The organism is Butyrivibrio sp. WCE2006 (assembly GCF_000701985.1).
Lineage (GTDB): Bacteria > Bacillota > Clostridia > Lachnospirales > Lachnospiraceae > Butyrivibrio.
The window spans coordinates 1-57,671 of sequence record NZ_JNKH01000014.1; the positions used below are offsets into that span (position 1 = coordinate 1).

Below are 57,671 nucleotides of genomic sequence, written 5' to 3' on the forward strand. Positions count from 1 at the left end.
CGTTCCAATCGGAAAGACTATCTTTGCCTGATTTCCACAAACGTAAACATAGATGAGGAAGAAATCATCCGTATTTACTCAAAGCGCTGGCAGATTATGCTGATATCGGCATAACACCCCATATGCCGATATTTTAGAAATGCCGATTTTCAGGCATCCTAAAGTATCATAAATTCATGATTTCCAAATATTATCGGCATTTCTTACTATAAAGATGTAACAACATCTCTATAGAAAGGAGGCCGCCATGACAGACTCATATCCATTACTAAAGGATTTAACCGAGCAACTACTAAAGGAGGTGATGCAACACGTTCAAGAAGTATCAGTAGAGCAATATCAGATTGTTTGCAACAGCATCTTAAAGTATGCAACAGGTTCAGGCACATATGTCTATTCACCAGAATTCAATGATAATTATAAGGAATATCTTGAAAAAAGATTCGCTAATGGTGAGGTATGCAAAGAGTATCGACGCTTTCAGCTTAGAGTTTTGCGTATGCTGTCTTCGTTAGCTGAAACGGGTACTGCGGATTTCTCAAGCGCAGTTTATCCAGTTAAGAAGTATCCGGTTTCTTCTGAAATGGCAGATCTTGTTGAAAAGATACTGGGCAGTTATCCTCTCAGTGATGCAACAAAAAGTGATCTGCGTGCTCCAACAAGGCATTTCTTGTGGTATGCATCAGAACAAGGAATGGATCCGGAACACATCGACGATGTGACTGTAATGAAGTTCCTTATTGAGGAAGTCCCTGTCTCTAACAGTGGAAGTACCGGACGTACTCTCAGATGTATAAAGTATTCAACCGAATACCTGAAATTCCATGGTAATCATTGTCTTCATCGGGACTATAGGTTACTAAAACTCAAGAATGATCACAGACGTATAATCCCGGCATATACAGAAGATGAAATCTCTGACATTGCTGATGCCGCTACTAATGAGGACATGTTAAGCAAACGGGATCTTGCAATAATACTCTTGGCTTATTGTACCGGATTACGTGGTTGCGACATAATCAGGATTAGGCTTTCAGATATAGACTGGCAGAATCATAAATTATCTCTTGTTCAATCAAAAAATCACCAGCCCTTGTCTGTGGAGCTTAACGGATCTACGATGAATGCTTTAGCGGATTATATTCTTGATTGGCGACCGGAATGCAATGATCATGAGGTGTTTTTGACGGCAAAAGCTCCTTTTCGAAAGCTTTCCAAAGGCTTTGGGAGTATGATTGACAAGTACTGCGCAAAAGCTGGAGTTGAAAAGATATCGTTTAGAGGATTTCACAGCATACGCAGAGCTTTTGAAACCATCATGGTTTCAAGAGGTGTTCCAATCGAGATAGCATCTCAGATGATGGGGCATAAATCAATTGTAGAAGACAAACCGTATATCACTCATAATAAAAGTCAGATATGTTTTGTTGCATTTGATTTCACTGACGTTCCTATAACGACTGGATTTTACGCCAGGCATAAAAACAGTTCTTCCCACAATACCAAAGGAGGTGCTGGATTATGACGCTTGAGAAAAGACTGAATGATGCATTTGAGGAAATGATGTCATATAGGACCTCTGTTGGATATGCCACTGCAACTTATCGTTCCTCTGTTCCACCATTTATAAACTTCTGCGTTGAGAATTACCCCAACTCAGAATTGATAACACCGGAAATGATTGATAAATGGCTGGCATTTTATCCTTATACTAACAATAGTAAAGCAGCATTTATCGCTCTGCTTAGGGAATACACCAAATATCTGAACTTTCTGGGATACGAGGATTATATCCCGGATGATGATTACACAGTAAAAAGAACCGCCTATAATCCATATCTTTTTACTGATGAGGAACTTTTAGGTCTGTTTAATGCGATAGATTCGATTAAAGGTGCAACATGCGGCAAAAGATATTTGCCTGAGGTAGTACTTCCTGTATATTCCCGCTTGATTTACTGCTGCGGATTACGTCCACAGGAACCACCTGCAATACGCACCGAAGATATAGACCTTAAAACAGGTGATTTATATATCCGCCAGTCAAAACGGCATAAAGACCGTCACATAATCATGTCCAGCGACATGCTGAAACTCTGCAAAAGGTATGATGCATTAGCAGGTAAACGGAAATGGTTCTTTCAAAAGTGGGATGGAACTCAGTATGAAACATCTTGGTACAACAATGTTTGGCGAAGGATAATTAAAACATGTGGTATACAGTGGAAAGGTAATCCTCGCCCATATGATCTTCGGCATGCTTTTGCCTCAAGGAATATCATAAACTGGATCAATAGTGGGAAAAATGTGATGGAACTTCTTACATATCTTTCAGCTTATATGGGGCATTCCGAGCTTACATCTACACTATACTATGTTCATCTGCTTCCTGATAAGCTTCGTAAGGCAAAGGGCATCGATTGGGACATGCTCTCCAAGATATATGGAGAGGGGGTGTCCTGTGATGAGGATTAGCGCCAAGGATCCGCGTCTGGTGTCTCTAATTGGTGATTTTATAAAAGTCTATCTTCCACGGGTAAAGAGCCGTGATGACGATACTATAGCATCATATCGGTATAGCATAAATCTATACATTGCATATCTTGGAGCAAAAAAGAACTTGACGTTACTAACACTACAGACATCTGATTTTAATCAGGTTAACATCGTTGACTTTATGGCATGGCTAAAAACTGAACGGCAAAACGTGGCAACTACAGTTAATCACAGGTTGTCAGATATCCGCGGTTTCTGCCATTACCTGCTAAAGAAAAAGGCCTTAACCCCTGATGAATTTGAGGAAATCCGTGAAATCAACGATTATGATGATGACAGGATTATAGAATTCACATGGCTGACAACAGATGAAGTGGCAAGCATCTTGAATTGTGTTGATATCAATCGTGATGCAACAAGGGATCGCTTCCTTATCTCACTGCTTTATGAAAGCGGCGCAAGGATCAATGAAGTATTGTCACTTAAGCTACATGATATAAAACCTACATCAAATGGGGAGGCAGATGTACATTTCTATGGCAAGGGCAATAAACACAGGATAACACCATTATCAAAAGAAATATGGAGACAATACTGCAGTTATTGTGAGCGGTATCATCCGGAGAAAAATGAACAGGACTATTTGTTCTATTCATTCCGAAATGGGCGAAGAAACAAGATGTCGAGTGATAATGTAAGCAGGATACTGGCAGAGTGTGAAAATAAACTTCGCAAGAAAAGCACTGATCTTATACATCTCCATTCACATCTGTTCAGGAGAACAAGAGCCATGCATCTGTACCAAGCAAAAGTACCACTTCCGACCATTTCAGAATGGCTGGGACACTCAAATGTAGAAACGACTAGATTTTACGCTAAAGTCACAGAAGAAATGAAACGTGAAGCACTGCATAAGCTTAGTGATAGCGATAAGTCAGTTTTCAAAGATGATGTGGTATTTAAATATGCTGACGATGAAGAGGTTCTAAAGCGCCTGTGTGGTTTGAAATAAATGCCGATATTTTTTTTCCATGCCTGACAATTGCCTCAGGCATGGGATTTGAGAAAATGTTTTATCGGCATTTCTAAAATATCGGCATATGGCAGATAGAGGTTTTCTTCAAGATGTGTAAAAGCTATCTCAAGCTGGCAAAAGAATGTAAGTCTCTTTCTTATGATGCTATGACAGCGCATGTTGCAATCGTATTTACTCGATACATGATGCTTGCAGTAGAAAATCGCGAATCAGGAGATCCTCGAACTTTAGGCGAGTTGTTTGCATACTTCATGGATGAGGTGGCCGATGTAACATTCATCTATGCTTTTAACATCATTATGGAGATTTTCTCAAACATGATGATAGAAGAATTTGATCTCGATGAAGAAAAAATATCTTTAATGATAGACAAGTTTGTATCTGCACTTACACCATCCATGCAACGTCATCTTCAGGCAGCATGATTGGTAATTAATTGCCAATTTTTATTGAATTATCAAGGTTCAACCGCAGTTTTGTAACTGCGAAGTTTCAGTTAGTAAAGTTTTATTAAAGTAAAAATGAAAAGAATGTGAGGGTGGATTATGAGAATTTTAGGAAACATTATTTGGATTTTATGCGGAGGACTGCTTAGTGCCCTGGGATGGTGGATTGTAGGAGTTCTCTGGTGCTGCACAGTTGTTGGAATCCCTGTGGGACTTCAGTGCTTTAAGCTATCTTCAGTATCACTTAATCCTTTTGGAAAAGAGATTGTGGATGAAGGCGGAGCGGTATCGTTGCTTCTTAACATACTTTGGATATGCTTTTCGGGAATTGAGCTTGCGATTGGAAACGCAGTTATTGGATGCATTTTCTGTATCACCATTATAGGAATACCTTTTGGAAAGCAGTTCTTTAAGATTGCCAGAGTAGCTCTTTTCCCATTTGGAGCAAAAGTTGTGAGAGTACATTACTAATAACAGAGTGAAGATGCAATTATGTTAGATGAAGGATGCGCTTCCTGGATGAATGAAATGATAAAGTGGTTAGTGGACTTTACATAAAGAATTGAGACAAGGACAGGCAGATATATTGAGGAGATTGATATTATGGCAACTGCACCGGAGATAGCATTATCAACAAGTGAAGAACGCAGGCAATATATTAAGGAACGATTTCCATGCATAGCTGACTGTGATATGTGCGGGTTGTGCAAGGTGTTTCATGGAAAAGATCCGGAAACGGCTTATAAAGAATACATTGATGGGGAGAAGGATTTTTTAGAAGTTTCACAATCATATAGATAGAGAATAAAATTCATGAGAGTGCTTTGAGTGAAAAAGTAATTGCAAGTCAGTAAAAGTAGTTACGACTATAAACCTTATTTTTCGCCTTTTTAGGGTTTTTTAGATGGGGTATAATAAGTAAAAACTGTTGTTTTTGCTTATATCTGAGCACGGCAAACAAATGGCGGCGCAAAAGTTTGTAAAAGTAATCGCGACCCCATTTCTGTAAGAGTATGCTCTATTTGATAAGCATTACATAACATTTGATCATGATGGTAAGATTAAGGACGGCGCGTGGGTAGGAATTACAGGCGAGAATATCGATATCGCGGATGATATCTGACAGGGGTATGAGAGCTCTTTTACCTGGTTCTGTTTGATGTGGACTGTTTGCGATATGCAGAGGGCGTCATGCCTGTGTGCTTTTTAAACTGCCTTATATAATGCTCTGTGGTATCGTACCCAACAGCTTCTGCTATGGTCTGCACCGTCATGGTGGAATTGGCAAGAAGATCCTGCGATCTTTCGATTCGGACAGTTCGCAGGATATCTGTGTAATTCATGCCTGTGAGCTCTTTTATCAGTCTTGATGTATATTCATTGGAATAGTGGAACTTATTTGACAGATCCGACAAGGTAACGTCTTTGTAGTTTTCCTGAATATACTGGATAAGAGCATAGCGCTGGACATCTACTCTGGAGTCGAACAGGGGCATCTGAACAGATTCGGAGTACCGTCTAATTATCATATAGAAGTCGAGGAGTAGGGTGTTTGTTATGGCCTGGTAGTGGTACTCTTCCTTGTTGCGACTCTCTGTTAACATCCATATGAAGGACTCGGAAATGACCGCGTCCTGGCCGGTCCTGAACATTATATAATCGTTCGCCTTTTTGGCATAAATGTTGTTCAGAAAGAAGGATGAGAGGATGTTACGGGTGTTGAGAAAGGAGTAGAACATAGTGTGAAGTGTATCACGGCGCAGCATTATATTTATGGCGATAGTGTCGTCAAATACCGCAAAAGAATGCCTGATTCCCGGTGGGATCACGCAGAAATCTCCTGTTCTCATCTCAATGGTATTGCCCGATATAGTCTGGGTGCATCTGCCATCGTAAATATATGAGATTTCAAAAAAGGTATGGCTATGCTCAATATCCGGGCTGTATCTTTCGTGCTTTTGAACAATAATACTGTCATTGTCAGACAGATCAAAAAAGAAATAATCCTCATAAACATCGGGGATTGTTTCTTTTTTTTCTTTGATCAGAAGGTGCTTACTCAGCACCATTTCCATGTCAAGATTCTTAAGAAATTCTCTAAGCGAATCCGGGTTCTTCCCTGCGAGGTAGTACTCTCTATAAAATGCTTCCACCTCTGTAACATCGTATATATGCTGCTTTAATGCATTAGCGTCCATTTTATCTCCTTATATTGAGGGCTCCTATTAAATCTACTATATCTTCTCGGCAAGTAGATGTCAAAAAATCAAAGATTTATATAAAAATTATTATATTTAAATCATAAAACATCAATAATATTGAGCGATTTTGTGAATTATGTTCAGCGCTTTTTAAACATATAATTGCATCATAAAGAGCGCCTTTACAGAAAGGAATGGGCAGTTATGAATAAACCAGTTCTAGAAATGAAGAATATCAGCAAACGATTCGGAAGCGTCGTGGCTCTTAACGAGGTTGACCTTGAAGTTTATCCCGGCGAGATCAGAGGCCTGATCGGTGAGAACGGATCAGGAAAATCCACTATTTCCTCAATAGCTGCCGGAATGCAGAAAGCAAATGAAGGAGAGATGTTTTTTAAGGGAAACAGATGGGAACCGGCCAGTATGATAGATGCACTGAACAAGGGCATTGGAATGGTTGTCCAGGAAAGCGGAACCATTGGAGGAATATCGGTGGCTGAAAACATGTTCCTTGCCGAACTTGGGAGCTTTAAAAACAAATTTGGCCTTGTGGACAAGAACAAACTGGAAATAAAAGCAGATGAGGCTCTTAAAAGCGTTGGGATAGCAGGCATCAGCGGAAGAGATGCGATGGGAAGGCTGGACTTTCAGGACAGAAAGCTGGTTGAAATAGCCAAAGTTATCATGAAAAACCCGGATATTCTGATCATCGATGAGACATCAACTGCGTTGTCCCACGATGGAAGGCAGATCATGTACAGTCTGCTCAGAAAAATGAGGGATGACGGAAAGTCAGTGATCTTTATATCTCATGATCTGGACGAAATCATGGAAGTCTGTGACACGTTGACGGTACTCAGGGATGGAAACATCATAAGGACTTTTGAAAAAGAGGAATTTGATGCAGATGCCATCCGCAGCAGCATGATAGGAAGAGAGCTTAAAGGTGATTATTACAGGGCGGATACGGAGTGTACATCTCTTGATGAAGTGGTACTCAGCGCTCAAAGCCTGAACTACAAAGATAATTTAAAGGACGTTTCTCTGGAGCTCCACCGCGGAGAGATTGTGGGAGTCGGTGGCCTTGCGAGCAGCGGAATGCATGATCTGGGTGAAGCCCTTTTCGGAGCGCTAAAGCTTGATTCGGGGCATGTTATCTGCGGTAGTGGAAAAGAGATACTCAGCCCTCACAATGCAATAGGGCAAAAGATCGGATATGTGTCGAAAGACAGAGATCAGAAATCGCTTTGTCTCGATGCCAGTATAAAAGACAACATTGCTATCGCCGGAATGAATATCTTTAAAAACAAAATAAACCTTGTTACTTCATCCGGTGAGAAAAAATATGTAAAAAAACAGGTGGATGAACTTAAGATCAAATGTTCAGATATGGATCAGGCAGTAGGTCAGCTTTCGGGTGGCAATAAGCAGAAGGTTGTCTTTGGTAAATGGATAGGCTGCGGAAGCGAGATACTGATCCTGGATTGCCCCACAAGAGGCGTGGATATCGGAGTCAAGCAGGCGATGTATCAGCTCATGGTAAAGCTCAAAAATGAAGGCAAGGCAATACTTATGATAAGTGAGGAGCTGCCGGAGCTGATAGGTATGAGTGACAGAGTACTCATTATGAAGGACGGAGAGATCACAAGAGAGTTTAAGAGAAGCAGTACCCTCAGCGAGGGAGACATTATAAGCTACATGATCTGAGGAAGGTAAAAGAGATGACAGATAAAAGAAAAACCAACATAAAACAAAAAATCATATCCTTACTTCCCATTGCCGCTTTACTGGTTTTGTTTGCAGCATTTCTGGTGGTGGTAAGCATAAATGGTTACAAGCTGGATATGTACCTGAAAATAGTATTTAATGAGGCTCTTGTTCTTGCGGTGGTTGCTACTGGGGCGATCTTCATTTATACCCTTGGCACCTTTGATATAAGCCTTGGAGCATCAACGCTCTTTGCAGCCACTATGGGGGTCATGACCTATAACAAGACTCAGAGCCTTATTTTGATGATCGTCGCGATATTCGCAGTGGGTATCACAGCTTCACTGCTGAATTCGGTTTTAGCTTCGGTTTTTCATATACCTCCCTTCGTGACAACTGTTGCCATGATGTCGGTTCTTTCAGCTCTCTCGGCACAGATCATCACAAGTTATGGAGGAGCTCTTGGCGGAATAAGTATTCCCAGCGAAGTTGTAAAGCCCTTTGACAACATAGGTTTTAAGGCAATGCTTTTAATAGCCTTTTTTGCCATATGCTTCTTTGTATTCCAGTTTACGAAGGCCGGAAGAAGGATGAAATTTGTGGGCGGAAATCCAATTTGTGCAGAGCTTACAGGAATAAAGGCAAGTAAATATACGATCCTGGCCTTTGTGATGGCGGGAATTGGAATCGGCCTCGGAGCATTTTTGACACTTTGCTATACCCCATCGGTTACTACTACAACAGCATCAAGTATAGGAATGAATATCTTTATTGCGATCGTTTTCGGAGGAATGCCAATCTCAGGAGGTGCAAGAAGTAAGATTTACGCGGCATTGATCGGTGGCTTCTCATATATTTTGCTGAATGACATTCTTGAGATAGTCATAGACAGCAGCGCAGCATACGGCATCACACAGGTGATCAGTGCAGTCTTTTTCCTGGCGGTGGTTTATGTAACCAGCATGAATTACAGGACAGCACTGTTACCAAGATAAAGGAGGAAAATATTATGAACAAAAAACTTACAAAAGTGATCGGACTTATCATGGCCGGGGCCATGACGGTGATGGCAGGATGCGGAAATTCGGCACCTGCTGCACAGGGCAGTGCTGATAACGCAGCACAGGCACAGGAAGCTGAAACAACTACTCAGCCTTCCGGCAAAGCCAAGAAAATCGGAGTGCTTGTAGCAGATGTCAGCGGTGAGGAAGCCCTGGGATTTAGAAATTACTATGAGAAGTATATTCAGGAAAACTATGATGTTACCTTTGATTACACTGATGCGCTGGCAAGCGCTGAAGACGAGAAGGCCGCTATTGAAAAATTTGCATCAAAGGGATATGACGCAGTTATCTCTTTATCCAGCAGCGACAGAGCACAGCAGATTGAGACCTGCGAGCAGTATGGCATTTACTATGCAATAGCTTCAGGAGTTCTTGATGACGAGCAGTATGAAAAATACAAAGGTTATGAGCACTTCGTTTGCCAGATCGGACCTTCAAATGCCACTGAATTTGAGGCAGGAAAAGCTATGGGCGAGTATTTTAAAAATCAGGGAGTAAAGAAGGTGGCTCTCTATGGCGCTTTCATTCCAAATCCTATGCACGTTTTCAGAGCAGCCGGTATTCTTACGGGACTTGGTTGTACCTACGGCGGAGCAAATGACATGGGAGCGATCGTGGGACAGATTTTCCAGGATCAGGGAATTGATCTTTCAAAGGTTTCCGGCGATGTTGAACTTGTTGCATACCTCCAGGGATATGGCGATACAACAACAGATGAGCTTGGTGCAGCTATTCAGAAGGCTCCCGAGGCATTCCTTTCAGTTGGAATGGCAACTACATTCTTTGCACAGACACTTTCACAGGAAAATATACCTTTTGCCGATATTGATTCCTTTACTGCCATGAACAGTCAGTCAATGGAGAGTGGAAGTCTTAAATATCTTGCAGGTAAGTATTCATCATCTATCGGACCTGTATTTGCGCTGGTTTCAAATGCGATTGACGGAAATCTTATCAGAAATGATGAGGGAAATGTTGTATCGCTCAATCAGGGCTATCTGGTAGCAACAGACAAGGCAACCTTCGATGAGTATTTTGTCAATGACAACGGTGATTCACCCATCTACAGCAAAGAGACACTTGATAGCATTATCGGAAGTCAGGTCACCTATCAGGATGTAAAGAGCCTTGTAGAGAGTAAGTAATACAGAGTAATAAGGAGATTAGCTATGAGTACCCCGAAGAGAATCGTAAACGCACTGGCGATGCCGGTTGTAACCCTTGTGGTTTTGCAGACTCTTTGCCTGTTAAATGGACAGAGTGTGATTTCAAATATGAAAAGCTTTGACAATTTCATAGTTTATACAGCTATTGTGATGATCACAACCATGGCTCTTTCCATAAATCTGAACAGCGGAAGATTTGATTTCTCCCTGGGATCAATGGCCGGTCTGTCATCTATCATAGGGGCAAAAATAACCTATGGGATTCTCTCCGGGGGAAATGGCTCTGCACCGCTGATGCTTTGTATATCCCTTGTTGCAGGAGTGATACTTGGACTAATATCGGGTCTTACATATTGCACATTAAGACTGCCTCCCATCATAGTCTCACTGGGAGTAACGCTAGTGTATGAGGGAATTATGTACACAATAACCGGTGGCAAATATGTTATGAGTGAAGTTCAAAATCCTTCAATGTCCGCTCTTACAGGAACCTGGGTCTATGCAGCATTGATAATAGCGGCAGCCCTTGCATTTATGATAATTACTTTTGATAAAACGGCCTTTGGATATGACTACAACGCACTTAAGTCGGGACAGAAGGTGGCTGTGGCTACAGGTATCAATGAGGTAAAAAACACTCTGATCTGTTATGGGATCAGTGGAGGCCTGATGGGTATAGTGGGAACACTTAATGCGGCCAGAAATACGACAATAAATGGAGGACAGCTCAATTTTGGCAGTATAGCCATCATGTTTACAGCATTTCTCCCTATGTTTATCGCAGGATATATCGGCAGATTCACAAACGAGAAGATTGGCTTTCTCCTGGCGGCTGTTTGCATGTCACTTTTAAATTCTACTTTTGCTGTATTCTCAAACTCAGTGAATGCAACGATGCAGTCAATTATAAATGCAGTATTGCTGGTTGTTTTCCTTATTTACCTGAACAACAATGATTTGATAAAGAGATTATTGAAAGCATGAAAGACTTAAGATTATTGAAAAAAGCAACGGCTCTTTTCCCAAGGTTAAATGAAAAAGAGATTGCTGTAGCCGAAACAGTAAGTATTACAAGGGACGGCAAGGGAATAAAGAAAAAAAGTCTCCGGGATTTCAGGACTATGTCACTAAAAAAAGGTGATGAGGTCATCCTTGACTTTGGCGGACATCTGGTTGGATATCTTTCTCTTCATTTTAAGAACATAGGAGCTCATGCAGATGCTCCTGTGCTCTTAAGAGTACGCTTTGCCGAAAGAGAAGTAGAGCTGTTTGAGGATGCATCAGAATACAGTGGCTGGGTAAGCGCATCATGGATCCAGGAAGAGCTGGTAAAGGTGGATGTGGTCCCCGGAAGGCTGGACTTTGACAGACGATATTCATTCAGATTTGTAAGGATTGAGGTTATGGATATCAGTTCAAGATTTGACCTTCAGATTTCCGAAGCTTGGGCCAAGTCCGTCACTTCTGCCAGAGATACGGATCTTTTACCCTATGAGGCGGCAGATCCCTTGGACAGAGAGATGGACAAGGTGGCTGTAAAAACTCTCAAAGATTGCATGCAGACAGTGTTTGAGGATGGACCTAAAAGAGACAGAAGGCTGTGGATAGGAGATCTTAGGATACAGGCTCTGGCCAATTATGAAACCTACAGAATGAATGATATGGTCAAATCCTGCCTATACCTGTTCGGTGCGCTTACTCAGGAGAATGGAAGAGTCGGAGCCTGCGTATTTTTGGAGCCTGAGCCTGAAGTAGACGACACCTGTATGTTTGACTATTCTCTGTTTTTTGTGGTCATTCTCAGGGATTATTACAGAAAGACAGGTGACCAGGAGGCGCTGGAGGATCTGTGGCAGGTATGCCGCAGACAGATCAGTCTTGCCAGAGAGGGCCTTGACCAACACTATGTAGTAAAGGACCTTGACGTTCTTGGCTGGTGCTTTGTGGACTGGAATCTGGAGCTGAATAAACAAGCAAGTGCGCAGGGGATATTCCTGTACGCGCTGGAGGCAGCAATTGAGCTTGCCGAGCAGGTCGGAGATGTGCTCTCAGAGGAAGAGTATGCTGATCTTTACAACAAAGTAAAGGATGCAGCCAATACTTTTTTATATGATGAAAAAATGGGCATGTACGTAAGCGGGAAAGACAGACAGATCTCCTTTGCATCTCAGATATGGATGATACTTGGAAATGCCGTTGAAGGTAGTGCTGCACTCAGGCTTTTGGAAAGACTAAATGGCTGCGACGGTGCTGTTAAAATGGTTACTCCTTATATGTATCACAACTATATAGATGCACTTATTAAGCTTGGCAGGAAAGAAGACGCTCACAATCTTATGAGACAGTACTGGGGCGGAATGATCAAAAACGGTGCAGACACCTTTTGGGAGCTGTATAATCCCGAAAATCCGGACGAGTCACCTTACGGAGGAACCATTGTAAACAGTTATTGTCATGCCTGGAGCTGTGGCCCGGCGTATTTTCTCAGGAAATACTTTGCTTAATACTTTGGAGGAAGAGAGTTTGATATGACATTTGATAATTATGAAATCGATTATACCGGGAATCCGTTTTTTCTTGACGAGAGTGCCATAAATTGGGTAAAAGAGACCTTTGAGGACATGAGCCTTGAGGAAAAATGCGGACAGGTTTTTTGTCCTATGGGATTTAGCAGTGAAGATGAAGTTCTTCGCGGAATCGTCAGTGGAATTGGCGTTGGCGGGATGATGTACAGAAGTGGGAGAGCAAAAGAGATTCAGGATACTCACAGAAAAATACAGTCAATGGCCAAAATTCCGCTTTTATTAGCCGCTAATACGGAGAGTGGTGGAGATGGACTGGCGGTAGAGGGGACATCTTTTGGCAAGCCAATGGCAGTTGCAGCAACTGCGGATCCTGAAAACGGCTACAGGATGGGGTATGTTGCATGCAGGGAAGGGGCAGCACTGGGACTAAACTGGTCTTTTGCTCCTATCGTGGATATCAACAGAGACTTTCATAATCCGATAACAAACGTCAGGACCTTTGGCGATGACCCGGAGAAGATAGTTTCCTTCGCTTCACGCTATATGGATGGTGCAGATGAAAATAATGTTGCCGTGTCAATAAAACATTTCCCCGGAGATGGAATAGATGAAAGAGATCAGCATATCCTTACCAGTGTCAATTCTCTGTCTGTAAAAGAGTGGGATGACAGCTTTGGATATATCTATAAAAGTCTTATAGACAAGGGAGCAAAGACTGTAATGGTGGGCCATATTGCCCAGCCGGCTTATGTAAAAGAGATTAACAATAATGCTGACAGAAGAAGCATGTTGATGCCGGCATCTCTTTCTAAGGAACTTCTTGGAGGTCTTCTCAGAAAACGTCTTGGCTTTAATGGCCTTATAACCACAGATGCCACTCCCATGGTAGGATTTACCAGTGCAATGCCCAGAAATATTGCCATACCGACTGCCATAGAAAACGGCTGCGACATGATTTTGTTCAACAAGAGCCTTGAAGAAGATTACGGTTTCATGCTTGAGGGTATTGGCAGTGGTTTGTTGTCCGTAAAAAGACTTGATGAGGCAGTGCTGAGAATCCTTGCAACAAAGGCATCCCTGGGGCTTCATGAGAAACAAAAAAACGGAAGTCTTGTCCCTATGGAAGAAGAGTTATCAGTTGTTGGCTGCAGCAAACACAGAATGTGGGCAAAAGAGGTGGCTGATAAGGCTGTCACTCTTGTGAGGGACGAGAAAGCTCTTTTGCCGTTAAGTCCGAAGAAATACCGGAGGATATACCTAAATGTGATCGACAAGGAAATGGACCCGGAGAGCGCATTTGTAAAGATGTGGAAGGATAAGCTGGAAGCAGAAGGGTTTGAAGTTACGGTAAGGGACAGACGTGTTAAAATTGCCCCGGCTGATTTTATGGATCCGGCATCACTGCCTGATGAGAAGAAGGCTCTTTTACATGAGATGTACAGAAGTGTTGCTGAGATGAAGGAATCCTTTGATCTGTATCTATATGTCTGCAATATGGAAAATGCTTCAAATAACACTACTTTGCGACTCAACTGGAACGTAGTGTTTGGGCTTGGAGATGATGCGCCCTGGCATGCATCAGAAATACCTATGATGATGATATCGACTTCGTATCCATATCATCTGTTTGATGCTCCCATGATCGGGACTTATATTAATTCCTACAGCGCAGGTGTGGATTTTGTCGATGCAACTGTAGAGAAAATAATGGGCAGATCTGAGTTTATGGGAGTAAGTCCCATTGATCCCCTGTGCGGAAAGGATTACATCTGATATGAAATATAAGGCCATAATTTTTGATCTGGACGGAGTTATCTGTTTTACCGATGAATACCATTATCTTGCCTGGAAGGAGCTGGCAGATGAGCTGAATATTCCCTTTGACAGGACTATCAATGAGAGGCTAAGGGGCGTCAGCAGAATGGATTCTCTTGAGATCATACTGGAGAAATATTCAGGACCTGAGTTCTCAAAGGATGAAAAGGAAAAGTTCGCCGGAAAAAAGAACGACATCTACAGAAAGAGTCTTGAAAATATGTCTGAAAAAGACCTCTCGGAGGAGGTCAGAGAGACGTTAAAGGAGCTTAGAAACAGGGGACTTAAGCTTGCCATCGGATCTTCGAGCAAAAATACCAAGTTCATATTAAAACAGATCGGGCTGGAAGGTTTCTTTGACGCCATAAGTGATGGCACCAATATCACAAGATCCAAACCCGATCCGGAAGTGTTCTTAAAAGCTGCCCAGTTCCTTGCAGAAGAGCCGAAGGACTGCCTTGTTATAGAAGATGCTGAAGCCGGAATAGATGCTGCGGTATCGGGCGGCTTTTACAGCGCCGGTATCGGGAGCGCAGAAAGCTATGGAAAGGCCACATATCATTTAGAGAGCTTTAAGGACATTCTAAAGTATGTTTAATGGTAAAGTAATCTGTGAGTGCCCGGATTGTGTCAGAAATGCGGTGCTTTCACTAGGAGAGGTAGTAGAAACTATATAATAATCCATTAAGACTGATATAAGCATCTGATCGGACCTAGTGTGTTGTCTCACTCATAATTGACCAAATTATTTGTAAATGATTTGATTAAAGATGAGCAAGACAACACACTAGTTTTTTTGCCAATAGCACAGAAAACATAAATCAGTTGAAGCTGATGTTGATCTTTGAGAAAAAATCCACACAAAATTCCATAAAAAGTTTTGAAACATTACTAAGATACTGACCTTCGGGATAGGACAGAAATATAGTCCTTTTACACACTGGTGACTTAATGAAAATCGGTGTGATCATAGGCGTGAAAAAGGATTTATGAGTCTGGTAGGGAAGCAGGGCAATTCCCATCTGTGATTGCACAAAACTTTTAAATGTGCCGGGACTGTCACTTTCCAATATGATATCAGGCTTAAATCCCGCCATTTTACACAGGTGGTCCGTAAGTTCGCGAATACTTGGCCCCTTTGAATAGGTTACAAACTGATAGGACTTTGCATCAATGAGATCTATCTCCCTGTAAGCGGGAAGGGAGCAATCATTATTTGCATCTGTTAATTCACTCTTTTTGTAAGCTGAAGGAGAGCAGTCTTTATTGTATTCACTATGGCTTATTTCTGCGCAGATAGACAGAGGATGATTTTTGTTTGCTGCTATTACAATATCCTCTTCAAGTAAGGTAATGTTTGTGAGCCCCTTATAATTACCTGGGGTGGCTGATATAACAAAGTCAAAATCCCCTGCCTGTTGAATATTATGGGTTGCCTGCTGTTTCAGATTGAGAGATATATGTGGGTAAAGCTTATGGAATTCCACCAAAAGCTCAGGCACGATATTTGAACCGGCTAAAATGACGAGCGTAAGATGACCGGAGGGTGAGGTGCAGTTGTCTAAGAGCTCATTTTTTGCATTATCAATGATTCCAAGAGCACTTCTGATGTTCTTGTAATAGAGTTCCCCGTTATGATTCAATCTAAGCTTTCTGCCTTCGCGCTCGAACAGCTTAGTCCCCAACTCTTCCTCAAGGCAGGCAAGTGACCTGCTAAGTGAAGGCTGCGCTACATGCAGAACTTTACTGGCTATAGATATATTTTCTTCCTTTGCAATTTCGCAAAAATATCTCAATTGAAGTAATTCCATAAACACTATTCCTATATAGCAATGATGTTATATGGCACATAACAAATTACATATTAGACGCCACATAAGTCAACGAATATAATCTAAAAAAGAAAACTTTTTAAGTAATTTTACCTAAAAATAGAGATTAAAACAATTGTTGATATTAGCTAAAATAATTGTATTATTTAGCTAAAATGGTGATGTGATCCGCAGCCTGGATATGCAGATAATAAACGCAGGAAAACAGAGAAAATCGACGGAGAACAGAAAATTATATGATGCGCACATATAATGTGAATTCTTCGGGAGCAGGAATTATTATGCAGGTCTGGAGAAGGATAAATTTGGGTATTTCAAGTTTTAGGGAAGCATGGATTATGGAGTTTATTAAAAATCTGAATCCGTGTTGTAAACAGTTTTAGGAGGAGTAGATGAGGTATTTTAAAAAGTTATATTGTTTCATATTATCGCTCTGCCTGCTTTTGACATCAGTTGCGAACATGGATGTCAGGGCAGAAGAGATGCCGCAGGGAGGCGGATTTTCGGGTTTTGTAACTGTAGATGGGACTAAGCTTATGGATGGTGACAGGGAGCTTAGATTTGTTTCCTTGAATTATCCCCAGGCTACAAGCGATACTCCGTGGGAGCATGAAAATGCCATGAAAACCTTCAGGGCAATGGGAGGTAATGTCACAAGAACCTATACTATCCCTGTTTTCAATGGAGAAAATAGTGCAAGAGCTTATGTTACAGGTGTGGATGAAGCAGGTAATCTCACATTTAACGAGGATGCATTAAACAGCCTTGACGATGTGCTGGCTAAGGCTAATCAGTATGGCATAAGGGTGGTTATTCCTTTCGTTGACCATTGGCACTGGATAGGCGGAATAGACGGCTATGTGTGGCTGGCAGGAGAGTCAGACGGAAATGCACCATCTCAGTCGGGGTTTCAGGACTGGGCTTGGAAATTCTACAGCAGCGAGAGGTGCATGGAGCTGTTTAAGCAGATGATCACGCATCTTTTGAACAGAACCAATACAGTAACAGGCGTTCAGTACAAGGATGATCCCGCTATTCTCTGCTGGGAGACCGGAAATGAGATGGGAAACAGAAGTCAGGTGGAAAGAGATGATGAGCTCACAGCCTGGACTAATCAGGTGGTTGAGCATGTAAAAAGTATTGATACGAACCATCTGGTGCTTGATGGAAGAATGTCTATGTCACCCAGATCTCTGGGAGAAGAGAATTTAGCTGATATTCTTGGCGCACATTATTATGAGGGCAATTATGCACAAAGATGCGAAGAGGATACAAGGGCTGCTCACGCTGCAGGAAAACCGTTTATCCTTGGCGAATTCGGTGCAAAGGTTACAGCAGGTCCCTGTATAGATGTATTCCAAAAAGGAGTTGAGAATGACACCAACGGAATAATGATGTGGAGTTTAAGAGCCCACAAGGACGGCTTTGGATACTATTTCCATAATGAGGATGGATATTGGGCATCCTATCACTGGCCGGGCTTTGAGTCAGGTAATTACTACGGTGAGACAGAGATAATCAGATCAATTTATGCATATGCACAGATTGTAAACGGAGAGGCTTCTAATTATGAGGAAGCAGCTGCAATTCCGATACCTGCTCCTGAGACAGATGAAGCACCGCTTCTTTACTCTGAAAATGGAACACCCCACGATAACTCTTTCGCTGGAGGCTCGGTTGGAGACATTAAGTGGAGAGGCGTTGTTGGAGGTGCCTGGTACGAAATCCAGAGAGCAGAAGGAAGCGTTACAGATCAGGATTCCGAGCTCTTTGAGACTATCGCAGGTGCTGATGATTACGTTTACGATTCCGGCAGAAACTGGGAAGATAAGTCTCATGACTGCATAGCCGGATATCACGATATGACTGCAGTTGACGGACAGACCTATTCCTATAGGATTCGTGCCTGCAACGAATCAGGAGTTGGTCCCTGGTCAAACATTGTGGTGGTAGAGAATGTAAAGCATGTTGTTAAGGACGAGCTTGATCTTATAGCAGTTTCAAGTAATGATCAGAATCCCACAGAGATAAGACGCACCTACAGCAGTGATCATTCAGCTAATATCGAGCATTCAGGCAGCACTATAGTCAACAAGAGTGCAGAGGAGGGCTATATCGAGTACTCATCCATAATACCTGTGGAAGAGGTGAAGGTTCAGGCTGTAAGTGAAGCAGCAGAAGGTGCAGAGCCAAAACTTATGGTGTCCTCAGATGGTATTTCTTATGAGGAGATAGGATTAATTCATGAGACAGGAAGTACACTTTATAGCGCATCATCAATAACAGCAAGTAAAGCCTGCTATTATAGCCGAATTTATCTTAAAGGCAACAGCAGCTGCAAACTGGATAGCATTGAGATCACTTATAAAAATGGCGGCGATTCCTATAACGATAACAGCGAATCCGGTAAAGTAAGAACAAACGCTATGATCCAGGATGCGACCTTTGGTGAGAACGCAGAGCCTTACTATGTATCCAAGGATACTGGCCTTGTTGTTGGAGAGGCTGAGGGCATCAGAGGTCTTACAACCGCAGATCCCGGGAAGGGATCTATCGTATATAAAACAGGTGATGACATAAACGCCTTTCGTGTAAGTACAGCGGGCCTTAATGGAAAAAGAGTTATAGTTGAGTACTCCTTTGACGGAGTAACATTTAATCCTGCGAAGGAGCTGACTGTGGCAGCAGGTGAGACTGTAGAAAATATCGTTTATGGTGATTTAAATGTATCTCAGGCGGTTAGAGTGATTAGGGTTACTGTTCCTGAAAACAGCGCAGGCGAAGCCTTTGTAAGACTTGTTGAGATATCAAGCGGCAAAAAGATGATACCACTTGCAGATGCATCACCTGCAAACATTATTGAGGATGGCGAATATTACGTCGGATCTAATGACAGTCTTAATGCTGTTTATAGGATAAATGGCTGTGAAGGAGAAATCACTTTTTCCAAGGATCTTGGAGAAATTGACTACACTGCCTTCGACAGTATTTATTTGTGGGTAAAGCCTGACAACAGCTCAAATGAGCTGAGGGTGAGACTTCTTGATGCTGAGAATCACGTATGGGAAAGCGATGCAGTACTCTTAAGCGGCGGCGCTGAGATGAAAAAGCTTTTCCTTACTAAAGACGGCGATTTTAACTGGTCTGATGTAAGAGAGGCACAGTTTGTAGTAAAGAGCAGCAGCGCTGCAGGAAACGGTGAGGGACATATTTCGCTTGATGCCGGACAGGTATATACGGGCAACTATGGTATTGCACTTGGCTACTCCTTTGGCGAAGAGGAAAAGGTCATTTATATTGACAGTGTGTATGCAAACTCATCCGTAAAGGTTGATGACTTTGAGGGATACAGCGGATCAAATACACTTTTAAATCAGGCTTATTCAAGAAATACCAACGGTGGTAAGTTCAACCTCTCATTAGATTCTGTGAATAAGTACGAAGGAGCTTACGGCCTGAAAATCGATTATGACTACGATGGAAAGGGCTATGCCGGAGCAACTAAGAATATGGATATGCTTAACCTTGGCGGATATGACGGTTTTACCATGTATCTTGACTCTGATGGCTCAGGAAATGAGATTAAGGTGCAGATGGAGACTGACACATCCACCTATGCCTACACAGGATATATGACAGGAAAAGGTCCCATGCTTCTGTACATGCCTTTTGCCAAGATTATTCAACCTGATTGGGCAACGTCAGGAACACCGCAGCCAATAAACAGTTCGCAAAATCTTAAATCGGTTTCAATTTATACTAATCAGACAGGCACCGTTACCTCAGGAACACTCTATGTGGACGATTTAAAGGGCGCTAACTTTGTGGAAGACCTGACTGAGAAAGCAGGAGTTACAATTGATGAGCCTTCTGGATTGGTTACGGAGTTTCCGTATACAATCTCTGGAACTGCTGATTACGTTGAGTATGTAACGGTTTCTGTAGGTGAAAAGAAGTACAACGTACCTGTAAACGGAGAGGGTGTATGGAGCTTTGAACTTACCGCAGATGCAGGAATCGTTAACGGGGATGATATTAAGGTAAAAGCAGGAGTGTATTATCCTGACGGAGAAGCTATAGCAGAAAGTTCAGAATACGCCATCAGACTTGAGGTAGAGGATAATGACGGACCTGAAGAAGAGCACTATGACAACGTAATCTGGAGTTGGGATTTTGCAGAGATGGGCACCGAGGGATGGAGCTTTGAGGGCTTTTCACCATGGACAGAGAATGGAAGATTAGTTGCCTGGTCACAGGATGGTTATGATGCAGTATTCTCATATACGATTACGGATGTACCGAATGGCGTTTATACTCTTTCAAATGATATCAAGGTTAAGAGCAATATGAACAGCGCAGTTATGGCTCTTTCTTCAGGGGAAAGCGAGATTAAATCAACTCCAATTGACACAGCAGATACGGTTGTGGAGGATCATCTTCTTGGAGAGAAACTTACGGTAGATAATAACAGCATAACTGTTAAATATTATGTCAATGCCCCTGTTGATGCTAACGGAGTTACTTTTGCAGTTGGAGATATAAAGCTTTACCTGGTTAAGGCTCTTGAGAATGATGATCCCGAAGATGATGAAGTACATGACGGTGATGAAAAAGATGATTCCGGTGAAGGTACAGGAACTGAGGGTGAGATACCGGATGATTCAGGCGAAGGCACAGGAACTGAGGGCGATACACCGGATGATTTCGGAGGAGATACAGGAGCCGGGGACGAGACACCGGATGATTTCGGAGGAGACACAGGAGCCGGGGACGATACACCGGATGATTTCGGAGGAGACACAGGAGCCGGGGATGAGACACCGGATGATTTCGGCGAAGAAACTGGAGACTGGGATGAGACACCTGATGATTTTGGCGAAGGTACTGTAGCCGGTGATGAGATATCGGGAGATTCCGGTGAAGGAGAAGGTACAGAGAGCGGAGCTGTAAATAATCATGAGACAGTAAGTACCGACAATAATACAGGCCTGGATTTAGGAGAAGCTGCATATGATGGAAGCACAGCAATTAATGAAGTCATAGACAGTAAGCAGAAGAAAACTTCTATATCTGAGCTTACTGCCAAAAAGAAAGCCATCACAGTTTCCTGGAAGAAGCAGTCCAAGGGTATCAAGGGCTATGAAATCCAGTACAGCACCAATAAGAAATTCGAAGAAAATGTAAAGACAGTTAAGATAGGAAAAGCTAAGACTACCAAAAAGACTATAAAAAAGCTTAAATCCGGAAAGAAGTATTACCTTCGTATAAGGACTTATAAAGAAAAGGATGGTGGAATTGTATATTCTAACTGGAGCAAGAAAAAGAGCATTAAAGTCAAGTAAGGCATTTAATAGATAAGCCTGAATTACAGGGAATGTTACCTGTATAAAAAGAACCGGGACTAGTCAGTTCAAATACTGATTATTCCCGGTTTTTGCTACAGGTAGCTGCATCTTGCTGGCATGCAGGCTATAGCGGATCTTTCGTCTATAGTCGTTACGTTGTTCCATTTTTCTTTTTGGGTTCGACAGGCTATTTGTTCATAGTATAATAATCTTATTCTGTACAATTTTTGAACTGATAGGTGAAAGGCCAGGATATTATCTTGATTCGTGAAAAGGGGAAAAACATATGAGTTCGATCAATTACCATTCCGGGGATATAACAAAATTAAAAGTTGATGCAATAGTGAATGCCGCTAACAGTTCATTACTTGGGGGCGGTGGCGTCGACGGAGCAATTCACAGAGCTGCGGGTCCGGGACTTTTAGAAGAGTGCAGGACTTTGAATGGATGCAGAACCGGTGAGGCTAAGATTACGGGAGGATATAATCTTCCTGCAGCACATGTCATTCACACAGTTGGGCCTATATATAGCGGAAAGGCATCTGATGCAGAAGACCTTCATAACTGTTATTGGAACTCGCTGGATGTGGCGAAGGCAAATAATCTTCACAGCATTGCTTTTCCCGGGATTTCAACAGGAGTGTATGGCTATCCCAAGAAAGATGCGGCTAAGATAGCTCTGACTACAGTGAAACAATGGCTTGAAAAGAATTCGGACTATGATATGGCGATAACTATTGTTACCTTCAGTGAAGAGGATTATTTGATATATCAGAAGCTGGCAGCTGATGTAAGTAAGGAGTAAAGATGAATTCAATATTAATAAAAGACACAACACGAGAACAGAGGGAGAAAATAGTAGCTGAGTCTATAGGAAATATCAACGGCTCATGCGACGGATGCATGTCCGGACTTGCTGACATGTATCAGGATTACATTGATGGTAAGAAAGAAATCCGTGAGATAAATATGGAATTCAGGGCTCATTATGAGTCCGGAGTAGATGGACCTGAAAAGGCGGATTGCGGGTATAAGAGATGACAGTGAAGTCGGGAATTGGCCTTAGAAGAGTTTCATATGACAGGAGGAACTGAGACTGCGTTTTGTCAGTACCGGAAGATGAAAAGCTTTGTGATGAGACCGGATATAGAATTTATTATTTCAGTTTCATGAGACCGGCTTTGAGGGAATTCTACATGGAGGATGATATCCGCAATAAAGTAGAAATTATTGATACCTGGAATATGACTATTACCGATGCCGGTGTTCATAGTGGAAGATTTTGTCTAGAGCTTCCCGGCAGACAGTATATAGTAGTAAGGCTTCGTAAGGTATGACTGCATCTTGCGGACAAAAACTGAAGAAGTGTGCAAAGTTGTGCGGGCAGCAATGATCTGAATTTAAAGAGTTATATTATAAGGAATCTACTATAAGAAGTAATTGTAAATGGTTCTAAATTATGATGATAGGGTCAAAAGGTCATTATGCGATTATGTTTGAATAAATCGCATAATGACATCTTGGCCCTTACATCATTTTATTTTAGCAACGTATTTCACAATCCTGGCAGGGCTTATTGGAGAGTGACAATATAAGTTGTAATGGAATAAGCATTAGCCTGCGCTGAAAAGAAGTTATTGGATTTTTTTATGTTATCTTCGTCTGTGACATCACGCCAGTTTTCACCATTCTCCATAGCACCACTTGTTCTTATGGCAGTTATTTCTGAAATATCCTTATCGAAGTTTTCCAGATCAAAACGGCGGAGTTCATCATTGGAGTTACTATTCATGGTAACTATTACAAGTTTATTGTTTTGAGGATCATAAGCAGCAAGAGTGTCTTTTCCAGACTTCACTATGCAGAATCCGGGTCGGATATATCTTGTAAACTGGCCAAAACCATAGTATTTTTTGCCTGTAAGTAATTCTTGTGCGTCATGGTCAGCTATGGCCACTCCCCAAAAAGGTTCACCATTATTGAGGATGTTCTCCGCTTCCTGCCTCGTAAGTGTATCAAATTCATTGGTTGAATCAATATGCATGTCTGCTGCATTCCACATGATCCAGGCGGTAGGATACATTCCGTTCATATCCTGCATTATGGCATCTGCAAATCCAAGTGCAGCTTCCATAGCACCTGATTCTTTACCTAATGAGAATGTACCGTCAACTTCACTCATCCACAGATTTTTTCCGGCATCAAGAGCTGTTTCTTTTAGTTCCTTGCGTTTGTTTCCATGATATGTATGTGTATCCAGTCTGGCTATGGCATCCTTTGCTTCAGGTGAGAGCTTTTTATAGGAACTGATTGTAGCATTTATACTGGTTTCATCTGAACTGCTGATTATTATGTCAATACCTTTGTTCTGTAGTTCACGGTTCAGTTCTGTGATAATTTTTGATTGTGATTCACCAGGGCTAAAGTGGCAGCCTTCCTGTTTTTCACTATAGGCAGACCAATAGTCTGTGGCTGGTTCATTCATGGGAGTTATGCTCTGAAAACTGGTCACTCCGCTTTTTTCCAGGTGTTCAATAACATCTGCCAAATAACATGCAAATGCTGTATAGGAATCATCTCTGAGATTATTTCTTGCAGGTTTTTTATTTCCGGAGCTGCATCCACTTATTGTCATAAAATATGGCGGTGAATTTGAAAAAGCCTCTGCAATAAAAGCATTCCCCGCTTTTTGGGATGCTGCTTTAAGAACATTTATCTGATTTTTATCAGCATCCCAATTGTAATTCCAGGCATATCCACAGGAAAAATCTGCTCTCTCAAAATTTTGCAGGTAATATTCTTCCGGATGTAGTGATAAATCTATTGGTGTAATATCAATTGCGTAGCCGGGAATAATGGAATCAGATCTTTTTATATGTGCTTCATGCAGAAAATCACTGGGGTTATCTACATCTGAAAGCGCAAAATCAGTGACATTATCCCCACCGCCGATATTGTATCTTCCAATGTTTAGTCCTAATCCTTTTTCTGCATCAAAAAACAATTCAGAAGCCGCATGTGTCAGCTTATCGCTGTAGCCAACACGATTGGCCCACCAACACAGGCTTGTTCCCCAACCTTGAAACTCTCCATAACCATCGTTATTAGTATCATTGAAGGTCTGATGATCATTTAGGTCTATCTTTATTATATTTTGGACTTTTTCACCGGAATCGACTTTGTCAGAGCTTTCCTCTATAGAATTATTCCCGGAAAAAGTGCCACATCCAATAAGTTGCAGGCTCAAAGTAGTAAGTGCCAGGGATAAGACACAAACCATTGAGCGATGTATTTTTTTCATGCTAAAACACCCCATATGTTGTTAGTAGAATAAGATATTTTTAGTAATTCTAAAACATTATAGCAGAGGCTATGATTATTCGCTTAAATACTATCAAATTGAGTGTGCAAAAAGACAGGATGATAATGATCTGGATGCAATTCATGTATTACAATAGAAATATTAGAAAATCGAAGCGAACTAGTGGTGAGACTGAAGGGAGAGCCGGTAAATGGCAGGTGTAATAAGGAAATATGAAAATAAAGATCTGGAAGATGCAGTAAAAATGAAGTGGCAGCAATGCCGTATAGTCTGTTATAACCTCCGGCTATCACCAGCCATAGGCAAATGCATATACAGAATTGGCGTTATCAGCGATATAATTGTAACGTAGATAATTGTCTTTTTTAAGAAATATATGCAAGGGGTGAGCAGAAATGGTTAATGAAAAGGTAAAAGAGTTTCTTGTATCAAACAACCTTGGTGACAGACTTACTGAGCATACAGAAACGATTGATACAGTTGAGCATGCTGCACAACAGATAGGCTGTACCGAGCCGGAGATTGCAAAAACATTGTCTTTTGTTGTTAATGAAAAACCTGTAATCGTTGTGATGGCTGGCGATGGTAAGGTTAACAGTTCGAAGTTCAAGTCATTATTTCACACTAAGCCGCACATGATTCCAAGGGATCAGGTGGAGAGTATCACGGGATTTCAGCCGGGTGGAGTATGTCCTTTTGCTGTGGAAAATGATATCCCTATCTGGCTTGATGTTTCCATGAAACGTTTTGAATATGTCCATCCTGCAGGAGGAAATGAGTTTACTTCTGTTAAGGTTACACCTTCTGAGCTCGAAGCGGTTACAGGCGCCGAGGGCTGGTGCGATGTATGTAAGGGATGGGAAGATAATGAATAAAATGGTTTGGAATGTTTGCAGGTATGATGATAGGTGCTATGATTGATAGAAATGGAACTGCAACGAAAAAAGCTTTAAAGAGGAGTACAGACGTTATGGTAAAGCATGTGATATTATGGACATTAAAGGATGAGCTTTCTGCAGAAGAGAAGGCAACTATAAAGCAGGGAATCAAGGAAGGGCTTGAGGGATTGAAGGACAAGGTTCCTGGCATAGTAGATATCAAGGTTAACATCAATGGTCTTTCATCTTCAAATGCAGATCTGATGCTTGATTCCACTTTCGAAACTGAGGATGATCTGAAGGCATATGCTATACATCCGGAGCATGTGGCAGTTGCAGATTCTAATGTAAGACCATACACAAAGCTTAGAAGCTGCCTGGATTATGAGGTTTAATAAAGAGTAGTCTCATATTCATAGATTCCTGTTTTTCCCCAGAAAAACGGGAATCGTATTGGACCAGGTCCTCGCGAAGCGAGGGGCGTGTCCTGCCGAAGGCAGGATTTTTGTGGGCGATTTCCGCTTTTGCCCACAAAAAGTCATAGATTCCTGTTTTTCCTCAGAAAAACGGGAATCGTATTGGACCAGGTCCTCGCGAAGCGAGGGGCGTGTCCTGCCGAAGGCAGGATTTTTGTGGGCGATTTCCGCTTTTGCCCACAAAAAGTCATAATAACTTGAAATGATTCATTCTGTAGCGGATTATGCCTTCGTCCTGCATGCGGGACAATTCCTTTGACATGTTTGTCCGCTCTAGATTCAGGTAATCAGCAAGCTGCTGTCTGTTAAATGGAATATCAAATTCATTTTTGCCGGTCTTAAGTGCTACAGCATTAAGGTAGGAAAGGAGTCTTGCGCGGCAGCTTTTGGGAGAAGTATAAAAACTTCTCTGGGACAACATCAGATTCTTTCTGGCTGATATGATAAGTATATTTTTCAGGAGCTTTTCTTTCCAGGAAGAGCTCTTTTTATTGATGGACATAATTGATCTGATGTTGAAAAAGACTATACTACTGTCTTCGTTTGCTCTCACATCAACCAGCATCACCTCATTAAGCAGAGCATATGTTTCGGCGAAATAGTCGCCGGGGCCGATGAGACTTAAGACAGTACAGTTGCCCCATACATCGTTGCTTTCTATGGTTACGCTTCCGGTGATTACCATTCCAAGTGAGTATGCCCTTTCTCCAGCATTAAGAACCAGTTCGCCTTTTTTATAGCTTCTGTTTTTGGCATCTAAATCTGAAAGGCATTTTGAAATCTCTTCTTCTGACATTCCGGAAAAAAGTCTGCTGCCCTGTATATCACTTATTCTCATAGGTATTCTCCTGACTCTTTAAATGTGGCTTAAACAACATACTTTATATTCTGAGTATATAACACTGATTTCATCAGAACAATATAACGATAGCAAAGAAACGAGCATCCTATAGAAAACACATTAGAGATTAAATGGCAGAAATAATCGCTATTAAACAGAGTCTCTTTTTGATATTATAGATTATGACTATAGAACTTTTTTATCTTCATATATCTACTAAGTTTTCGTAAAGAAGGAGGTTAGGTATGGCAGACATTGCTGAAATCATCAAACAGATTAATGGTAATAAGGAGCTTATGGCTCAGATTGCTAAGGTCGATCCGGTACAGGCAAAGGAATTGCTTAAGAAGGCAAACATCGATGTTAGTGAATCAGACATCAAGTTGGTGCAGGAGGCAGTTGCTGATGGCAAGCTTGATCTTGGAGATATCAAGAATATTGCCGGTGGGTTATTTAAAAAGTAATGGGTGTTTTATGAACGGCGCTCCCTTGGCTGATGAAATTTGAATCAGGCAGGGAGCGCTTTTGCGGTTTTGATGATGAATATTTGATATTCAGCTATACAAAGATACCGAAAAGCTACGGTAAAAGAAAAATAGACATATCAATTTTGCAACATAGAGAATTTATGTGAAGACAATGGAGGGGTATATTCGTTATATAAACAAGTAACCGTTGTAGAGAAGTGGGGTATTATTTATGAGTGGAAAGAGATTATACAAAAGTAATGATAAAAAAATCTGCGGTGTATGTGGTGGAATAGCTGAGTATTTTGGAATTGATCCATTTATCGTAAGGCTTATTTGGGGTATCCTGGCATTCGCCTGGGGAACCAGTATAGTAGTATATATATTGCTGGCCTTCATAATGGATGAAGCTCCTGGTTTTATCGAATCAGATGAAAACGAACCTGAAGTTCCAAAGAGCATAGAAGAGAAGACAGTTCTTAATGCAGAACCAGTTGGTTTCAGACTTAACAATGGCGTAAAGGAAGAAATCTACCGATGATGTAAAATAAAAAGATTTGAATTGGATATGTAACCTTATATATCTAATAGATCATTGAAATTGATCGCAGGATAACTATTATAAATAGTGGGATAGAAATATCTCATAAAAGTGTGAAAAAGAGATTGGAGGAAATTGATATGTTTGGAATTATTGGTGGACTTATTTTTGGAGCAATTGCAGGTTTCATTGGAAGTAACATCATGAATGAGAAATCCGGGACTATTAAAAATATTATCCTTGGAATTCTTGGTGGTGTAGTTGGTGGATTTGTATTTAAGCTCATAGGATTTACTGCAACAGGACTTATTGGAAGTCTCATCGTATCCAGCGTAGGTGCATGCATATGCATCTGGCTTGGAAGAAAGCTGTTTTAAAGAGGCAACTAGCTGGCGATAGGAGCCGAGGCTATACTGATAGAGCTTTATAAATCATTTTTGCTTGGGCTGGGATATGTTTTAGAAACATCCCAGCCCAATTTGTATATATGAGTGGAGTTATCGTAAACGGCAGATATATCTGACACTTATTACCGCATGGTTTATAATATAGCTATAAGATTTTTTGGATATAACCAGTACAAAATATTAGAATTTTTATTATGAGTTTTTAGTGAAACGGACTTAACAAATGATTATCGCTGAGATCAGAACCAGTGAGGAATCAGCATGGCTTAATTGCTGACAGCGGAAAATGGAGGGCGTGGTCTATGGTAAAGATTTATTGTTATTCAAAATGTTCTACTTGTAACAAAGCTCTGAAATGGCTTGATGCTAATGGAATAAAATATGAAAGTCTTGATATAAAGGAGCAGCATCCGGATAAGGATACAGTGAAGGATCTCAACGCCAGGAGTGGTCTTCCTTTAAAGAAATTCTTTAATACCAGCGGAAAGTTATATAGAGAAATGGAGCTGTCTAAGAAGCTTGCGGATATGACTGATGATGAAATGCTGGATCTGCTTGCGTCAGATGGGATGCTTGTAAAGAGACCGCTGCTTATTACGGATAAGACTGTTATTGCAGGCTTTAAAGAGGATGTATGGAAGGAAGCTCTTTTGTAATAAAGAAATTGTATTCATGGTGAGCGGTGTAGGATAAGGAGGCTTTATGCGCCTGTTTATAGCGATAAACTTTGATGAAAACATGACGGATGCTCTTATCGAGATGCAGGATGATCTCATAAGAAGCGGAGTAAGCGGCAATTTTACTCGTGAAGAGAATCTTCACATGACGTTGGTATTTATTGGTGAGAGCGATGAGCCTGAAAAGATAGAGGAAATAATGCGTGATGTGCCTCTTAGATCTTTTACCATAAAAGTGTCAGGAATGATGCGTTTCAAGGACATGATATTCGCCAGAGTTGTAGACAATCCGGATCTTAGTGATTACGTAAAACGGCTTAGACACGCTCTTTCGGATAATGACATCGATTTTGATAAAAAGAAATTCATGTCCCATATAACACTTGTCAGAAGGGCTGGCGGAGTTAAGAATATTCCGATACAGTCTGATGAAATTATCGAGGAGTCAATGAGAGTTAAGGGGATATCATTGATGAAATCAGAGCAGAGTAAACACGGTATGATTTATACAGAGATTGGATATGTGAGGGCATTCTAATATATGTTTTTCAAGAAAAATTCTGAAAAGAAAACTTATGATAAAGAAAATAAAAGGCCTGTGATCAAGGCTAGCATTTGTAATGGGGAAATGGTTGCCGGTTTTCAGGATATACATACCGGAGCTTTTGAGGAAGTTATGCTTGTAAGGAACGATGCAGAAATCAGGGAATTCATGTATCAGTATGGTATTACGGAAAAGATGGAGAAGATTTATTGATTGGGTTTAGAAGCTATTCATAAAGAATTCGCGAGGGAGGTTGAAAAATGGACAAGTTGGAGTTCAATAACAAGAAACAGTGCGGACTGTGGTTAATGTTAGTTGGTGCTGTGATTGTATTATCTGATATTTTTGGTGGTGATTTTTTGATAAATCCTATCGTCTTTTTGGCGGGGTATTATATATGTTTCTTCAGTGTAAATGTAAATAAAAAAGTCAGGAAAAAACTTTCTCAGGGTCCGATCTCCAGGTTTCAAATAAAAATGATATATGTATCCTTGATAATGCTATTTGTTTTAATGTTTTGCATCGCAGGACCTTTTATTCCGGGATGGAACTGGAGACTAATATGGCTTGGAGTATTTTTGGCGACTGCAATTCATTTTATACCATGGTTTACTATTCATGGCTTTAGTATGCTGGCGCTTGCAATGGTAGATATTATCGTTTGTATCATCGGATACGCATTTCCGGAGGTGTCGATAAAGGTAATCGGATACGTTGATGCAATCACGAAAATAATCTGGGGCACATATTTATTCTTTTTATCAAAGCCGTCTGCATTTGTATTCAGAGGAAAAACAAAGGACAAAGAACAGCTATGTAAAGAAGGGTAAAGGAGAAGAAAAAAACAGAATGAGACTTTTGTTTATAAGGCATGGAGATCCGGATTACGAAAATGATACTCTTACAGAAAAAGGGATCAGAGAAACGGAGTGCCTTGCAGAATATATTAAGGAAATTCATATTGATGAGATTTACCAGTCACCTCTTGGAAGAGCGAAGAAGACCCTGGAAGTTGCACTTCCCAAAACAGATCTGACCATAAACACATTGGAATGGCTGCAGGAATTCCCTGCACAGTTCAATCCGAATTTGTCTTTGGACGCCAGTGCTGCCTATAAGACAGAACTGCAGAAAGATTCTGAGAGCGGATTATTCAAAAGCAGAATCCTCTGGGATATCCTGCCATCGTATTATACTGTTCACTCTGAACTCTTTGACAGAAACGGATGGAAGAATAGCGAACTTGTCAAAAACAGCAATATGGTAGAAGTGTATGAGAATGTTAAACGTGATTTCTTACAGTTTCTGTCAGAACATGGCTATGATAAAGACGGTGATGCTTTCAATGTAGAAAAAGGCAACGGACAGACGATTGCTTTCTTTTGCCATTTCGGAATTACTTCTGTTCTTATGTCCATTCTGTGGAATATTTCACCATTTATACCGCTTCAGTTTATGGCTATGGCACCAACATCCATAACTGAGATAGTAACAGAAGAACGTGAAAAGGGCATAGCAATTTTCAGGGCACTACGGATAGGCGATATATCACATCTTAATATGACAGGAGAAACCCCTTCTTTTTCTGCGAGGTTTTGTGAGCAATTTGAAAATGCAGATGAGAGGCACTAATAGACTTCTATATCCATGGAAAGTTTGTTACAATGAAATCTGTGGCATACTGGTAATCAGTAGTCACAAGGAGGTAATCATGAGAACACGAGATAACTACTCGGTGCAGTTTTAATACTGGCAGCAGGTTGTACCGAGGTTAAATATATTTATGCTGTCACATACTGCACCGAACAAATAACTGAATAGATAATTACTTGAAAAGGAGCAGATATGAATACAGAAAGAATAAATGAATTAAGAAAAGAATGGGAAGCTGAGGAGAAGATTGCACATATTCATGGATGGGATTTTTCTCATATCCATGAGAGATATGAAGAGGAAGATGATCTCCCCTGGGATTACAAGAAGATAATTAACGAGTACCGTCTTCCTGATATGAAGTTGCTGGATTTTGATACAGGCGGTGGTGAGTTTTTATTATCTCTTGGACACCCTTATGAGAACACAGCGGCTACTGAAGGATTTCCTCCAAATGTGGAATTATGTAAGGAAACGTTGCTTCCGTTAGGGATAGATTTTAAGCCTTGTGCTGATGAAAAGAATATTCCTTATGCTGATGATTCTTTTGATATATTTATCAACAGACACGGAAGTTTTGATCCGGTGGAAGCACATCGACTGCTTAAGTCTAAAGGGCTTTTCATTACTCAGCAGGTCGGGGGCAAAAACGATAGAGATCTGGTGGAGATGGTTCTTCCGAATACTCCGGAACCCTTTCCTGAGCTGGAGCTGTTCATTCAACGCAAGAGATTTGAGGATGCCGGGTTTGAAATCATCCGTGGTGAAGAAACATTTAAGCCAATAAGATTTTTTGATGTCGGTGCGTTTGTTTGGTTTGCGCACATCATTGAATGGGAGTTTCCGGGATTTTCTGTAGACAAGTGTTTTGATAAACTTCTTAAGATGCAGGAACAGATTGATAAAAAAGGATTTGTACAGGGAACTATCCACAGATACCTCATTGTGGCTAGAAAAAAGGATTAATAATGATAGAGCGGTAAGTATAATGCTTGCCGCTTTTACATTTTGTTCAAAAAAGGAAGTGTAAAATGACAGAAAAGCAGATCGAATGGGCAAAGAAACGAGATGAGCTGGTATCAGCAGTAAACAGGCTTGGATTTCCGGAAGAACTTGGAGTGCAGATGGCAAAACAGCTTGGAAGTCCAAAGGCAATGGACAGGATGCTGGCTTATTTGTATAACGTGAAGCCAAAAACAGTTGAGCTTGTTGTGGATGAAATGCTTGCTATATGCAGTGATATAGATGCATGGCATAACAAGAAGGCTGCAGAAGAAGCCAACGCAAAGTATAACGAAATGCTATACTACGGCCTTGGCACTGAGGATAGTGATTTTATTTAATGCTTCGAATTAAAAGTGTGCAACTTGTGTGATGTTTCACTTGATATTATCCAAATAGAGACAGGGAAAACAACTTTAGAAACAGTTGATAGGAGGATGGTATTATGATGAACATCTTAAGAAAAATCAATGAGTGGCTTGACAGCTATTATGAGATTTTTGGAAGAGTATGGTGATTTTAAATGAAATGATCAAAAGTTTTTGTCCATGCCTGCTAAAAGAAAAGTGCAGACGTGAGTTGGACATTTGTTGGACAGCTGGTGATAAAACGATGATATAAGAATTTTTAATATGTCGTTATCACCAGGATGACCAAGGAATGTATGGAGGCATTTACTATGCGTAAGATTTTTGAGAGCTTTATGGAAGAATTTGGTTTATTAGATACTTCAGCTACATATAGAAAGCCTTTTGGCAGGCTGGATGCTTCAGACTATGTCAGGATTGAGGCAGAACTTATAAAATTTGCAGATAATGTCGCTGCAGGCTGATATATATAATGGGTAATATCAAGAATAATCTGTATACAGATTTTGAAGCAGCAGGTCATAAATGAAGGACCGGTGCATAAAAGAGTGAGGAAAATGAAATTTTTATACAGAAAAGTCATTTTTTATATTCTGTTCCTGTAAATATGTCATTCTTAACTCCGATATAAGTATTAGAAAGACAATCATACAGGGAACGAGACAAGCCTCCGGTTTCTGTATGGGGACCTCCCGAGAAAGTCCGAGCTTTCAGAGGATGTAACTGAAAATTGATAGTAAAGAGAATAATTCATTTTAAAACCTCCTCCTATAGAAGCACTATGCTGCAAAGAGGGCCAGATCAAAATAAAAGATCAGGCCTTCTTTTTTTTGTCATGGACATGTAAATATTGTCCGCTATTTCCCCTAAAAAGACATGCAATTTCATTGAAAAATATAGTACAATTATGAAAATTCGGGAGAAACATTTGGGAGGAAAATTTTATGTCTAGAGGGAGTAAAAATCTTTTTTTAGCGGTGATCACCGTATTCTTTGTGTTGTTATTCTTTGATGTAAGACCGCTTACTGCGTCAGCAGCTGTTACTTACAAAGATGGGAAAAGTCTTTTCTCAAATAATAGTATCCAGATCAAAATTAAAAGTGCTGGACTTGGGCATAATAGGAATAAAGTTCCCTATTTTGAAAAAGGGTATTTAATGGATTTAGAATTGAAGAATAAGACAAAGAAACCGATTTTTGTAGATTTGTATGCATATAAAATAAATGGAGTTAAGTATTTGTCTTATAATGGGGATTCAATAGTAACATATGATGTAGCACAAACTGTTTCCCTTGGAAGTCAGGAATCCCGCTATATACGGATTGAAAAAGGTGCAACAGTCGTAAGGAGCGTTGCTCTGAATATTAATAGTTTGAGAGTAGGCCATTCTCTTAAGATAAAAAATATTGATGGCGGAGTCAAAATTGTTGATAATACGGGAAAAACTGTCCTGGATCCGAAAAAAAATGGTAAATTTCATGTTGCTCTTGAGGGTGAAGGGGCTAATGATGTATTGTCCTTTGAAACCAGTACAGGAATAAAGTTTGATTCGAAAGATAAAAAGTCAATAAAGGGGTCTGTTGCAATTTCGATTGAAACTATCGGATGTTATGACAACAAAAGATTTAATATGGATTTCAACTATCAGAATACAACTGATAAAGAATATATACTTGAGGGTTGTTTAAGCGATGGTACAAGGATTTTTAATAATTGGATTTCCGCTAATACATTTACAGAATGGAAATATTATTCTTCAAATAATGCCAAATTAGTAGAATACTTGAAAAATCCGAAAGAAATTGATATTACATATAGACTCCTCGATAATAACCGGGCTTTAGTCGCTGAAAAAAAAGCTAAGCTTGATTTAAGAAAAGTTTTCTTAAGGCAAAACGGTAATGCCTGTGAAATACGTATCAAGTATTATGAGGGTCAACGAACAACTTATATTTCAGAACCTGTCTACATGGTAGATGGTGTTACATATACTGCTGCTCTATATAAAAGTTACGCTTATGACTCAGATGAGATTACAAATGACAAGATAGTATGGACAAGCAGTGATGAAAATATTGTTAAAATTGATCAAAATGGAAGACTTATATTCACGGGCGTAGAGGGAAGTGTTCTTATTCAGGCGAAATGTCAGACGATGGTCTGTCAAAAAATGTTTACGGTAGAAAAGCCCAAGATGAAAATGGATCCGGTTTCAATATATGAAGGGGAAGTAGCAATGCTTAAACCTTATGTATATCCTGTAAATTTATGGACCGAAGGGAGTATAACGTATGAAATTGAAAATGAAAAAGTTGCGTATGAAAGATTCGGAAGAATTTATGGAATATCTGAAGGGACTACAAAAATCAAAGCAACTTGTTATCATAAGGGGGTAGCAACTGGTCTTACTGTTGAGACTTACATTAATGTATTAAAGAAGGAACATCAAAATGTCACTTATAAAGCTGTAGAGGTTAAGAATTACTCTGTACCTGTGGGAGGAAAGGATGTTCAAAAGAACAAATTCAGTCTAAGTCTTGATAGGGTTAAACAGGATAAGGGTAAATTATTATTGTACTTTACAGAGACTAATTTAACTTCCCAAAATGTTAAACAAAGTCAAATAAAAATAACCAGTATAAATGGATTAAAGGTATGGCTTAATTCCCCTTCTGACTATTCGATATCTTTTTCAGATGCCAAGATTAAAATTTTAAAGCCCGGTCAGAGTCGGGAGAGAATGGTAGAACTTGATAGTGAGGTCTTTACACAATTGGGAACTCTGGCAATTAATGAGATTCGTGGAGAGTTTAATAGTGTTTCTGAGAATGGTTACAGAATAGGCATCTGGGATTTTAAAATTAAATGTGGAAATGCTAATGATAGAGCATATGAAAAGAAAATTGCCGGTGGAAAGAAGCTTGATTATAAATTTAAGGATGTAAGTGCTTATGTAACCGGTATAACGAAGCAAACTCCGGATTTGCAGAGCGAAGGTGCCTTTGTAGGGATGTACTATAAAAATAACTCTACGGATAATGTGTATCAGATATTGTCATATCTCGATAAGATAAATGGTGAAATGGTGGATTACAATCTGGTATTTCAGGAAGGTATTTGGGGGACACTAAAACCGGGAGAAAGTATTTTTGGATATTTTTACATTCCTCAGAAGGTGTATGAGAAGTACAAAGGCAACATAGAAAAACTCACAATCAGCACAGCACTAAAGAATGAGGCAGGTGCAATTAAATATAATGGAACCGTTGACATACAAGATTTTTCAAGTCTTATGGGGAAAACGGAGATCTTATTTGTGAAAAACGATATATCAAAATGCTATGTTGGAGATGATGAATTCGAAGTTCAGATTTGTCAGGAAACAAATGGAAGAGTGATTCCGGGTTGGAAATTGGCATGGACTACATCTGATCCTAATATTGTATCTATACAGCCGGGAGGTTACTTAAAACCTGTTGGAGCAGGTATCGCAGTTATAACGGCAACAGATGATGAGGGGCGCATGGCAGTGATGAAAATCAATGTACAGCCGAAAGCATCAGATGGTAATGATGACAGTCCCAATAATCCGGGAGGAAGTGGGGGTTCTTCTTCGGAATCAGGAAATGGCGGAAGTGGTTCCGGATCAGGAGCAGGCACAGGGAATAGCGGAAGTGGTTCCGGATCAGGAGCAGGCACAGGAAATAGCGGAAATAGTGGAAATAGTTCGCAGTCACAAAATAGTGGAAAAGGAGCATCTGTTGAAGCACCTTCAGGAAACAATAAAACTGTAGAATCACCTGATGGTGTGATAGTAAATGGAGCATCTGATAAAACCCTGATTGATAAAAAGACACGTAATGTGTATCTTGTTACTGGCACAAAGACGGTTAAGTTTGTAGCTGCAGGAAATAAAAAAGCAAAAAAGGTTGTCATTCCGGGCAAGGTTAAACTTTCAGGAAAGAAGTATTCAGTAACCGCAATTGGAACAAAAGCCTTTAGCGAAAACAAAAAGCTAAAGAGCATATCAGTTGGCAAAAATGTCAAAGCTGTGGATACTGACGCATTTAAAGGAATCAAAAAGGGTGTAACTATCAGTATCTCAAGCAAGAATAAAAAGGCATACAAGAGTCTTGTTAAAAAGATCAGGAATGTTGGGGGAAAGAAAGCAAAGTTTTCGATGAAGTAAAAAAGGGAGGCTGTGCTTATGGTATCTGTATCAGAACGGAATAAGTTAGCTATAACTAAAGTAAGAAGGAGTAAATATGGAAACCTGGTATTATATAGTCGATAGTATCGACGGCGATTATGCCAATTTAAAAAGAACAGATATAGAATCTGAGGACTTAAAGCTTGTTGCGAGAGCTCTTCTGCCGGAAGGCATTGAGGAGGGCACCCGTTTAAAATATGAGTTCATGCAGTATTCAATCATCTGACATGCAAAGGAGACGGTTCAACAGACTCTCAGGCTATTATAAAACAGCTATAACAATTAACTTCACTCGAAAAACGGGTGGAGTTAATTTTTTAATTTCTGGGAATTCCTATGAAATTCTTATTATCATTTATACTAACAAAATAATTCAAAAATATTTGTTTTCTGAATTTGCAAGAAGGGCTTTATAGATTACAATCGAAATATGAATGAAATAGAGGAGGAACCATCATGACGAAGTCATGATTCGGAATGGTTCCGACCGATAGGGCAGGATTACGAAGTAATCGTGCCAATACACAAGAGGAGGACATGGCGATGGAGATTACTGAAAAACTTGATGAATTGTTGGCAAAAGCATCTGCTGATCACGTACTTAGGGATAAGCTGCTGGGAACAAGGAATTCTGAAAATCCTCTGTCAGATTTTTGCAAAATAGCTACTGATAATGGCTTTCCAATGTCTGTAATGGATATGGTTAACCAGGGCGAGGAATTTTATGCAGAAATAAAAAGAAGTACCAATGGCGGAGGGGAGAATTCTCCTGATCTTGATTTTCAGAATGATGAGTATTCTATTTTTATGATGAGACTTGAGGGATTTGAGTGATTAAGAGCCCGGTAGTCCATGAACGAAGTGAATGGGCAATGATATTGGTACTACAGGACCTGGGCAGATAAAAAATTTTTTCTAAAGGAGAGCAGAAGAGGACAATATTTATGAATGGAAAGAAACTTTATAAAAGTCATGATAAAAAGTTGTTTGGTGTATGCGGCGGTATAGCCGAGTATTTCGGAATAGATCCGACACTGGTTCGAATTGGTGTGGGACTTGCTGTGCTTTTTACCGGAGTTGGTATCCCGGCATACATAATAGCTGCGCTTGTTATGGAGGATGATCCAAAATATTTAGAGGATAAGTCCTATGATAATAATAATGACAGTGACGATATCATAGACGGAACAGCTGTTATCAAGGATGTTGAACCTATAGAGTATCAGCAGACGCAGCAGTATGACACAGATGAGCCTGTTGGATTCGACCCTTTTAACAGAAACAACTAATGGAGTATAGGATAATGTGAGGTCACTTCATATTATCCGGGTGATGGCAGTGACACTTAAGGAAGCATATAAGATACTCGGAGTATCACAGGAAAACACTGATAGAGAAATTAAAGCCAGGTATAAAGAGCTCCTCATTATGTATCATCCCGATTCTGATCCTACAGGAAAAAGAGAGTCAAAAGACGATGAAATGATCAGACGGGTTATCGAGGCTTACCGGAAAATTCGGGAATCTGAAGGCGAGCCGGTCCATGATACATATGAGTTTACTTGGGATGCCTTCGAGAACAGGGCTGCATTTTCGGAGAGAAATATTTTTTTCCAATTCAGGATATATGATGAAGCTCTTCCGCCATCAAAAATGGCAAGAGGCAGGTTTGTCTGGGACCCGGACATGGAGGAATTTTCCATGTTTACGAAAAGCGTCCTGGAAGCCTGCAAAGATGTCATGACAGATCACGACATAATTCTAACACCGGAAAAGGTTAAGAATATCTTTCATCTAATGATGCAGGAGTATGTACTTCCTGCAGACGCCGCAAGGAAGCTGGGCAAGAAGGTCAGTGAGGATGAGGATAAAGAGGTTTACTTATTCTATGGTTTTATAAAAGAAGAACCTCTTGCAGGACGGGGAGTATCGAAACAGATAAATAATGAACCTCTTAATCTTTTTCTGCGAGATGACAGAGCTGTGGCAGAAGAGATGGTTTCAGGGAAAGTGCTCGGGAGTGTATCCTTCGACGAAGATGAGCTGTACTACATAGTACTTCCACTTCTGGAAGATCCTGCAGTAAATGCGCACGCAGTCATAACAAGGGTGGAAAACAGCCAAAGAAACAAGAGACGGATGCATGTGGAAATTGAACTGACAATTCCAAAGAATCTTGTGGATACACCCGTCTCAAATGCACGAATTATAAAAGAATGGATTGGTAGGGTATAGCTTTTATCTGCTTATTCTTTTACGGGAGGGACTAATGGCATCCTGTGGACATACCAAAAGGCATAAATGGCATCCAACACACTTTGAGCCATCAAGCTTTGGAATTCTGTTTTCAAAGCGGATTGCCTGGTGACCTCCGTCATTGCAGGATATTATGCATCTGCCACAGCCGATGCATTTATCATTATCAAATTTAGGGAAAAGGATGGTATCTCTTTCAAGTACATCCGTTGTGTCGCTGACAGAGTCCAGTCCTGCGCCTACTATATCTTTTACGGATTTGATTCCCATTTGTGCAAGATAGTAATTGAGACCTGATTTCAGATCATCAATTATTCTGTAACCGTACTGCATTACTGCCGTTGTTACCTGCAAGGATCCGGAGCCCATAAGTATAAACTCCAGTCCATCTCTCCAGGTCTCAATTCCACCCATTCCGGATATGTGTTTTCCTTTCATATCAGGATGCAGTCCCAGCTCGGATATAAAACGAAGAGCAATCGGTTTTACTGCATTCCCGCTATAACCACCTACAGCAGACTTACCTTTTACGGCAGGCGCAGACACAAAGGTAAATGGACTTATGTCGACTATGCTCTTGATAGTATTTATGGCAGCTATTCCATCCGCACCTCCGCGAATTGCAGCTTCGGCAGAAGGAGACATAGCAGCTACATTTGGAGTGAGCTTTGCAAGTACGGGGAGCTTTGTTCCGCTTTTGGCAGCTCTGGTGAAACGTTCCACAAGCTCAGGCACCTGGCCTATATCTGAACCCAGGCCATCCTCCTGCATGTTTGGACAGGAAAAGTTAAGTTCAATGGCATCAGCACCATTTTCTTCGCAGATTCTGGCTAAATCGCCCCACTCTTTTTCGTTTTGTCCCATTATGGAGGCAAGGATAAATTTGGAAGGGTAATTCTGCTTGAGCTTTCTGAAAATTCCCATGTTTTCTGCAAGGCTGTGGTCAGATAACTGCTCAATATTTTTAAACCCCTGCAGAGTTCCGTTATCACCTTTTATCGCTGAAAAGCGTGGAGATGCTTCATGGATATCCAGATTACATATAGTCTTAAAGCAGGCACCTGCCCATCCGGCTTCAAAAGCTCTTGCGCACATATCGTAGGTTGATGCTACTACAGAAGATGATAAAAGGAAGGGATTTTCAAGAGGTATGCCGCAAAGATCGCATTTTAACCGATCCTCATCAGAGGGGATATCAGTCTCCGCCATAGGTCTTACTTCCTCATAAAGCTTCGTCATTAGTGCCTTTATCGGAAGACCTTCACTACGTAGGCAACTTTTTTCACATGGGGCATCACATCCCATGCAGGGAGTGCCTTCAGGAAGCCTTAGAGATGCCACATCCTCATTGTTAAACCAAATGCTGCGAAGCGCCATTGATGGATCAAACTTTGGACATACTTTGCAGGGTGCATCCTTACAGAGCATGCAATTTAACATATCTTTACGTTTTATAATATTCTTTGGAAGCATAGCATTACCTCTATTTCGAAGATGACAAAAGATGTTACCATTGATGTAGTTGCTTTTATATTTATCGACAAAAGTACATAGATATGATTTGTAATCTAAAAGTCTAAAGAGGTCAATGAGGTGATCGACGTCTGATGACAATGTGGTTAAATCAAATTAAAGTAAGCATATAGAAGAGTTAAAATAGAACAGTACACGAATAATTATACTATATTTAATTACTCTGCTATCCAAGCCAATTGCTAAAAAGTTATAAAAAAAGCCTAAAATGTTAATGGCTCAACGCAACAAGTTCGCGAATGGACTGATTCATAAGGGAAGGAAGAGAATTTAAGTGTACAATTTCAGAATTTTGAACAAAGCTGATGATAAGGCTTTGGCTGCAATTATCAGATCTAATCTAAAGAATCATAAGCTTGATATTCCGGGAACTGTTTATTTTGATGATGGACTGGATCACCTCAGTGAATTCTATGGGACAGAAGATAAGAAATACTATGTTCTTGAGGATGAAAAAGGAAATCTTGTGGGTGGTATAGGCTTTGCAAAATTCCCACCAATGGAGGATACTGCAGAACTTCAGAAATTATATCTTGCTGATTCAGCTAAGGGAGAAGGGCTGGGGTATAAAATGATATCGTATGTAGAAGAAAGAATGAAGGAATACGGATTTAGAAAATCCTATCTTGAAACCCATGATAACCTTCAGGCAGCAATTCACATATACCAAAAGAGTGGATATAAAGAAATAGAGCGGCCAAAGGAAGTTGTGCACAGTGCAATGAACAGGTTCTTTCTAAAAGATATGTGACACAACGTATCTGACTCTCTGAGGGGTGAGGAATGGCGGAAGTCCAATTCGAGAGAGTGTCAGGTTAAGTGTGTAAGTTTACTAAAAATCATAGGTAGGAATGACCGAAAATAAAAACTGCATCTCATCCGAGGTGCAGTTTTCTCAATAATGCCTTTTGCTTTTTGATGTAAATAATTTTGATTACTTGTTTTCGTTGTTTGAGTTTTCTCTTCTTCTTTTGATTGTAAGTGCCCCAACACCAATCATAAGAACAGCAATAGCTACAATCGCTGCATCCATACCTTTCTCCTCCTACTTTTTTTATATATAGTTTCTTTCTTGGATAAATCATAGCATATGGAAACTTTATAAATCCACATAAATTAAATTTGTTAAAATATTTTTTGAATAAAGTTTTTTATCCTGATTCCTTAAGGTGAATCAGGTCAAGAAAAAAGTTAAGACTTTTGAAAACTAACAAGAGGGAGTGCCGATAAATCCTGGGTTTGCCAGACTGTGCCAATCATAGAAGGGGGATATTATCCAACATGAATATTGATTGCCTGAAGAAAAGAAATATTCTATGGTATAATTCAGAAAAGGAAACTATTGTCAATTTTCTTATATATTGAGGGGGCTTATATATTTATGAGGAAGATAAAAGTTATTAAGAGAGCGGGAAGACTCTCAAGTGCTCTATTATGTGCAATTCTTATGATGGGATGTTCAAATTCTTCCGCTAATGTGACGACCGCATCCGGGGCATCAGGTACGTTTGATTTATCTGAAAATCCGGAGAATGGCGATGATATAGCAGATGGTGGAGGTGCTACTTCAAAGAGTGAAGGAGCTGACGAAAGCGAAGAAGATACAAATAGCAATGATGCTGCCGGAAGCAAAGGAGATACAAATAGCAATGATGCTGCCGAAAGCAAAGATGATATAAATAGCAATGATGTTACAGAAAGTGAAAATACTACTGGTAGTTCCAATAATAATTTAGCATCTAAGGATCCGCCTAAGATGGTCGAACACATTAAGCCGGAAGCTATTGCATATTTTGATACAACCTATGGTGATTATGTGAAGGCAGGTGGTGGCGAAGCAGAATTTCTGCACGCAGGAAGATACCTCGCACCATGCACTGATCTTGATGCCGGAGTGGTTTATGTTGGTACCTGGAATGATGATACTTTTGACTATTCACTGAATGATGATGCGACTTTTTTAAGATTGGAAGGAGGTTTATCATCGTTTTTCACAGGCTCCATAGTTGAGATGCCGGCAGACGTATTTCTGGATTGTCTTGGAAATGAATATACGGTTACAGCTGAATATAGGGAAAGCGCAGGAACTGCCTATTATGTGTCAGCGGATGAATTTCTACATATAGAGCTTACGGCTAAGGATGATAAAAATGCTGATGCTGTTTTGGAAATTGACTGCCGGAAAGGTGAAACAATCACTCCTGAATCATACAGCTGGCTTATGAAACGTGAAAAAATCAATCTTTTTTCTGAGATACCTGCCGATTTTTCATTTACAAGCGGCGCAGGTGGATGGAGTACAGATATAGTGATTTCAGAGGATGGTTCTTTTACTGGACATTATTATGATGCCGATATGGGTATTACAGGAGAAGGATATCCAAATGGAACACTTTATGTATGTGATTTCACCGGAAAGTTTTCGGAGCCTGAGCCCACAGATAAAGATAACATTTACTCTACAAAACTTCTTGAATTAAATATAGAAAACAAGGATAAAATCGGAACAGAGGAAATTATCGATGATACTTTATATGTGTATTCAGATGCCTATGGGTTCGATAACGCAGACGATTTTCTGATATATACTCCGGGGGCTGATATGTCCGAAATGTCAGAAGCCTGTCTGTCATGGATGTTCGTAAGCAGAAATATTTTCAGTAATGTTCCGGCAGGCTATTACGTAATCTATAACGTTGGCGGAGAAGAAGCGTTTACGGGCGTGAGCGAAGAATCACTGTGGAATCGCAGTTTTTCTTATGAATATAAAGGAGCGAGTGTTAAATTCAGTCCTTCTTACTATATGGGAAGTTATCTCAATTTCTTTAATGGAGAAGATTCTCCGGCAGTGCTGGCGTTAAGTGTTCCATGGGATGGTGTTAATACAAATACTATGGAGAGCAAAAAGAACTGGTCTAATGATATGGAGTTTTTCAATGTAACTATTGAGGAAGTTGAGGATGGTTCTGAAACAACGAAATACAAAGTTACAGTTCAAAGTGCATTGGAAGAAAAGTTTGATTTCTCTGCCTGGGGCAGCAGTAAACCAGGGGAGTTCAGTGCAGTGCTTGAAGAAATAAAATGATTAAATAGGTAAGGAGGCAAATGCCTATGAAATCAATATTGATCAAAGATACAACTAAAGAAGAACGGGAACAGATAATAAAGAACTCACTTGACTGCGGAGGCGGCTGTGAGAACTGTTCTTCATGCTGGCTTGGCGGAGGCAGCCCATGGGATATTTATCAGGATTATATCGATGGCAGAAAAGAAATCCGTGAGATAAATATGGAGTATATGGAGAAGTACCGTCAGGGCAGGCAGATTAATTAGAAAAGTGGAGGTTTCTTATGTCAAAGGTTTTAATATTAAATGGCAGTCCGAAGGCAAACGGCTGCACAGCTACAGCGCTTGATGAGATGATTAAGATTTTTCACGAAGAGGGTGTTGAGACAGAAATTATTCAGGTTGGAAACAAAGATATCCGCGGCTGTGTTGCCTGTGGATATTGCAGCAAGAATGGAAAATGTGTAGTAGATGATCTTGTGAATGAGGTTGCAAAAAAGTTTGAGGAAGCGGACGGACTTGTGGTTGGAAGCCCTGTTTACTATGCTTCTCCCAATGGAACAATCCTTTCATTTATGGACAGATTGTTCTACAGCACTTCATTTTCAAAAAATCTTAAGGTAGGTGCTGCGGTTGTCAGCTGCAGAAGAGGTGGAAATACCGCAGCTTTTGACGCTCTGAACAAATATTTCACTATAAGTGGAATGCCTTTAGCCACAAGCACCTATTGGAATCAGGTTCACGGATTTACTGCTGAGGATGTAAAGAAGGATCTTGAGGGACTTCAGACAATGAGAAATCTCGCAAGAAATATGACCTTTATGATGAAGGCTATCGCTGATGCTAAGGAGAAATACGGAGAACCTGTGATAGAAAGGGATGCATTTACAAGTTTTCCTGATGGAAAATGATAGGTTTTATCTTTTTTCTTAACAGACAGATTAAGAATTATTAAAAAAACGTAAAAAAATTCATTTTCTATTGAATAGTATCTTTTTATGAATTTATAATGATTTTAAGGAATAATATCTGTTCAAATTATCGTTGGGGAGGTATTTATGTTTGATAAGAAGATACTGATAGTTGATGATGATCCAACTATTCTTATGACGCTTGAAAGAATTCTGTCAAATGAATACAGTGTTTTAAGTGCTTCATCAGGACAAGAGGGCATTGAGCTGTATGAGAGACATAGACCTGATATTATCCTCTGTGATTATCTTATGCCGCAGATGACAGGATTTGAAATGATGGATATCCTGCATGAACGCTTCGGAAGAGCAATATTTGTAATCTTCATGACAGGTAACGAGCAGGATGAGACGGAATTAGAGGTTTATAAGCATGGAGCACTGGAATTCATGAGAAAACCAATAAAAGCTTCAGATCTTCTAAAGACAATTTCAGCCTGCATCGAGAGAGTTAATTCTTTGAAAATGTAAAAATAATAAATATTGTCATGTTACTACCGGGTATATAAGTGTCTTGCTTATATACCCGTTTTTTCGGTTTGGGGTTGATTTTTTGAATATCGTATTATATTGTAAGCGACATTAGTAATTACCAGGTGCCGTTTGCGACGGAAGAATTTCACAAGCGAAATTCTTATTTGGGCAGAGCAAAAAAATGGAGCCTTCATAGTGAAGACTCCGTCATATACATAATTCAATTTTATTTTACAACCTGGAAATCCTTATTCCAAATAAATTCTAATCCGTCAAAGAGATAGGTAAGCTTTCCATCAGGATAAAGGCTGATGAATTTACTTGTAATATCGGACGGGTTATCCTTGGAATTGTAGAAGACACCACCGATATCATTGTATCCCTGCTTGTCATAAACGAAACCGTCAATAGTGATTCTTGAAGGAAAAAGTGCTAAATCTGGCATATTAGGACTCCTTTAATAAAACTGGAATAATTTAATTTATTTACGCATGATATTTTAGCACGAAGCGGATGAAATGTTTTTTAAGAAATTCTTAATTTTTTTTTCGCCGGTTGACAGCGATAATAATAAAGGATATCTTTCGTTCAGTAGATATAGGATTTCGAACGATTTTCCTCGTTATTGTTCGGAAAGTCATCCCATCAGGAATATGTAGTATTTAAAGGAAATTAAAATGAAGGAAATATCATTAAAAGAACTTGAGAAGCTTAACAGAGATTCCTATGAGCTTATAGATATAAGAGAGGAATCAGTCAGAGATTACGGGATCATCCCCGGAGCAGTAGCGATTTCTCTCGATGATTCATTAGAGGAAGCAGCTAAGCAGATATCTGAGATCCCTATGGAAAAGACTTTGGTTTTTTACTGTGATTTTGGAAGAAAGACCCGTTATATTGATGACGAAGAATTAGACTTTTTAAAAGGAAGAACTTCATTCAGCCTTGAGGGCGGATATACAGGCTATGTGTGTGCCAAGGCTGCGGATTCTTCTGATATGGAAGAAAGACGCCATAAGGCGGAGCTGAGTATACGGAAGAAGTATCATAAGCAGCTTTTCTCTCCTTTTGCAAAGGCATGTAAAACATACCACCTCATAGAGGAAGGAGACCATATTGCGGTTTGTATTTCGGGAGGAAAAGATTCAATGCTTATGGCGAAGCTTTTCCAGGAGATTCAAAAGCACAGACAGGTTAAGTTCGATCTGACATTCCTTGTAATGGATCCCGGATATAATAAGGAAAACAGAGCGCTTATCGAGAGTAATGCCAAGACACTGGGAATCCCGATAACAATATTTGAGAGCGATATCTTTGACGCAGTTGATACTGTTGAGAAAAATCCCTGTTATCTCTGCGCAAGAATGAGAAGAGGCTTTTTATACAGCAAGGCGAAGGAGCTTGGTTGTAACAAAATAGCCCTGGGACATCATTACGACGACGTTATTGAGACGATCCTTATGGGCATGCTTTACGGAGCACAGATCCAGACAATGATGCCCAAGCTTCACAGCACTAATTTCGAGGGAATGGAGCTTATAAGACCTCTTTATCTTGTAAGAGAGTGTGATATATGTGCATGGCGTGACTATAATGATCTTCACTTTTTGCAGTGTGCATGTCACTTCACCGAGACCTGCTCTACCTGCCATGAGGACGGAACAACAGCTTCAAAACGTCTAGAGACAAAGAAGCTGATCGCCAGGTTAAAAGAGGAAAATCCATTTGTTGAAGCTAACATTTTCAGAAGTGTTGAAAATGTAAATATAGATACTGTTATCGGCTATAAGAAAAAGGGTGTAAGGCATAACTTCCTGGATGAATATTGATACCCCCCGGGGGGCTTAAATAGTTTATAGGTAAGTCCTGCTTGTAAGGAATATGAGAAGTAAAAGTATAACAACCGGCTCTATTTGGAAGAATATGCTGACTTTCTTTTTTGCACTTCTTCTGGGAGCCTTTTTTCAACAATTGTATAACACAATAGATGCCATCATAGTGGGAAGAACTGTCGGAAGTGATGCACTAGGTGCAGTTGGCGGTTCTGCAGCAATGGTGGTCAATCTGTTTTTAGGGTTCTTTCTTGGATTGTCCTCCGGTGCGACTGTGGTTATTTCGCAGTTCTTCGGAGCAGAAAAACGTATAGAGATAGAAAAAGCAGTTCATACCGCCATAGCGTTTTCAATTGCAGCAGGAGCGGCCATTACCATCATCGGAGTGCTTATAACTCCATGGATAATAAGTGCGATGAACACACCTCTGGAGCAGTCCGAAGCAGCCACAATGTACCTCAGGATTTTCTTTTTGGGAATGATTCCGAATCTGATATATAACATGGGTGCAGGAATATTAAGGGCGGTCGGTGATTCAAGAAGACCACTTTACGTACTTATTATCAGTTGCCTCGTTAATATATTTTTGGATGTTCTGTTTGTAATCGTTCTTGGACTTGGCAGAATGGGAGATGTCTACGGAGTATCCGGTGTTGCCATTGCTACAATCCTGAGCCAGCTTGTAAGTGCCATAGCTGTTGTATTTATTCTTGTTAAAACTGACAGCAGCTATAAGCTCGATATCAGGAAAATCAGAATAGATTCCGAGATGTTTTCAAGAATATTGAGGATTGGAATACCTGCCGGTTTTCAGACAACCACCTATACACTTTCAAATACTCTGATCCAGTCATCAATCAACAGTCTCGGCAAGGATGTGGCTTCTGCCTGGGCTGCTTACGGGAAAATAGATGTGCTTTTCTGGATGACCATAGGTGCCCTTGGAACCGTTGCGACAACCTTTGCCGGACAGAACTATGGCGCAGGAAAATATGACAGAGTCCGCAGCAGTGTGAGACAGGCGCTGATAATTTCAACAATTATTACTATACCCCTGAGCACACTGATATGCCTGTTCGGAGATACATTATTCAGAATTTTCGTGGTAGAGCAGAAGGTAATAGATATAGGAGTTCAGATGATTCTGTATCTGGCACCATTTTATATAACATACATCTGCGTTGAGATTCTGGCGGGAGCACTTCGTGGAATGGGAGATGCCCTGATTCCCATGCTCATTACCCTGTGCGGAATCTGCGTGCTCCGTGTAATATGGGTTTTGGCTGTATTTCCGTTACACAGAAGTATTGAAACAATTGAGATGAGCTATAGAGTGACCTGGTGCACCACATCTGTCCTGTTTATTGTGTATTATTTTGTGTATACAAAAAAGAAGAGGATAAGATAAGCCATATATTTTATATTATTTAATTTCTCAAGAAATTCGTAATCCTATGATATTCCATCTATAAAAATGCGGAATAGGAAAAATAAGTATCTGAAATTTGCTGTATAATGAATTTATCTGAAGACTTTTATGTATTATTATCGTTATATAAACAGAAGGATTTCACTGTTTAAATAACTACGCAAGGTAAGTTTTGTTGCGGAAACGCAGAAAGGAGCAGCAATGAATATAACACTCGAAGCTATTGAAAAGGTAATGGAGCTCACAGGAGTTGAGTACAAAACAGCCAAGGAAGCACTTGAGAAAACAGAAGGAAACGTTGATGAAGCTGTTAAACTCATTCAGCCTCAGACAAAGGATATTGGCGAAGATGTAAAGAACCTCATTGATAAGCTTAAGAAAATCGTTGAGGAAGGTAACGTTGACAGAATTCAGATTAAGAAGGATAACGAAATCGTTCTTAGCGTACCTGTAAATGTAGGAATCATCGGAGGAATCCTTGGTCTTGCAGCAGCACCCTGGGCGCTTATCGCAGGTTCTGTAGCAGCTTTCGGACTTGGATGCAAGCTGATCGTTGTTAAAAAGGATGGCTCAACCGACGAGGTTAAATAAAACTGAATAATGAACTTGCAAGCCGGAGCAGTGATGCTCCGGTTTTTCATATTTGGAGATTCTTATTTTATCTTTTACTGTCGGTGCTGGATCTCCATTTTACTCTGGCGCCGATATGGGATGTTTCATAATCACCTATTCCATCTATTATGTTAATAAGAGCCTGGCCGGCAAGGAAACCGCGCTCATAGTCAGGGACATTCACAGTTGTAAGACCAAGATATCTGGAGATTATGATGTCATCAAAACCGCAGACCGCGATATCATCGGGAATTCTTATGCCATTATCCTGAAATTTTCTTATGGCGCCGATTGCCATCATATCATTGGCGCAGACAAGAACCTGGGGCATACGCTCCTGAAGCATTATAAGTCTTGCAGCCTGGGCACCGCCCTGTTCATGCCAGTCTCCTTCATATAAATCATTTCTGCTAAAGGGAATGTCATTTTCCTTTAGTACATCTCTGAAAGCTCTGTAGCGTTCCTTGGAGTCTGTGGTATCATGTCCCTTCAAAAATGCGAACTTCTCGTAACCCTTTTCAACAAGTCTCTCCATGAGCTGACGCTCACCTTCGTAGTTGCTGACGAGAATGCTTTTTATCATCTGATGACTGAGCTCTCTGTCAAGGGTGATCACAGGTATATGCTTGTTTGCAATGCTTATGATAGTGGAGTCATCTGTGTGTGAATCAATTACGATCACACCACAGATACTGTCATTATTTGCATAATGTATCAAGTCATTGGCAGTACACACAAGTAAATGGTAATCTCTCTTACTGGCATAGTCGTTGATGCCGTGGAGAATATCAAGGTAGAAGAGTGTGTCAAAATCACTGAAGTTTACAATTATGGTCTTACGCCTTTGTTCTGCATTTTGGGTTTTATGCTCATAAGAAAGCTCTTCTGCGATCTTCAGTACTTTTTCTCTTGTCCTTTGTCCCACGTTTTTTCTGTTGTTCAAGACATTTGATACGGTCGACATTGAAACTCCGGCTTTTTTTGCTATATCTGCTATTCCTACCATAATTCACCTCATGCAATTAGTCCTGCTGTCTTTAAATACTCCGACTTTTACCTTATAAAAACTGACTTTATACTGATATTTTAAATAATTTATGTAAAAAATGGATCCATTTTAATAAAATTTTTATCATTTTAGTAAATTAGTGATAATGCCTCATCAAAATCCACATAAGAGGATGTATGTTTTGTGGATTGTTGACAAAATTTAATTGCATTATTGCACTATTTTTGGTAAAGCATCTACCATGTGCGTATAAAGAAGGTTATGCGGAAACGCACTTTATTAGAGCAAAAAACGGAGGATAAATTCAATGAAAAAGAGAGTAATCAAAAGTTTACTTGTTACGGTAACTTCACTTTCAATGATACTTGCAGGATGTGGTGGCGGAGCTGCCAATAATTCGGCAGGAAGCTCTGAAAGTACAGCTTCTTCTGAGACAACAGAAAGTGCTGAGGCTACAGAAAGTGCTGAGGCTACAGAGAGTAAGTCATCAGGAAGCGGTGACACCATAAGACTTGTTAATAACAAGGCCGAGATACAGGAAGGTCTTCAGAAGCTGGTTGCAAAATATCAGGAAGAGACAGGTGTTACGGTTGAGATAGATACAATCGGTGGTGGTCAGGATACACAGGCCGTTTTGAAGAATTATTACCAGGCAGATAACATGCCTGACATCTTCGTATTCGAAGGTGATACACATTATGACACATGGCAGGATGTTCTTGTAGATCTCACAGGAGAGAAGTGGACAGAGGATACAGAAGCTGAGTATGTACATGATGGCAAGGTTTACGGATTCCCTACAACCACAGAGGCTATTGGACTTACCTACAACGCATCAATTCTTGAGGCTGCAGGCGTTGATCCCAAATCAATCACAGGACCTGACAGCATGAGAGCTGCTTTTGAAGCTATTGATGCTAAGAAGGATGAGCTTGGTCTTACAGCTGTTGTCGGATATTACACAGAGGCATCTAACCTTTGGTGGACAGCAGGTCAGCACCTCCTTGGAACATACCTTGATTCAGGTCTTTCAAGAGATGATACAACTTATCTCGATATGATAAATGATGGAGGAAAACTTGATCCTGATCGTATTGCAGCATTTGCAAATATGGTTGCACTTTTCAATGAGTACACAGATCCTTCAGGTGTATCAGGAACATATGATGAGCAGGTTGCAGGCTTTGCACAGGGCAAATATGCATTTGTAACACAGGGTTCATGGATTGGTGCATCTCTTACAGGACAGTATGCAGATTTTTATAAAGAAGCAGGAAGCTTTGAAGTAGGCATGATTCCCTACGCATTCATCGAGGGACAGGATACTATCCAGACAAATTCACCTAACTGGTGGGGACTTTACAACGGCGGAAATGTAGATGCAGCTAAGGCATTCATCCAGTGGTGTTCTGAAAATGATGGTGGCCAGGAGATTCTTGCCAAGGATTGCGGATGTATTTCACCTTATAAATCATCAACACATATGGCTGATGACCCGTTTGCAGATACAATCAAGAATTACTCAGCTGACGGAAAGACAAGTGCATGGCACTGGCAGGGCTGGAAGGCAGGACTTGCTCAGAATGTTACCTGTGTAATCTTCCAGGATTTTGCAAAGGGATCTATCAAGACACCCGAAGAATTTGTTTCAACATTGCAGAAGGCAATAGAGGGATATTATGCGCAGTAATCGTATCATTACAAAAAAACAGAGCTTTGACAAAGCAGAGTTAAGGCTTAATGAAACACTTTTTTGCAATGCCAACGGATATATTGGGGTTAGGGGCACACTTGAGGAGGGTGTGCCCGATTTTATCTCAACAATGCGTGGAATGTACCTTGGCGGAGTATATGAAATCATTCCCATGAAGCAGGCAGAGAGTCTGTGCAATCTCATTGAAAAGAAGCAGACTATGCTGAACGTGGCAGATACCCAGACAATATATCTTTGCGTAAACGGTGAGAAGTTTGATATTCAGAGTACTCAGGCGGATTGCGACAGAATCCTGAATATGGATGAGGGCTACACATTAAGGACACTGGCATGGAAGGATAAAGATTCCAATAGATATGAGGCGTCCATAAAAAGAGTTGCTCATTTTGAGCATCCTAATCTTTTCACTATAGAGTACAGAGTCAGATCTCTCGACCGTGATGCAGAGATATTGTTTGATTCAAGGCATATTGCAGATGTCAAAAACTATTCAGATCCTGATGATCCAAGGCTGGCAGATGAGAGCGAAGCTTATCTTGAGGCTGTGATGAGCGAGATGACGGAAAACAGTTCTATTATGCTTGCAAAAACCAAGGTCAGTGGTATCTCAATAGCTTCTGCAGTTGGACACAAGCTTTTCACAGCAGATGAAAAAGGCAATCTGAAGGAAATTGAAATAAATGGTGATCAGATAGACCGTATCAAAAACGGCGAGATCCGTGGAACCTTCAGAGTTCATATTGAAAAGGGCCAGGAGGCAGTTTATGTAAAATACACTGTATTTGCTGACTCTATCAGGGAAAGTGACCCCAAGAATAAAAGCCGTGAAATTCTGTGCGAAGTTATGGGAAAAGAGCTTTCAGAACTTTATAAGGTGCAGAAGGATGTGCTCACAGCTTTCTGGCAAAGAGCTGATATGGAGATCCAGGGGGATGATGAGCTTGATCTTGCCATGTGCTTTAACATGTATCAGCTTTTCCAGTCATCACCCAGAATGGATAAGGTCAGCATAGCTGCCAAGGGGCTTTCCGGCGAAGGCTATGAGGGTCACTACTTCTGGGATACGGAGATGTATGCTCTTCCGTTTTTCATTCTGACAGATACAGAGCTTGCAAGGAGAATTCTTGCCTTTAGATATGAGACCCTGGATAAAGCAAGAGAAAATGCGGGACTTCTGGGACATAAAAAGGGTGCCCTTTATCCTTGGAGAACCATAACAGGTGAGGAGTGCTCCGGATATTTTCCCAGTGGAACAGCTGCATATCATATAAACGGAGCGATTTCCAATGCAGTTATATCCTACTACCTGGCAACAGGAGATACTGACTATCTCTTGTCAGAAGGTGAGGAGATTCTTCTTGAGATTGCAAGATTATGGCTTGATACCGGTAACTACGACAGAGATGGAAAATTTGTAATAAATGAAGTGACAGGTCCCGACGAGTACACCTGTATGACAGATAACAATTTCTATACCAATTGCTGTGCTGCGCATGGGATGAAATGGGCTGTAAAGATTTTCAGGGAGCTTGGAAACAGAGACGAGATGAAAGCACTTTCTGAAAAGCTGGGTATAGATGACGATGAGATAGAAAAGATTAGTGAAGCTGCAGAAAAAATGTATCTTCCTTATGATGAGAAATTCGGAATATCTCCACAGGATGACTCTTTTTTGCAAAAGCCTGTATGGGATCTGGAAAATACACCAAAAGAAGAGTTTCCGCTTCTTTTGCATTATCATCCGCTTCATCTTTACAGGTACCAGGTTTGTAAGCAGGCAGATACGGTACTTGCGCACTTTTTATACCCTGACAGCGCAGATAAAGAGACCATGGAGAAGAGCTTCAGGTATTACGAGAAGATAACGACACATGATTCTTCATTGTCCACATGCGTTTTCTCGATGCAGGCTTCAAGATTGGGACTTTATGATGAGGCTGAAAAGTATTTCGGCGATTCGGCAAAGCTCGATCTTTACAACAGACATGGAAATTCCGGAGACGGAGTTCATACAGCAAACATGGGCGGCGCGTATATGGCCATCGTTTATGGCTTTGCCGGAATAAGGATCAATGAGGATGGTCTTAGCGTGGATCCGTTCCTGCCAAAGAGCTTTAAGGGTTACAGCTTTAACTTCTGCTATAGAGGAAGGAGTCTGAGAGTTGAGGTTAAGAGTGGTGAAGCAAGTCTAAAGCTCCTGGATGGCGAAAAAATTGATTTTTGTCATAATGGCGATAAATATAGTTTGAATTCAGTAGGAGCTGTAAGCACATGGAAATTAAAGCAGTAATTTTTGATTTGGATGGTGTTCTTGTTTTTACTGATAAATATCACTTTCTTGCCTGGAAGCAGATTGCAAATGAGCTGGGAATTGATTTTACGGAAAAAGACAATGACAGATTAAGGGGCGTAAGCAGAGCAGACAGCCTGGAGATCATACTGGAAAAATATCAGGGCGAGGAGCTTTCCAAAGATGATAAGGAAGCACTCCTTAAGAAAAAGAATGACATCTATGTGGAGCAGTTAATGCAGATGAGTCCTGCTGATGTGACAAGTGATGTCAGAGATACCCTGAAGGCGCTCCGTGACAGAGGTATAAAAGTAGCGGTTGGATCATCAAGTAAGAACACTGCATACATATTGGAGAGAACGGATCTTACAAGCTGTTTTGATGCGGTGGCTGATGGAACACATATCACACGCTCAAAGCCTGACCCGGAGGTGTTCTTAAAGGCAGCAGAGTTTGTTTCTGAGGATCCTGCATATTGTCTTGTTGTTGAAGATGCCGATGCGGGAATAGATGCAGCAATAGCTGCAGGCATGCACAGCGCAGCAATCGGAGCTGCTACAAGGAGTAACAGGGCAGAAATTAATATCGACTCTGTTAAAGATATCCTTAACATACTGTAGAGAGAAATTATAAATTTTTTCCATATTGTTTATATAATTTTTAGATATATGTAGTATACTCGTTTTCAATAGGTACAAAATCTTGTGGCTATGGGGGCTGGCTATTGTTGTTGCACGTCATTTGTGCGCTTACAGTATCCGTATCTGATAGTTGGAAATCAGATAAATGGGCACTTATGGAGGAGGATTTTACTATGAGTGATAACACATATATTACTAAAGATTATATTGGGAAAGATACTCCTAAGATTATAGATGCAGTTCGTTTTAACAACCGTTATATTGACAGTGACACATTTAAAGAGAAAGCAGCCGGCATAATATCAGGTCTTATGATATTAGCAGGTATAGTTGCTTTCTCTTTTTTGATCCTTACTTAATAGGCTTTAAAAAGCACATTTTTTCTGTATTATTGTCTGATGTCTGTGAGGCTTATAGTGAGCGGCAGATTTATCTGACGCTTATTATAGAAGGATTTGGAAAATTAAAATATGTATCCGGATTAATGATTGATAACAATTTAATTGCAATTACATTTGGATGTGTTATAATTGATACTTAATAAAAACAGAGCGAAGGCGTTTTAGAAATTCGCTGAAAATATGAATGAGCCTGACAGATGTGACTTTATATATGAAGAAGTGTCTTAAAAATCATATTGCAAAAGACTCCTAAAAAGATGTAAAATAGCGAATGCTCGCCAAAATGAAGGCGAAAATGTGAGTTTTAGGAGGGAATTGTGACAAAGGACGAATTTTATAAGATTCTTCTTGAAGAAGGCTTTACATGTGAGAAGGATGGACAATATCCGTCAGTAGTATGTGAAGCAAGTGAGGTGAGAAAGACTGCAAAAAAGATCAGGGAAATTGCTAAAGAGAAGGGTTATTCATCTTCTTTTGCAATCAGACGTTTTCATGAAGGAATGGAGCTGGTTTCACTTGCAGAACCAATACCCATGGCACGGATTGAACAGGACGCAACTGCCTGATAAGTAGATTAAATGATATAAAGAGTCCTGAATTTATGAGTGAATTCAGAAGTCAATGATAATTAGAAACGCCGGAATTCTCTGTAATATGAAACAGAAGACTCCGGTGTTTCTTTACGTTATAATAATAAAAAAACCACTTTAAAGTGATTAGATTTAATTATGGAAGGAATTTTACGAGGAATTTAGAATGAAGTTTTATGTAGATTTTGATGACTGTCTGTGCGAGACAGCTAAGGCATTTACTGTGATTGCAGATAATCTTTTTGGAAAAACTGTTCCATATGAGAGCATGTCTTCTTTTAATCTTCAGGAGTCATTTCACTTAAAGGATGATGAATATGAAGAGATGATGATTGAAGGACACAAACCGGAAATGCTTATATCATTTGAGGAGACTCCCGGGGCTTCAAAAACGCTCAATGATTTTATCGACGCAGGGCATGATGTAAAGATTATTACAGGCCGTCCGTCAGTTGCCTATGAGGCATCACGCATATGGCTTGATCAGCACGGATTAGACAGAGCAGAGCTTTTCTGCCTTAACAAGTACGGAAGAGATTCTTTCATAAAAAATGGAGAATTCAATCTGGAGCTTGAGGACTACTATAAGATGAAGTTTGATTTTGCCATAGAAGATTCACCCATGGCATTCAAATTTTTTAATCACATGCCGGAGCTGAAGGTTATGGTTTTTGACAGACCCTGGAATAAACAGGCAAGCTTCCCCGGAAGCAATTATCACCGCTGTATGGACTGGGAAATGATCAGAGAGAAGGTAAGATCGCTTAATTAAAGTTGGGGGGATGAAGTGAATGAGAATAGTGAATCTTATTGAAAACACTGAGGGAAAAGAAGGATGTATATATGCTCATGGTCTCTCTTTTTATATAGAGACTGAAAAACATAAGATCATTATGGATTTTGGACCTTCAGAGGACACAATGGCTAATGCAGAAAAGCTGCGGATTGATCTTTCAAAGGTTGATGTCGCTGTTTTAAGCCATGGCCACTATGATCATTCAGGAGGAATAATTCCTTTTTCAAAAATAAATAACACTGCAGCGATTTATATGCAGCGCAGAACAACAGATGATTACTACTCATTACATGGTGAGGAGTACAGATATATCGGTATTGATAAGGATATAGAGAATCTTTCTCAGGTAAAATTTGTAGAAGGTGATTATACTATTGATGATGAACTTTCGCTCTTTGTTATAGAAAAAAGAGTTATGGCTGTACCTTTTACAAACAAGAGGCTTAAGGTAAAGCGCGGCAGCGAATATGTTCAGGATGATTTTTGTCATGAGCAGGCGCTGGTGATAAAGGCTGATGGAAAAACGGTTTTGCTGTCAGGCTGCGCCCACAATGGAATCGTGAATATCCTTCAGGAGTTTAAGAGAAAATATGGGACCTGGCCTGATGCGGCTATTAGCGGTTTTCATCTTGTAAAGAAAAAGGACTACACAGACGAAGAAATGAAGGAAATTGTGGACACGGCAAAGGAACTGAAGAATTACAAAACAGTTTTTTATACCTGCCACTGTACCGGAGAGACTGCCTTTGATGTAATGAAGGAAGTCATGGGTGACATGCTTATATATGTACATACCGGTGATGAAATTGATTTTTAGGAAAAAATTATTAGAGGAGAATTGATGGAACAATATAATGTAACAGGAATGAGCTGCGCTGCCTGCCAGGCGCGTGTCGAGAAGGCAGTAAGCGCAGTTGAAGGAGTAGAGAGTTGTGCGGTGAGCCTTCTTACAAATTCCATGGGAGTAGAAGGAAACGCATCACCCCAAAAGATAATTGAGGCTGTTGAGGCAGCTGGTTACGGAGCGAGCCTTAAGG

59 protein-coding genes and 1 pseudogene (1 of these 60 running past the window's edge) are annotated in these 57,671 nt (G+C 40.4%); 52 read left to right on the forward strand and 8 right to left on the reverse strand.

Annotated features, from left to right (window positions below; all coding sequences use genetic code 11):
- Positions 1-247 precede the first annotated feature (247 nt).
- The 6 genes and pseudogenes from T501_RS20220 (at position 248) to T501_RS10600 (ending at position 4,779) form a co-directional block, all read left to right on the forward strand.
- Positions 248-1,525, forward strand: coding sequence for a site-specific integrase (locus tag T501_RS20220; RefSeq protein ID WP_081843118.1), 1,278 nt, complete (start codon positions 248-250; stop codon positions 1,523-1,525).
- Complete coding sequence (locus T501_RS10580; protein WP_044914732.1) at positions 1,522-2,475, forward strand: tyrosine-type recombinase/integrase; 954 nt, start codon at positions 1,522-1,524, stop codon at positions 2,473-2,475. Before T501_RS20220 ends, T501_RS10580 begins: the two co-directional genes overlap by 4 nt.
- Positions 2,465-3,508, forward strand: a complete 1,044-nt coding sequence (locus T501_RS10585) for a tyrosine-type recombinase/integrase (RefSeq protein WP_044914733.1) — start codon at positions 2,465-2,467, stop codon at positions 3,506-3,508. The genes T501_RS10580 and T501_RS10585 overlap by 11 nt, the downstream gene beginning before the upstream one ends.
- 89 nt (positions 3,509-3,597) lie before the next feature.
- Positions 3,598-3,823, forward strand: a pseudogene (locus tag T501_RS22885) (IS4 family transposase); the annotation flags it as partial.
- Between the two features lie 254 nt (positions 3,824-4,077).
- Positions 4,078-4,449: a YccF domain-containing protein gene (locus T501_RS10595; protein WP_044914735.1), complete on the forward strand. Its 372-nt coding sequence runs from the start codon at positions 4,078-4,080 to the stop codon at positions 4,447-4,449.
- A 132-nt stretch (positions 4,450-4,581) separates the two neighbouring features.
- Positions 4,582-4,779, forward strand: a complete 198-nt coding sequence (locus T501_RS10600) for a hypothetical protein (protein ID WP_026511121.1) — start codon at positions 4,582-4,584, stop codon at positions 4,777-4,779.
- 341 nt (positions 4,780-5,120) lie between these two features.
- Here the strand turns inward: T501_RS10600 and T501_RS10605 are convergent, their stop codons facing one another.
- Positions 5,121-6,176 (reverse strand): AraC family transcriptional regulator, encoded by a 1,056-nt coding sequence (locus tag T501_RS10605; RefSeq protein ID WP_026511122.1) that lies wholly within the window; start codon positions 6,174-6,176, stop codon positions 5,121-5,123.
- 207 nt (positions 6,177-6,383) lie between these two features.
- Here T501_RS10605 and T501_RS10610 point away from each other — a divergent pair, with 207 nt between their 5' ends.
- The 7 genes from T501_RS10610 to pgmB (T501_RS10640) are packed head-to-tail and all read left to right on the forward strand — an operon-like array spanning position 6,384 to position 15,054.
- Complete coding sequence (locus T501_RS10610; RefSeq protein WP_026511123.1) at positions 6,384-7,886, forward strand: sugar ABC transporter ATP-binding protein; 1,503 nt, start codon at positions 6,384-6,386, stop codon at positions 7,884-7,886.
- A 14-nt stretch (positions 7,887-7,900) separates the two neighbouring features.
- The gene (locus tag T501_RS10615; protein ID WP_026511124.1) at positions 7,901-8,881 is read left to right on the forward strand and encodes an ABC transporter permease; all 981 of its coding nucleotides are present in this window, start codon (positions 7,901-7,903) and stop codon (positions 8,879-8,881) included.
- Positions 8,882-8,895: 14 nt separating this feature from the next.
- The gene (locus tag T501_RS10620) at positions 8,896-10,095 is read left to right on the forward strand and encodes a type 1 periplasmic-binding domain-containing protein (protein ID WP_044914736.1); all 1,200 of its coding nucleotides are present in this window, start codon (positions 8,896-8,898) and stop codon (positions 10,093-10,095) included.
- Positions 10,096-10,119: 24 nt separating this feature from the next.
- Positions 10,120-11,100, forward strand: coding sequence for an ABC transporter permease (locus tag T501_RS10625; protein ID WP_044914737.1), 981 nt, complete (start codon positions 10,120-10,122; stop codon positions 11,098-11,100).
- Complete coding sequence (locus T501_RS22140) at positions 11,097-12,620, forward strand: alpha-L-rhamnosidase-related protein (RefSeq protein ID WP_044914738.1); 1,524 nt, start codon at positions 11,097-11,099, stop codon at positions 12,618-12,620. Before T501_RS10625 ends, T501_RS22140 begins: the two co-directional genes overlap by 4 nt.
- A 24-nt stretch (positions 12,621-12,644) precedes the next feature.
- Entirely contained in the window at positions 12,645-14,414 is a 1,770-nt protein-coding gene (locus T501_RS10635; RefSeq protein WP_044914740.1) for a glycoside hydrolase family 3 protein, read from the forward strand.
- Position 14,415: 1 nt separating this feature from the next.
- The gene (gene pgmB / locus T501_RS10640) at positions 14,416-15,054 is read left to right on the forward strand and encodes a beta-phosphoglucomutase (protein ID WP_026511129.1); all 639 of its coding nucleotides are present in this window, start codon (positions 14,416-14,418) and stop codon (positions 15,052-15,054) included.
- A gap of 223 nt (positions 15,055-15,277) precedes the next feature.
- On the opposite strand, the gene T501_RS10645 is transcribed toward pgmB (T501_RS10640), so the two are convergent.
- Complete coding sequence (locus tag T501_RS10645; RefSeq protein WP_026511130.1) at positions 15,278-16,267, reverse strand: LysR family transcriptional regulator; 990 nt, start codon at positions 16,265-16,267, stop codon at positions 15,278-15,280.
- Positions 16,268-16,680: 413 nt separating this feature from the next.
- Between T501_RS10645 and T501_RS10650 the strand changes: the two genes are divergently transcribed.
- The 4 genes from T501_RS10650 to T501_RS10665 all read left to right on the forward strand — a co-directional run bounded on the left by T501_RS10650 (position 16,681) and on the right by T501_RS10665 (position 22,970).
- A complete protein-coding gene (locus T501_RS10650; RefSeq protein WP_044914742.1) occupies positions 16,681-21,630 on the forward strand; it encodes a fibronectin type III domain-containing protein in 4,950 nt (1,649 codons plus the stop codon).
- A gap of 289 nt (positions 21,631-21,919) precedes the next feature.
- Entirely contained in the window at positions 21,920-22,438 is a 519-nt protein-coding gene (locus T501_RS10655) for an O-acetyl-ADP-ribose deacetylase (RefSeq protein WP_044914743.1), read from the forward strand.
- A 2-nt stretch (positions 22,439-22,440) separates the two neighbouring features.
- Complete coding sequence (locus tag T501_RS10660; RefSeq protein ID WP_026511133.1) at positions 22,441-22,674, forward strand: hypothetical protein; 234 nt, start codon at positions 22,441-22,443, stop codon at positions 22,672-22,674.
- Positions 22,675-22,736: 62 nt separating this feature from the next.
- The gene (locus T501_RS10665) at positions 22,737-22,970 is read left to right on the forward strand and encodes a DUF5605 domain-containing protein (protein ID WP_044914745.1); all 234 of its coding nucleotides are present in this window, start codon (positions 22,737-22,739) and stop codon (positions 22,968-22,970) included.
- A gap of 236 nt (positions 22,971-23,206) precedes the next feature.
- Here T501_RS10665 and T501_RS10670 read toward each other — a convergent pair whose 3' ends face one another.
- Positions 23,207-24,934, reverse strand: a complete 1,728-nt coding sequence (locus T501_RS10670) for a glycoside hydrolase (protein WP_050008254.1) — start codon at positions 24,932-24,934, stop codon at positions 23,207-23,209.
- Between the two features lie 211 nt (positions 24,935-25,145).
- On the opposite strand from T501_RS10670, the gene T501_RS21295 reads away from it, so the two are divergent.
- From T501_RS21295 to T501_RS10680, 3 genes are all read left to right on the forward strand, one after another.
- Positions 25,146-25,307: a hypothetical protein gene (locus T501_RS21295; RefSeq protein WP_155831491.1), complete on the forward strand. Its 162-nt coding sequence runs from the start codon at positions 25,146-25,148 to the stop codon at positions 25,305-25,307.
- A 43-nt stretch (positions 25,308-25,350) separates the two neighbouring features.
- Entirely contained in the window at positions 25,351-25,830 is a 480-nt protein-coding gene (locus T501_RS10675; protein WP_044914747.1) for a YbaK/EbsC family protein, read from the forward strand.
- A gap of 95 nt (positions 25,831-25,925) precedes the next feature.
- Positions 25,926-26,228: a Dabb family protein gene (locus T501_RS10680; protein WP_044914798.1), complete on the forward strand. Its 303-nt coding sequence runs from the start codon at positions 25,926-25,928 to the stop codon at positions 26,226-26,228.
- 268 nt (positions 26,229-26,496) lie between these two features.
- Here the strand turns inward: T501_RS10680 and T501_RS10685 are convergent, their stop codons facing one another.
- Positions 26,497-27,147 carry a Crp/Fnr family transcriptional regulator gene (locus T501_RS10685; RefSeq protein ID WP_044914748.1) on the reverse strand — a complete coding sequence of 217 codons (651 nt, stop codon included), beginning with the start codon at positions 27,145-27,147 and terminating at the stop codon, positions 26,497-26,499.
- A 248-nt stretch (positions 27,148-27,395) separates the two neighbouring features.
- Between T501_RS10685 and T501_RS10690 the strand changes: the two genes are divergently transcribed.
- From T501_RS10690 to T501_RS10760, 16 genes are all read left to right on the forward strand, one after another.
- Positions 27,396-27,614 (forward strand): hypothetical protein, encoded by a 219-nt coding sequence (locus T501_RS10690; RefSeq protein ID WP_026511137.1) that lies wholly within the window; start codon positions 27,396-27,398, stop codon positions 27,612-27,614.
- Positions 27,615-27,849: 235 nt separating this feature from the next.
- Complete coding sequence (locus tag T501_RS22890; protein WP_081843121.1) at positions 27,850-28,158, forward strand: PspC domain-containing protein; 309 nt, start codon at positions 27,850-27,852, stop codon at positions 28,156-28,158.
- 140 nt (positions 28,159-28,298) lie between these two features.
- The gene (locus tag T501_RS10700; RefSeq protein ID WP_049945855.1) at positions 28,299-28,535 is read left to right on the forward strand and encodes a GlsB/YeaQ/YmgE family stress response membrane protein; all 237 of its coding nucleotides are present in this window, start codon (positions 28,299-28,301) and stop codon (positions 28,533-28,535) included.
- Between the two features lie 332 nt (positions 28,536-28,867).
- Positions 28,868-29,221 (forward strand): arsenate reductase family protein, encoded by a 354-nt coding sequence (locus T501_RS10705; RefSeq protein WP_044914749.1) that lies wholly within the window; start codon positions 28,868-28,870, stop codon positions 29,219-29,221.
- Between the two features lie 46 nt (positions 29,222-29,267).
- On the forward strand, positions 29,268-29,780 hold the full coding sequence (gene thpR, locus T501_RS10710) for an RNA 2',3'-cyclic phosphodiesterase (RefSeq protein WP_044914750.1): 513 nt from the start codon (positions 29,268-29,270) through the stop codon (positions 29,778-29,780).
- Between the two features lie 3 nt (positions 29,781-29,783).
- Positions 29,784-29,999, forward strand: coding sequence for a hypothetical protein (locus T501_RS10715; protein ID WP_044914752.1), 216 nt, complete (start codon positions 29,784-29,786; stop codon positions 29,997-29,999).
- 47 nt (positions 30,000-30,046) lie between these two features.
- Positions 30,047-30,616, forward strand: coding sequence for a DUF6609 family protein (locus T501_RS10720; RefSeq protein ID WP_044914753.1), 570 nt, complete (start codon positions 30,047-30,049; stop codon positions 30,614-30,616).
- A gap of 19 nt (positions 30,617-30,635) precedes the next feature.
- Positions 30,636-31,418 (forward strand): histidine phosphatase family protein, encoded by a 783-nt coding sequence (locus T501_RS10725; RefSeq protein WP_044914803.1) that lies wholly within the window; start codon positions 30,636-30,638, stop codon positions 31,416-31,418.
- Positions 31,419-31,631: 213 nt separating this feature from the next.
- The gene (locus T501_RS10730) at positions 31,632-32,405 is read left to right on the forward strand and encodes a class I SAM-dependent methyltransferase (protein WP_044914755.1); all 774 of its coding nucleotides are present in this window, start codon (positions 31,632-31,634) and stop codon (positions 32,403-32,405) included.
- A 65-nt stretch (positions 32,406-32,470) separates the two neighbouring features.
- Positions 32,471-32,782, forward strand: a complete 312-nt coding sequence (locus tag T501_RS10735) for a hypothetical protein (protein WP_026511144.1) — start codon at positions 32,471-32,473, stop codon at positions 32,780-32,782.
- Between the two features lie 338 nt (positions 32,783-33,120).
- Complete coding sequence (locus tag T501_RS21305) at positions 33,121-33,273, forward strand: hypothetical protein (protein ID WP_155831492.1); 153 nt, start codon at positions 33,121-33,123, stop codon at positions 33,271-33,273.
- Between the two features lie 480 nt (positions 33,274-33,753).
- Positions 33,754-36,999 (forward strand): leucine-rich repeat protein, encoded by a 3,246-nt coding sequence (locus T501_RS20225; RefSeq protein WP_050008255.1) that lies wholly within the window; start codon positions 33,754-33,756, stop codon positions 36,997-36,999.
- Between the two features lie 76 nt (positions 37,000-37,075).
- Complete coding sequence (locus T501_RS10745; RefSeq protein ID WP_026511145.1) at positions 37,076-37,246, forward strand: hypothetical protein; 171 nt, start codon at positions 37,076-37,078, stop codon at positions 37,244-37,246.
- A gap of 251 nt (positions 37,247-37,497) precedes the next feature.
- Positions 37,498-37,854, forward strand: coding sequence for a hypothetical protein (locus T501_RS10750; protein WP_442856365.1), 357 nt, complete (start codon positions 37,498-37,500; stop codon positions 37,852-37,854).
- Between the two features lie 110 nt (positions 37,855-37,964).
- A complete protein-coding gene (locus T501_RS22560; RefSeq protein ID WP_081675322.1) occupies positions 37,965-38,309 on the forward strand; it encodes a PspC domain-containing protein in 345 nt (114 codons plus the stop codon).
- Positions 38,310-38,325: 16 nt separating this feature from the next.
- Entirely contained in the window at positions 38,326-39,255 is a 930-nt protein-coding gene (locus tag T501_RS10760; protein ID WP_155994838.1) for a J domain-containing protein, read from the forward strand.
- Positions 39,256-39,258: 3 nt separating this feature from the next.
- On the opposite strand, the gene preA is transcribed toward T501_RS10760, so the two are convergent.
- Positions 39,259-40,749, reverse strand: coding sequence for an NAD-dependent dihydropyrimidine dehydrogenase subunit PreA (gene preA, locus T501_RS10765; RefSeq protein WP_026511148.1), 1,491 nt, complete (start codon positions 40,747-40,749; stop codon positions 39,259-39,261).
- A 352-nt stretch (positions 40,750-41,101) separates the two neighbouring features.
- Here preA and T501_RS10770 point away from each other — a divergent pair, with 352 nt between their 5' ends.
- Positions 41,102-41,560 carry a GNAT family N-acetyltransferase gene (locus T501_RS10770; protein ID WP_442856366.1) on the forward strand — a complete coding sequence of 153 codons (459 nt, stop codon included), beginning with the start codon at positions 41,102-41,104 and terminating at the stop codon, positions 41,558-41,560.
- A 183-nt stretch (positions 41,561-41,743) separates the two neighbouring features.
- Here T501_RS10770 and T501_RS21310 read toward each other — a convergent pair whose 3' ends face one another.
- Entirely contained in the window at positions 41,744-41,842 is a 99-nt protein-coding gene (locus tag T501_RS21310) for an LPXTG cell wall anchor domain-containing protein (RefSeq protein ID WP_155994839.1), read from the reverse strand.
- A 348-nt stretch (positions 41,843-42,190) separates the two neighbouring features.
- On the opposite strand from T501_RS21310, the gene T501_RS20230 reads away from it, so the two are divergent.
- The 4 genes from T501_RS20230 to T501_RS10790 all read left to right on the forward strand — a co-directional run bounded on the left by T501_RS20230 (position 42,191) and on the right by T501_RS10790 (position 45,317).
- Positions 42,191-43,894, forward strand: coding sequence for a hypothetical protein (locus T501_RS20230; protein ID WP_050008256.1), 1,704 nt, complete (start codon positions 42,191-42,193; stop codon positions 43,892-43,894).
- 26 nt (positions 43,895-43,920) lie between these two features.
- Positions 43,921-44,142, forward strand: coding sequence for a hypothetical protein (locus T501_RS10780; RefSeq protein WP_044914761.1), 222 nt, complete (start codon positions 43,921-43,923; stop codon positions 44,140-44,142).
- 17 nt (positions 44,143-44,159) lie between these two features.
- The gene (locus T501_RS10785) at positions 44,160-44,786 is read left to right on the forward strand and encodes a flavodoxin family protein (RefSeq protein ID WP_044914763.1); all 627 of its coding nucleotides are present in this window, start codon (positions 44,160-44,162) and stop codon (positions 44,784-44,786) included.
- 147 nt (positions 44,787-44,933) lie between these two features.
- The gene (locus T501_RS10790) at positions 44,934-45,317 is read left to right on the forward strand and encodes a response regulator (protein WP_049945858.1); all 384 of its coding nucleotides are present in this window, start codon (positions 44,934-44,936) and stop codon (positions 45,315-45,317) included.
- Between the two features lie 229 nt (positions 45,318-45,546).
- Here T501_RS10790 and T501_RS10795 read toward each other — a convergent pair whose 3' ends face one another.
- Positions 45,547-45,765: a hypothetical protein gene (locus tag T501_RS10795; protein ID WP_026491417.1), complete on the reverse strand. Its 219-nt coding sequence runs from the start codon at positions 45,763-45,765 to the stop codon at positions 45,547-45,549.
- Between the two features lie 232 nt (positions 45,766-45,997).
- Here T501_RS10795 and T501_RS10800 point away from each other — a divergent pair, with 232 nt between their 5' ends.
- From T501_RS10800 to T501_RS10810, 3 genes are all read left to right on the forward strand, one after another.
- Positions 45,998-47,149, forward strand: a complete 1,152-nt coding sequence (locus T501_RS10800; RefSeq protein ID WP_044914765.1) for a PP-loop family protein — start codon at positions 45,998-46,000, stop codon at positions 47,147-47,149.
- Between the two features lie 52 nt (positions 47,150-47,201).
- Positions 47,202-48,560 (forward strand): MATE family efflux transporter, encoded by a 1,359-nt coding sequence (locus T501_RS10805; RefSeq protein WP_044914767.1) that lies wholly within the window; start codon positions 47,202-47,204, stop codon positions 48,558-48,560.
- A gap of 222 nt (positions 48,561-48,782) precedes the next feature.
- The gene (locus T501_RS10810; RefSeq protein WP_049945861.1) at positions 48,783-49,172 is read left to right on the forward strand and encodes a DUF4342 domain-containing protein; all 390 of its coding nucleotides are present in this window, start codon (positions 48,783-48,785) and stop codon (positions 49,170-49,172) included.
- A 67-nt stretch (positions 49,173-49,239) separates the two neighbouring features.
- Here the strand turns inward: T501_RS10810 and T501_RS10815 are convergent, their stop codons facing one another.
- Positions 49,240-50,199, reverse strand: coding sequence for a LacI family DNA-binding transcriptional regulator (locus T501_RS10815; RefSeq protein WP_044914768.1), 960 nt, complete (start codon positions 50,197-50,199; stop codon positions 49,240-49,242).
- Between the two features lie 310 nt (positions 50,200-50,509).
- On the opposite strand from T501_RS10815, the gene T501_RS10820 reads away from it, so the two are divergent.
- From T501_RS10820 to T501_RS10855, 8 genes are all read left to right on the forward strand, one after another.
- A complete protein-coding gene (locus tag T501_RS10820) occupies positions 50,510-51,892 on the forward strand; it encodes an ABC transporter substrate-binding protein (protein WP_044914769.1) in 1,383 nt (460 codons plus the stop codon).
- A complete protein-coding gene (locus T501_RS10825) occupies positions 51,882-54,206 on the forward strand; it encodes a glycoside hydrolase family 65 protein (protein WP_044914770.1) in 2,325 nt (774 codons plus the stop codon). The genes T501_RS10820 and T501_RS10825 overlap by 11 nt, the downstream gene beginning before the upstream one ends.
- Entirely contained in the window at positions 54,188-54,826 is a 639-nt protein-coding gene (gene pgmB / locus T501_RS10830) for a beta-phosphoglucomutase (RefSeq protein WP_197027948.1), read from the forward strand. The genes T501_RS10825 and pgmB (T501_RS10830) overlap by 19 nt, the downstream gene beginning before the upstream one ends.
- Positions 54,827-55,020: 194 nt before the next feature.
- The gene (locus T501_RS10835) at positions 55,021-55,206 is read left to right on the forward strand and encodes a hypothetical protein (protein WP_026511633.1); all 186 of its coding nucleotides are present in this window, start codon (positions 55,021-55,023) and stop codon (positions 55,204-55,206) included.
- Between the two features lie 359 nt (positions 55,207-55,565).
- Complete coding sequence (locus T501_RS10840; protein ID WP_026511634.1) at positions 55,566-55,814, forward strand: hypothetical protein; 249 nt, start codon at positions 55,566-55,568, stop codon at positions 55,812-55,814.
- Positions 55,815-56,004: 190 nt separating this feature from the next.
- Entirely contained in the window at positions 56,005-56,610 is a 606-nt protein-coding gene (locus T501_RS10845; protein ID WP_044914771.1) for a 5' nucleotidase, NT5C type, read from the forward strand.
- A gap of 19 nt (positions 56,611-56,629) precedes the next feature.
- Positions 56,630-57,451 carry an MBL fold metallo-hydrolase gene (locus T501_RS10850; protein WP_044914772.1) on the forward strand — a complete coding sequence of 274 codons (822 nt, stop codon included), beginning with the start codon at positions 56,630-56,632 and terminating at the stop codon, positions 57,449-57,451.
- A 24-nt stretch (positions 57,452-57,475) separates the two neighbouring features.
- Positions 57,476-57,671, forward strand: the start of a protein-coding gene (locus T501_RS10855) for a heavy metal translocating P-type ATPase (RefSeq protein WP_044914773.1). 2,360 nt of this gene lie beyond the right edge of the window; only the first 196 of its 2,556 coding nucleotides appear in the window; the start codon lies at positions 57,476-57,478; its stop codon lies beyond the right edge, outside the window.

What these genes read in the sequence shown, in the direction of transcription:
- T501_RS20220 (WP_081843118.1), top strand. Translation starts at nt 248, where the DNA reads ATGACAGACTCATATCCATTACTAAAGGATTTAACCGAGCAACTACTA.
- T501_RS10580 (WP_044914732.1), top strand. Translation starts at nt 1,522, where the DNA reads ATGACGCTTGAGAAAAGACTGAATGATGCATTTGAGGAAATGATGTCA.
- T501_RS10585 (WP_044914733.1), top strand. Translation starts at nt 2,465, where the DNA reads ATGAGGATTAGCGCCAAGGATCCGCGTCTGGTGTCTCTAATTGGTGAT.
- T501_RS10595 (WP_044914735.1), top strand. Translation starts at nt 4,078, where the DNA reads ATGAGAATTTTAGGAAACATTATTTGGATTTTATGCGGAGGACTGCTT.
- T501_RS10600 (WP_026511121.1), top strand. Translation starts at nt 4,582, where the DNA reads ATGGCAACTGCACCGGAGATAGCATTATCAACAAGTGAAGAACGCAGG.
- T501_RS10605 (WP_026511122.1), bottom strand. Translation starts at nt 6,176, where the DNA reads ATGGACGCTAATGCATTAAAGCAGCATATATACGATGTTACAGAGGTG.
- T501_RS10610 (WP_026511123.1), top strand. Translation starts at nt 6,384, where the DNA reads ATGAATAAACCAGTTCTAGAAATGAAGAATATCAGCAAACGATTCGGA.
- T501_RS10615 (WP_026511124.1), top strand. Translation starts at nt 7,901, where the DNA reads ATGACAGATAAAAGAAAAACCAACATAAAACAAAAAATCATATCCTTA.
- T501_RS10620 (WP_044914736.1), top strand. Translation starts at nt 8,896, where the DNA reads ATGAACAAAAAACTTACAAAAGTGATCGGACTTATCATGGCCGGGGCC.
- T501_RS10625 (WP_044914737.1), top strand. Translation starts at nt 10,120, where the DNA reads ATGAGTACCCCGAAGAGAATCGTAAACGCACTGGCGATGCCGGTTGTA.
- T501_RS22140 (WP_044914738.1), top strand. Translation starts at nt 11,097, where the DNA reads ATGAAAGACTTAAGATTATTGAAAAAAGCAACGGCTCTTTTCCCAAGG.
- T501_RS10635 (WP_044914740.1), top strand. Translation starts at nt 12,645, where the DNA reads ATGACATTTGATAATTATGAAATCGATTATACCGGGAATCCGTTTTTT.
- pgmB (WP_026511129.1), top strand. Translation starts at nt 14,416, where the DNA reads ATGAAATATAAGGCCATAATTTTTGATCTGGACGGAGTTATCTGTTTT.
- T501_RS10645 (WP_026511130.1), bottom strand. Translation starts at nt 16,267, where the DNA reads ATGGAATTACTTCAATTGAGATATTTTTGCGAAATTGCAAAGGAAGAA.
- T501_RS10650 (WP_044914742.1), top strand. Translation starts at nt 16,681, where the DNA reads ATGAGGTATTTTAAAAAGTTATATTGTTTCATATTATCGCTCTGCCTG.
- T501_RS10655 (WP_044914743.1), top strand. Translation starts at nt 21,920, where the DNA reads ATGAGTTCGATCAATTACCATTCCGGGGATATAACAAAATTAAAAGTT.
- T501_RS10660 (WP_026511133.1), top strand. Translation starts at nt 22,441, where the DNA reads ATGAATTCAATATTAATAAAAGACACAACACGAGAACAGAGGGAGAAA.
- T501_RS10670 (WP_050008254.1), bottom strand. Translation starts at nt 24,934, where the DNA reads ATGAAAAAAATACATCGCTCAATGGTTTGTGTCTTATCCCTGGCACTT.
- T501_RS21295 (WP_155831491.1), top strand. Translation starts at nt 25,146, where the DNA reads ATGGCAGGTGTAATAAGGAAATATGAAAATAAAGATCTGGAAGATGCA.
- T501_RS10675 (WP_044914747.1), top strand. Translation starts at nt 25,351, where the DNA reads ATGGTTAATGAAAAGGTAAAAGAGTTTCTTGTATCAAACAACCTTGGT.
- T501_RS10680 (WP_044914798.1), top strand. Translation starts at nt 25,926, where the DNA reads ATGGTAAAGCATGTGATATTATGGACATTAAAGGATGAGCTTTCTGCA.
- T501_RS10685 (WP_044914748.1), bottom strand. Translation starts at nt 27,147, where the DNA reads ATGAGAATAAGTGATATACAGGGCAGCAGACTTTTTTCCGGAATGTCA.
- T501_RS10690 (WP_026511137.1), top strand. Translation starts at nt 27,396, where the DNA reads ATGGCAGACATTGCTGAAATCATCAAACAGATTAATGGTAATAAGGAG.
- T501_RS22890 (WP_081843121.1), top strand. Translation starts at nt 27,850, where the DNA reads ATGAGTGGAAAGAGATTATACAAAAGTAATGATAAAAAAATCTGCGGT.
- T501_RS10700 (WP_049945855.1), top strand. Translation starts at nt 28,299, where the DNA reads ATGTTTGGAATTATTGGTGGACTTATTTTTGGAGCAATTGCAGGTTTC.
- T501_RS10705 (WP_044914749.1), top strand. Translation starts at nt 28,868, where the DNA reads ATGGTAAAGATTTATTGTTATTCAAAATGTTCTACTTGTAACAAAGCT.
- thpR (WP_044914750.1), top strand. Translation starts at nt 29,268, where the DNA reads ATGCGCCTGTTTATAGCGATAAACTTTGATGAAAACATGACGGATGCT.
- T501_RS10715 (WP_044914752.1), top strand. Translation starts at nt 29,784, where the DNA reads ATGTTTTTCAAGAAAAATTCTGAAAAGAAAACTTATGATAAAGAAAAT.
- T501_RS10720 (WP_044914753.1), top strand. Translation starts at nt 30,047, where the DNA reads ATGGACAAGTTGGAGTTCAATAACAAGAAACAGTGCGGACTGTGGTTA.
- T501_RS10725 (WP_044914803.1), top strand. Translation starts at nt 30,636, where the DNA reads ATGAGACTTTTGTTTATAAGGCATGGAGATCCGGATTACGAAAATGAT.
- T501_RS10730 (WP_044914755.1), top strand. Translation starts at nt 31,632, where the DNA reads ATGAATACAGAAAGAATAAATGAATTAAGAAAAGAATGGGAAGCTGAG.
- T501_RS10735 (WP_026511144.1), top strand. Translation starts at nt 32,471, where the DNA reads ATGACAGAAAAGCAGATCGAATGGGCAAAGAAACGAGATGAGCTGGTA.
- T501_RS21305 (WP_155831492.1), top strand. Translation starts at nt 33,121, where the DNA reads ATGCGTAAGATTTTTGAGAGCTTTATGGAAGAATTTGGTTTATTAGAT.
- T501_RS20225 (WP_050008255.1), top strand. Translation starts at nt 33,754, where the DNA reads ATGTCTAGAGGGAGTAAAAATCTTTTTTTAGCGGTGATCACCGTATTC.
- T501_RS10745 (WP_026511145.1), top strand. Translation starts at nt 37,076, where the DNA reads ATGGAAACCTGGTATTATATAGTCGATAGTATCGACGGCGATTATGCC.
- T501_RS10750 (WP_442856365.1), top strand. Translation starts at nt 37,498, where the DNA reads ATGGTTCCGACCGATAGGGCAGGATTACGAAGTAATCGTGCCAATACA.
- T501_RS22560 (WP_081675322.1), top strand. Translation starts at nt 37,965, where the DNA reads ATGAATGGAAAGAAACTTTATAAAAGTCATGATAAAAAGTTGTTTGGT.
- preA (WP_026511148.1), bottom strand. Translation starts at nt 40,749, where the DNA reads ATGCTTCCAAAGAATATTATAAAACGTAAAGATATGTTAAATTGCATG.
- T501_RS21310 (WP_155994839.1), bottom strand. Translation starts at nt 41,842, where the DNA reads ATGGATGCAGCGATTGTAGCTATTGCTGTTCTTATGATTGGTGTTGGG.
- T501_RS20230 (WP_050008256.1), top strand. Translation starts at nt 42,191, where the DNA reads ATGAGGAAGATAAAAGTTATTAAGAGAGCGGGAAGACTCTCAAGTGCT.
- T501_RS10780 (WP_044914761.1), top strand. Translation starts at nt 43,921, where the DNA reads ATGAAATCAATATTGATCAAAGATACAACTAAAGAAGAACGGGAACAG.
- T501_RS10785 (WP_044914763.1), top strand. Translation starts at nt 44,160, where the DNA reads ATGTCAAAGGTTTTAATATTAAATGGCAGTCCGAAGGCAAACGGCTGC.
- T501_RS10790 (WP_049945858.1), top strand. Translation starts at nt 44,934, where the DNA reads ATGTTTGATAAGAAGATACTGATAGTTGATGATGATCCAACTATTCTT.
- T501_RS10795 (WP_026491417.1), bottom strand. Translation starts at nt 45,765, where the DNA reads ATGCCAGATTTAGCACTTTTTCCTTCAAGAATCACTATTGACGGTTTC.
- T501_RS10800 (WP_044914765.1), top strand. Translation starts at nt 45,998, where the DNA reads ATGAAGGAAATATCATTAAAAGAACTTGAGAAGCTTAACAGAGATTCC.
- T501_RS10805 (WP_044914767.1), top strand. Translation starts at nt 47,202, where the DNA reads ATGAGAAGTAAAAGTATAACAACCGGCTCTATTTGGAAGAATATGCTG.
- T501_RS10810 (WP_049945861.1), top strand. Translation starts at nt 48,783, where the DNA reads ATGAATATAACACTCGAAGCTATTGAAAAGGTAATGGAGCTCACAGGA.
- T501_RS10815 (WP_044914768.1), bottom strand. Translation starts at nt 50,199, where the DNA reads ATGGTAGGAATAGCAGATATAGCAAAAAAAGCCGGAGTTTCAATGTCG.
- T501_RS10820 (WP_044914769.1), top strand. Translation starts at nt 50,510, where the DNA reads ATGAAAAAGAGAGTAATCAAAAGTTTACTTGTTACGGTAACTTCACTT.
- T501_RS10825 (WP_044914770.1), top strand. Translation starts at nt 51,882, where the DNA reads ATGCGCAGTAATCGTATCATTACAAAAAAACAGAGCTTTGACAAAGCA.
- pgmB (WP_197027948.1), top strand. Translation starts at nt 54,188, where the DNA reads ATGGAAATTAAAGCAGTAATTTTTGATTTGGATGGTGTTCTTGTTTTT.
- T501_RS10835 (WP_026511633.1), top strand. Translation starts at nt 55,021, where the DNA reads ATGAGTGATAACACATATATTACTAAAGATTATATTGGGAAAGATACT.
- T501_RS10845 (WP_044914771.1), top strand. Translation starts at nt 56,005, where the DNA reads ATGAAGTTTTATGTAGATTTTGATGACTGTCTGTGCGAGACAGCTAAG.
- T501_RS10850 (WP_044914772.1), top strand. Translation starts at nt 56,630, where the DNA reads ATGAGAATAGTGAATCTTATTGAAAACACTGAGGGAAAAGAAGGATGT.